Below are 57,671 nucleotides of genomic sequence, written 5' to 3' on the forward strand. Positions count from 1 at the left end.
GGATCGGCTATGGGTAGATGATTTCACCTATGTTTCGACCTGGTCCGGGTGGGTCTATGTTGCCTTCGTGATCGATGCCTACTCTCGGAGGATCCTGGGCTGGTCAGCGAGTGCTTCTATGAACACCGTGCTAGTGCTCAACGCAGTTAATCAGGCAATCTGGAGTCGTGAACGGGCCGGGGCTGAGATTTCCGGGGTGATTCATCATCACGATGCCGGGGCTCAATACGCCTCCTTGGCCTTCACCGAACGCCTGGCCCAGGCCGGTATCCGCCCCTCGATCGGTTCTGTGGGTGATAGTTACGACAACGCCTTGGCGGAAACCATCAACGGGCTTTATAAGACCGAGCTGATCAAACCCGGCAAGCCCTGGCGGACTATAGAAGAAGTCGAAATCGGCACCGCTGAATGGGCCGATTGGTACAACCACCGAAGGCTCTACCAGTACTGCGGAGACATCCCACCAGTAGAGCTAGAAAACCACTACTACAATCACTACCAGAGCACGGCAGCCGCCGACAGGCTCATCGTCTGAGAAACCCTCCGGACACACCGGAGCGATTCAGCTGCTTCTTTTGAAAGCATGGTGCGCAGGAATTCTTTGGCACCTGATACGTTCTTGCCCTTGGTAGGAACCATAAACGGCTCGCCTGCCGCACTGTGCAAGGTCTCATAAGGAAGCTTCGAGTCTGATGAGACCGTAAACGCCGGTACGCCAGTCATCTTGAAGTCGGCCTTAGTCTGCGCCTTCATCTCGTTTTCAATCCAAGAGCCGGACGGATAGAGCAAGGCATCCTGGCTATTCGACCACTATGCTTGTGCGGCGGTGAAATGAGTTCCGGAGCCACCGGGCACGAAGTAACCCTTTTGCACGGCTTCCGCGATCTTGTTAAAGACCGACTGAATGGCCGGGTGTGACCAGGCATCTGCCTTGAGGTTTTCAATGGCAAGACGAACCTCGTTGCCACCTTCCTTCACCGCAGAGCTAACTGCCAGCTCCATGTAATAGGTAGCAGCTTCCTTGCCCCAAACGAAAAGCTTCTTGCCCTTTTCGGCAGCCTTTGCACCGAGCGCAAGAGCTTCATCCCAGGTCTTGGGCGGCGTCCAACCATTGGCCTCAAAGAGCGAAGCCGAGTACCAGACAGCGTAAACGGTCAACGCGTAGTTAATCGCAGCGAGCTTACCGTTGAAGGTGCCCGGGGCAGTAACACCATCGTACAAAGTGTCCTTGATGGCAGTGCCTTCGAGGTTCTTGCCATTGATGACCGAGCTAAGGTCTTCCAGCTGATCCAAAATGGTGCTGATACCGATGGACTTTGCGCCGGAGTTATCGAACAAGTCCGGCGGGATGCCACCAGCAAAGCGCGGTTGCAGTTCGCCAGAAATATCGGTCGAAGCATTGACCTTTGCCGTGATGCCCTTGTGGTTCTTGGTCAATAAGTTGCCGGCGAACTCAGCATAATCAATGCCATAACCACCCTTGAAGACCACGACGTCGATCGTCGAGTTATCGGCCAGGCCGAAGGGGTTGGAGTCGGAAACTGAGCCGGTCTGGCCACCGCTGCTGCTGTCGCCGCCACCGGCAGCGCAAGAAGCTAGGGCGCCACCGAGCGGCACCAATACGGCTACCGCGAGCGCGCCGCGTAGAAAGCCACGCCGTTCAAAAGACTTCGTTTGGATGTTCATTTCTTGCCTTCCCTCGATGGTGCGATTGTCATTGCTGTGTGATTGGCGCCATTGCACTGCCCGGTTTGGACCGGACCCAGCTCATGAAACCTGACGGATCCGCTCATCATAGAGCGCCTCCCATGCGTTATTGTGATCGTCTCCGCCTGGAATATTTGCGGAAATATAGAACGGCGGTTGGGTGCCGCCTTCAGCCAACTTCACCGCAGCGCCGATGGTCAGTAACTGTGCAATGTAGGCTGCCGTCAACGAAGAAACGGCCCCCACGCCCGTGCCGCCCGCTGTGGTCAGTGTGAACCGTTACCGGTTTTATGCCGCTTCCTTTTGAGTTTGGAAGGAAGCATTGATGGTTATGAATCGGAAGTTTTCGCGGGAGGTTCGGGACAGGTCGGTGCGGCTGGTTTTGGATCATCTCCAGGAGTATCCATCGTTGATGGCTGCTTGTGCTGCTGTGGGCGGCAAAGTCGGGGTTGGGAAGGAATCCCTACGTCGTTGGGTGAGGCAGGCCTAAATTGATGCCGGGACCAGGGTAGGGATGTCCACGACGGAATCGGAGCAGGTACGTGCGCTCAAACGTGAGAATCGTGAGCTGCGTGAGTCGTTAGAGATTGTGAAGGCTGCGTCGGTTTTCTTCGCGGGGGAACTCGACCCCCGCGAAGCATTGATCAGGGGATTCATCGATGAACAACGCTTCCTTGGCTGGGCAGTCGAGGTGATCTGCAAGGTCCTGCGTGGCCAGGGCTTAACGGTCACTGCCCGGACCTACCGTAGTTGGAAGGTCTCCACCGCTTCGGTCCGGGACATGGCAGAGGCTTCGGTTATGGATGCGTTGCTAGGAACGGTAGGGACACCGGAGGGAATGTACGGGAGGAGGAAAATGACGGCTTGGCTGCGTCGGAAAGGATTCGAGGTCTCTTACCGGCAGGTGAACCGGCTCATGAGCTTGTTGAGTTTGAAAGGCCGGGTACGGGGCAAAGGTGTGCGCACCACGGTGCCGGACCGAAACCATGACCGTGCCCCGGATTTATTGGATCGGTGCTTCACCGCAGCTGGCCCAAATCAGCGCTGGGTTGCGGACTTCACCTATGTGCGCACCTGGGCAGGTTTCGTCTATGTCGCGTTCATCATTGATTGTTTCTCCAAGTACATCGTGGGCTGGAACATCTCCACGATCAAGGACACCGCCCTGGTGAGCACAGCACTCAGGATGGGCTTATGGCAGCGGACACGCACCAGGCATCCGGTCGCAGAAGGGCTGATCCATCATTCCGCCGCCGGGTCCCAGTACACTTCCTTGCATTTCGGGGAAACCCTGACTCTGGAGGGCATCGCAGCATCAATCGGCTCTGTCGGGGACGCCTACGATAACGCCTTGGCCGAGTCCACCATCGGCCTGTTCAAGACTGAAGCCGTCCGAGAAGATTCTCCCTTCCGCAACGGGCCGTTGAAAACCATCGATGAGGTTGAATGGGCCAGCTTGGCCTGGATCGATTGGTACAACAACGACCGCCTACACACCAGCATCGGAGACATCCCACCGACAGAACACGAAGTAGTGTATTACGCTAAAGAAACCATCCCGGCCCAACCGGTGCAGGGACTCGCATAAAAGCGGCAAGAAACCGGTAACGGTTCATTTTGAGAGCTGAATCACTCTTATAAATGAATAGACTGTGTGCTGGCCGGATCAACATTTCTGGCCAGCACACAGTCGCGTTGAAGGGTAGTTATCAATGGCTGAAACGGTTGTTCCGGCTAAACCGGTCCGGAAGAAGATTGTCCGCGCGACGATGATCGTTGCGGTGCGTGCCGCCTTGTGGCATATTGTGGCTTCGTTTTTATGGATTGCGCCGTATTCGGCCGGTGCGTGGGCGTTGTTTCCTGGTGGTCAGCAGGTGCTGTCGTCTTATATGATTCCGATGTTTGGCCAGTCCTGGAGTGTGTTTGCGCCCGAGCCGGTGAATGGTGATTACATTTTGCGGGTGCGTGCGGTATTGCCTCAGGATGGTCAGGAAGTCACCACTGATTGGGCGGATGCGACGGCGGTTGAAACGTCGATGATTGAGCATAATTTGTTCCCGCCTCGTGCTGGCATTGGAGCTGGCGAGTTGGCTTCGGAATTCAAAGGCAAGTGGGACGCGTTGACTGCTGACCACAAGGTCGTGGTGAATCTGAATTATTTCACTGGCACAGATTGGCCGTTGCGGTTAAATGAGAAGCTTCAGTCCTATGGCACCGTGAACGTTGTGGCCCCGTATTTGGAGGCCGAGAACACGGTGATTAAGTACTCCACTCAAGTCGCTCGAGCGGTGTGGGGTAACTCGGCGACTCGGGTTCAGTTTGAAATTTATCGGCAGAACGTGATCCCGTTCGAGGATCGCAACACCCCTGGGGTGGCGCCGCAACCGAAGCAGATCGCTAACACTGGTTGGCGGGGGCTAGAAGTAGCTCCGGGTCAATCCGATCAAAACTTCGCTGATGTCTTCAAGGCCGCGTATGAAAGGCTGCCCCGATGAACACCACTAAAGCACAGCAAACCCCGTCTGAGAAACCAGAAACGGTAGTGCCAGAGGCAGCAAAGGAAGCTGACCGGAAAACCTCAGTACCGTCATCGAATGCTTTCGCGCGATTCGTTACTGGCTTGGCGAACTTCATCGCTAGCTTCTTCAAGGACTTCATCGGCGTGGTAGCTGGTGTCTTGCAACGTGGTTACCTTTGGACTGAGACGTGGTTACTTGATTCGAAGAAATTGCTTTTCGGCTTAGCGGTGGCCAGGATTGTGTTCGGTCTGACCGGGCTTGGACTGTTGTTCTTTAACTTCTCTACCCGCCTTTACTCCTTCGGACCCGGATCAGCTTGGAACGGTGAAGCCGCTGCGGCTAAGAGCGACTTCCCCAAAATCTGGATCTTCAGCATGTTCCACGATGCGATGCTCAACGGCGCGGTCTATACCTTCCTCTACCTTGTCCTAATGTTTTTAGCCGTGCTGGTCATCGTCGGCTGGCGTTTCAAGTTTGTGTTACCGGTCTACTTCATCATGTGGGTTTCCTTCATTGAAGCTAACGACATGCTCGGTGACCAGGGCGATAACATGTACCGCATCGCGCTGTTGTTCATGCTGTTCGCTGACCCTGCCGCGAAGCTCTCTTTTGATGCGCGCCGTCGTAATAAGTTCGCGAACACGTTCACGCCAACAACGCCGTGGATAGTGCGTAAATGGCGTGGCGAGCCGCTTTTCGATACCCAAATAGGCAACCTGTTCCACAACCTGACGCTGGTCGTGCTCACCGCGCAAGTCTGCTTCGTGTACGTCTCAGGCGCACTGTATAAAGCCGGCGGCACACCCTGGTCTACCGGATACGCGATCTACAACCCGTTGATGACTGACCGCTTCGGCACCTGGCCAGAGCTGAGTCAGCTCTTCACCTACTGGGCGCCCATGGTCGCGATCATCTCCTGGTCATCAATCGTGATCCAAATGTCGTTCCCGCTGATGCTGCTGACCCGACCAACCCGCATCCTGGCCCTTTTCGGCATCCTGTCCTTCCACATCGGCATCGCCGTACTAATGGGCTTGCCCTGGTTCTCCCTCACCATGATCGCTATCGACTCCATCTTCATTCGCGATCGCACCTGGAAAAACGTCGGTAACCGCATCAAAGACAGCTACCAAAAAGCCATGGCAGGACAACAAAAGGCAACTACGTGAGCGATGCCGCAGTCGTCGGTTCCGGACCAAACGGCTTGGCGGCCGCCGTCGTTATGGCCCGCGCAGGACTGTCTGTTGACCTCTACGAAGCCAAAAATACGGTGGGTGGCGGTACCCGAACCGAAGAACTGATCGAGCCCGGTTCATGGCACGATGTGTGCTCGGCAGTGCATCCAATGGCTCTTGCCTCACCATTTTTCCGAGAGTTTGGCATTGAACAGCGAGTCGATTGGTTTGTACCCGAGCTCTCCTACGCCCACCCGCTCGACGGCGGGCGCGCGGGCCTGGCATATCGTGATTTGAATCGAACGGTAGAGTCGCTCGGCGTGGACGGGCCGAATTACCGCCGCCTCATGGCACCACTCTTGCGCAATACTGAGTCGGTGTTGGCCACAGCACTCAATCCCGTGCTGCGCGTTCCGTCCGGAATTGCCGGACCATTAGCGCTGGCAACCGGCGCACTTTGGCAGGGCGGCCCCTGGTGGAATGCAGGGTTCCGCGAAGAGCAGGCACCCGCGCTAATCAGCGGTGCCGCTGCGCATCCGGTTGGCGTCATGCCGTCCTTGGCCAGCAGCGCCGCCGGCCTGGTTTTAGCTCATCTGGGACATACTGTCGGCTGGCCTATCCCCCGCGGCGGCTCAGCCAAAATTGCCGCCGCCATGTTGGCAGATTTTGAGTTACACGGTGGCAAAGTCCACCTTGGCCAGACAATCACCGGTCTTTCCGAGGTTGCAGAGGCGGACGCTGTGCTCTTAGACACCTCTACCAATGCCTTGCTATCGATCGCTGGGGACCGCCTGCCCGATCGCTACGCTGCTGCCTTGCGTCGATTCCGCTATAACAATGCCGCTTGCAAAGTCGATTTCATCCTCTCTGCTCCGGTGCCCTGGCAAAACTCGGAGGTCGCCAAGGCGGGAACCGCACACGTGGCGGGAACTCGTGCCGAGATGGCGCACTCAGAGCGCCAGGTGGCTCAAGGCGTCCATCCGGAACGGCCTTATGTTCTGCTTTCTCAGCCCAGCCAATTCGACGCCGGCCGCACATCGGCTGACCAACATGTGCTCTGGACTTACTGTCACGTGCCGGCAGGCTCGACAACCGACATGACTGACGCCGTCGTCCGGCAAATTGAGCGATTCGCGCCTGGGTTCCGGGACACTATTCTGCATTCAAAGGCCACAACTGCGCAGCAGCTCTCTGAATACAACGCAAACTACGTCGGCGGCGACTTCGGCTCTGGTGCCACCGGCCTCAAACAGTTACTGGCCCGGCCAGTTGCTGGCAGCAAGCCTTGGAAGACTCCGGTGCGCGGACTATATCTATGTTCCGGATCAACCACCCCAGGACCCGGGGTCCACGGCATGGGTGGCTTGCACGCCGCTACGCTTGCCCTCAAAGAGGTCTTCGGGCTGAAACAGCCGGATCTTTCCCCAGAGTTCTAAGCACCTTGGGTTCGCAGGCCTAAATACTTTGAGCTAAATACGTTCAGCTGCGGTAACTCATCCCCACGCTTGAGTGATTCCACGTGGGCACGAAGGGTCACACCCTCCTACTGGCATCTCGGAGTGGGGGTCAACTGTCGCCTACAACCATGACGACGGCGAGCCCGAAAATGGTTACCCTGAAGCGGGTAGAAACTGTCGAACTAAGGAGGGCCCGGATCAAATGATCCGGGCCCTCCTTAGTTGTGCGCGAGGGGGGATTTGAACCCCCACACCCTTTCGGATACTGGCACCTGAAGCCAGCGCGTCTGCCGTTCCGCCACTCGCGCAAAGTGCTAATCCCAGAAAAATTCAGCGTTTTAGCCGAACCACACCGGAATCACAGCGAAAATTAAGCATAGCGGATACCAGACGAATATGCCTAAACGGGTACGGTAAATCAAGGCGAATCTGCACTCCGCAGGCCGTGAGTCAGAGCCTTAATCGAACTTTCCGGCACGTCCAACCGTTGTGCTTTAAGGCCTTTGACAGGCTCACCAAGTAGTATCGAGGCCAGAAGGAAGGAGTGGCAGCTACAGCGTGCCGCTCATCGAACGTTGCCCCTCGGGGCTTCTGGGACAGAATGTGAGGAGGTGTCCGTGGGACTACTTGACAATGTTGAGCGTGGATTGGAAAAAGCAGTTCGGGGCGCTTTCGCCCGCGGAACCAAGTCGCAAGTGCAGCCCGTAGAGATCGCCAGCAGACTGCGCCGCGAGATGGACGACAAAGCGATGACTATGGCGGCTGGCCGCACGCTTGCCCCCAATATTTACGACGTCAGACTCAGTGAAAAAGACTTCGAGCGGGCTAGGAGCTGGGGAACAGCCTTAGCCGAAGAACTCTGCGATGTAGCCATTCGGCATGCTCGTTCGCAGGGCTACACCTTGCAAGGCCCAGTCAGAGTTTCGTTTACCGAATTCGTGGATTTCAAAGCCGGCGAATTTAACATCGCCGCCAGCACTGAACGCGCCGGCGGCCAAGCGCAACATGCGCAGCCGGCCTATCCCTCAGCACAACCACCTCGGATGCCGCAGGCAGCACCGCCAAGCTCTCCGCCAGCTCCAGCACAGGCAACCACTATTGCGCCACAGATAAGACAAGCCGTGCCTGCCCAGCCGGTATTAGATATCGATGGCCAACGCTATTCACTCAACGCATCTGTGATCGTCCTTGGCCGCTCCTCCGAGGCAGACGTCTTGGTAGATGACACTGGTGTTTCTCGACGGCATCTTGAGATTCGCCTCGACCAGGGCAACGGCACCGCGGTAGATCTCGGTTCGACCAATGGCAGTTTTCTCAACGGTTCCCGAATCAACGGCAGCTCCCGGTTATCAGACGGCGATGTCCTAACCATCGGCCGAACCAAAATGACCTTCCGGCAGCTCCCCGGTCGGCGCAATCCGGCAGCAGGATCGGAGCGTGGCTGAGTGAATCTCAATGAATTGACCTTGACCGTGCTTCGGTTTGGGTTCTTGTTGCTGCTTTGGGTACTAATTTTCAGCATTGTGACCGCGATGCGCCGCGACCTAGTCATTGGCCGCAAGATCCGCACTGGCACGCCAACTGCCCGGCAAGCACGTAAACATCCAGAGCTGACTCAAGAGCCGCCAGCGCGCCAACAAGCTCATCAGCTTGTTGTTATTGAGGGTCCATTAAATGGCCAAGTAATTGAGCTTGGCTCACAACCGATTCTTTTGGGCAGAGCCCAGGAGTCCACCCTGGTTCTTGAAGATGACTATGCCTCTGGCCGCCATGCCAGGTTGTTTCCGCAAGGAAGTCGATGGTTCATCGAAGATTTGGGTTCCACAAACGGCACCTACTTAGCCGATCAACAACTCACTAGGGCACTGCCAGTTGAGCTAGGCGTTCCCGTAAGGATCGGTAAGACGGTCATCGAGCTGAGGCCGTAACGGTGACGCCCAGTTCACTAGTATTGCGATACGCAGCCCGCTCCGATGTGGGTAAGGTTCGCGCCAAAAACGACGACTCCGCCTATGCGGGGCGGTTCTTGGCTGTTGTCGCGGATGGCATGGGCGGGCATGCTGGTGGCGACGTGGCTAGTGCCTCCACGGTTCTAGACTTGATCCACCTAGATCGAGATGGCTACCGGGGCGACGCCGGAACGCAGCTTGCCGATGAGATTCAAACCGCCAATTCGCTGCTTTCCGAAATGGTGCACGTTAACCCGAAGCTCACCGGGATGGGCACTACGGTAACCGCGCTACTGCTTTCAGATGACAAGCTAGCTTTTGCGCATATTGGCGATTCGCGGGCTTACCGGCTGAAATCTGGCGTTTTCGAACAAATGAGCATCGACCACACCTTTGTGCAGCGCCTCATCGATGAAGGCCGACTCACGCCGCAAGAAGCAGAAACTCACCCGCATAAAAATGTGCTGATGAGGGTGCTGGGCGACGTTGATGCCTCGCCTGAGCTGGATTTGACGAGTTTCGACGCAACAGCCGGTGAACGCTGGCTCTTGTGCTCGGATGGTTTGAACTTCGTAGATTTGGAAACAGTAGAGCAAGTGGTGCGGGAGACCCCATCATTAGCCGAAACGGCCGACCGGCTGATTGAACTGACTCTCGAAGCCGGTTCTCCGGACAATGTAACGGTGGTGTTAGTCGAAGTCGGCGAGCCACGGGCGGAAGACGTCCATACCGACCAGATAAGCCTTGTTGATCCGGCAAGCGGGAGCTCAGCACACGAGACCTTAAAACTTCCGATTGATCGCGAACTTCAAGCAGAAGATCTTGAAGACCAAGACCCCGACGATGTTGAGCCCGAAGATAACGCCGATGAGACCAACGATGACGAAGACTCACCAGCGCAACGCCACGATCGGCTGGGCATCCACATAACAGCCGAAGCAATTCGGGAAGATCTAGCTTCGCGCCCACATGAACTCGTTGGCGCGGCAGTCACCGCTGCCAAAGACGGCAGAATCCCTGCCATTGCGGGGCGTTCGGATAGCAAACGAGCCTCTTCAGTACTTACGCACAAACCCGAAACAGCCGAAGACGAAGAAGTCATTCTGGTCTCGGAACCGCCAAAGCGGCCACGCTGGTTCAGCATCGCTGCTGGAATCCTGATTGTAGCTATGCTCGGCGCAGGTGCCTGGTTGGGTTATTCCTGGACCCAGACTCGTTATTATGTCGGTGAGTCCAACGGTAAAGTCGCCATCTACACGGGAATCTCGCAATCGCTAGGGCCAATTGCGTTGTCTCATGTCTACACTGTGACTCCAGTTACCGTCGATTCACTTCCGCAGTTCTCCCGACAGCGGCTTCAGCAAACTGTGCCAGCAGCCTCGCTCACGGACGCAAATCAAATCGTGACGGACCTAAGACTCGGTGTTGTCGGGCCAGGACCCAGTCCCTCTGGCACTCCTAGCTCCACACCCTCCGGTTCGCCGTCGTCGCCGAATGCAAGCCCCTCAGCAAGCTGCACACCCTCCACTCCGCCGCCCGGCGCACCCGCTGCTAGCCCCTGTGAAGGAGGGACGCCATGAGCCAAGTCCTGACCGTGCCTAAACCCCGGCGGAACACTGAGTTGATTTTGCTGATATTCGCTTTGATCATCGCGATCGGCGCATACGCCTTAGTCGACATAAATCTTGAACGACCGCTCGACGCTGATTTCTATTTCCAGGCTTCAGTTTTGACAGTGCTGGCGCTGGCAGTGCACGTTACCCTGCGCCTTCGCGCAAAATATGCCGATCCGGTAATACTTCCAATTGTGATCGCCCTCAATGGCATCGGGCTAGCGATGATCCACCGGATCGATATTGCAACCGACGACGACGCCGGCCAACGGCAATGGATGTGGACTACCGTGGCGGTTGTCGCGGCGATAGCAGTGATCTGGTTCCTCCGTGACCATCGGATTCTTCGCCGTTTCACCTACATATCGCTTGCAGCCAGCGTGATCTTGTTGATTTTGCCATTGGTTCCAGGCGTCTCTGGCGGCGATATTAACGGCGCTAGCGTCTGGATCAAGATCGGCAGCGCATCCTTCCAACCGGGTGAAATCGCTAAAATCACGCTCGCAATCTTTTTCGCTGGGTACCTCTCGTCAAATCGTGACTTGATTCTGCTCGCCGGTAAAAAAATTGGGCCACTGCAGCTTCCGCGAGCCCGAGATCTAGGCCCCATGATCGTGGCCTGGCTGGCTAGTGTTGGCGTGCTGGTTTTTCAGCGCGATATAGGGTCTTCGATTCTGTTCTTCGGCCTGTTTATGACGATGATTTACGTTGCGACCAGCCGCGTCTCCTGGGTAATTATCGGCGTAGTGCTCATTGCTGTTGGCGGATTCGCGGCGTCGAAGATTTTCAGTCACGTTGGTTTACGTATCGATTCGTGGGTCAACGCCTTCAGCCCTGAGGTTTACAATCGGCAGCCTGGCGGCAGCGGTCAAATTGTTCAAGGCCTCTTTGGCATGGCCAATGGCGGAATTATCGGCACTGGACTAGGCCAAGGTGAGCCGTCCAGAGTGCCATTCGCGAACTCGGACATGATCGTGGCGTCCCTAGGCGAAGAGCTCGGCATGATTGGCCTTTTCGCGGTCATCATGCTCTACCTACTCCTGATCACCCGTGGATTCCGTGCCGCGCTAGGCACCCGAGACGCCTTTGGCAAGCTTCTTGCTTGTGGCTTGTCCTTCGCCATCGCATTGCAGTGCTTTATCGTCATTGGCGGCGTGACTCGTTTGATCCCACTCACCGGCCTAACTACGCCATTCCTCGCGGCTGGCGGCTCCTCGCTTTTGGCCAACTGGATTATCGCGGCGCTGCTTTTGATGATCTCAGATTCAGCCCGCAGACCGATATCGACCACACCCTTGCCAGCCGACGGCGTACCCTTGGGCAACTCAATCAGTGCAAGTGCGGATGCTCGCCAGCAACAAGAGGCCGAACCTGCCCACAGACCTGACAATCAAACTGAGGTGGTGAGCCCCCTATGAACCAAGCAATTCGATCTTCTTGGGTGGTCGCAATCGCGCTTTTTACCCTCATCCTGGGCTCCGCGAGCTACGTTCAGCTTTTCGCTGCGGATAGTTTGAATAATAATGCCTGGAACTCACGTGGGCTGTTGCAGACTTACTGTAATGAACGCGGACCAATCTTGGTGGGCGGGCAAGCAATCGCTCAATCAGTGCCTTCTGGCGATTCATGCAAATTTGTCCGAAAGTACACGGATTCGCCAATCTATGCGGGTTTGACCGGATTTTACTCGCTCACCAACGGCGGAACCGCCCTCGAAGACTCAATGAATTCGGTACTTACCGGGCAATCGCCAGATTTGCTTTACGACCGAATTGCACAGATCCTTTCCGGTGCACAGCCTAAAGGTTCGTCAGTTGAGTTGACCTTGGATCCGGCTATTCAAAAGATGGCCTACGACATGATTCCGGACGGCGTGCAGGGGTCCATCGTGGTGATGAACCCGAAGACCGGTGCGATCATTGCAATGGTTTCCAAGCCGAGTTATGACGCCAATCTGCTCTCCAGCCACGATTCGAAACTGAATCAACAAAACTATGACCAATTGGTCAAGGTACCGGGCATCAACATGTACGGCTCTAAAGGCTATAACGACACGTACTACCCGGGATCAGTTTTCAAAATCGTCGACACCGCAGCTGCTTTGGCGTCCGGTAAATACAATAAAGATTCGGTGCTGCCTAACCCGGCCGTGCTGAACTTCCCCGGCACCACAGTGGGCCTACCGAACTATGTTTCTGGCGGCTGTTCTGCGCGAACTCAGGCAGATTTCGCTTTTGCCTTGGCTCAATCCTGCAATACGCCGTTCGCAAGTATTGCTGCAGACCTTGGTCAGCAAGCAATCACAGATCAAGCTACTAAATTCGGTTTCAACGAAAGCGGTTTGAAGATCCCAATGCAGGTTGCGAAAAGCATCTTCCCGAACAAAGACAACAGTCTGCTTGACCCCGCATCTCTTGCTCGTAGCTCAATCGGTCAGCAAGACGTTCGAGCGTCCCCGCTCGAAGTGGCCATGATGACGGCGGCGATCGCAAACGGTGGCACGCAGATGAAGCCAAATCTGATTCAAGCCGTACGAACCCCTGACCTCAAGCCGGTGCCCAACTTCGACTTCAAACCTGAAGTGCTTCGCCAATCGACCACCCCCGAGATCGCAAAGCAGATCACCCAATGGATGCAAGGTGTGGTCGACAACGGCATTGGCAAGGGAGCGTCAGTGCCAGGGATTCCGGTGGCAGGTAAGACTGGCACCGCTGAGTCTGACCCCTCGATTCCGGATTCCATCAAGAACTCGTGGTTTACCGGATTCGCGCCAGCCAATGACCCACAAGTGGTGGTTTCGATCGTGGTTCAAGGATCGAACATCATCGATAGCAACAAATTGACCAGTCCTAATGCAAGTAAACTCTTTGAGGCGGTGTTGAAAAAGTGAGACCGACGTCGGGAATCACCTTAGGCGGCAGATTCCAGCTCACATCCCGAATCGCCATTGGCGGAATGGGCGAGGTATGGCGGGCTCAGGACCAGTTACTGGGCCGCACCGTCGCGATCAAAATCCTGAAGGAAGAATATACCGGCGATCCAGGCTTCCTGGAGAGATTCCGAGCAGAAGCACGTCACACCGCGCTCTTAAACCACGTAGGAATCGCCAACGTTTTTGACTACGGCGAAGAAGCTGGCTCAGCCTATCTAGTCATGGAACTGGTGCCGGGAGAGCCGCTTTCGACCATCATCGAACGCGAACATGTACTTTCACCGGACCGCACGCTAAGCATCATTTTTCAAACCGGATGTGCTCTCTCAGCCGCGCACGCACAGGGGCTAGTGCACCGCGACGTGAAGCCAGGCAACTTGCTGATCACGCCAGATAATCGCGTCAAAATCACGGACTTTGGCATCGCCAGACTTGCTGATCAAGTCCCGTTGACTCAGACCGGTCAGGTTATGGGCACTGCTCAGTACCTGGCCCCTGAGCAGGCCACCGGACAGCTAGCTACCGGTGCCAGCGATATCTATGCGTTAGGCATCATCGGCTACGAATGCCTCACCGGGCACCGTCCATTCTCTGGTGAGTCGCAGATTGCCATAGCGTTGGCGCAAGTCAACGATGCACCGCCACCGCTGCCAGAGACCCTGCCAAAGCCGGTGCGCGCACTTTTGATGTCTATGCTCTCCAAAGATCCAGCGAACCGCCCGGCTAGCGCCGACCGGCTTGCCGATGCAGCGGACGCTATTCGCAACGGCAATATTGAGGCTGCGCATACTGCTGTTCCCGGCATGCTGCTTTTCGAATCCGCTACTGGGCCGATCACTGCACCGGTAGATTTGGGCGGCACTGCACCAACGTCAGTTGTTGGCTCAGCACTGCCAATAACAAGTTCCGCGCCAGCAACCTCTGCACTGCCAATGCTTCCCGAAGACCAGCCGTTAGCTGCAGAGCGCAGCTGGGATCCGCAAGATCTTGACGATTCTGCACCCGAACCCGCGAAGCGAGGCCGAAGCCCATGGACCTGGCCGCTGGTTGGGTTGATAGTCCTAGTGCTCTTTGTCTTAGGGGTAATCATCCTGCAATCGATGGGCTTCTTTAGCCCCAAGCCGTCAAATAGCTCGCCGGTACAGAGTAGCTCACAATCCTCGACAAGCCCGACGTCAAGCAGCAGTAGCCCGACCACGACGTCGCACGCTCCTACGACGCCGCCGCCCACTACGCCTCCAGCAGACGACACGGTCACCATCAATCCGGCTGCCTTCCTTGGCAAGGATTTTGCTACCGTTCAAAGTCAGCTGATCGCCATGAAGATGGGCGTCAATGGCGTGGAAGTCTTCGACGATACAAAGCCCGCGGGTACGGTGCTGAAAATCAGTCCCACCGGTGTGCAAAAGACCGGTACGGAAATCACCGTAACCTATTCAAAAGGCCCTGAAACTGTTTCAGTTCCTGGCTTTGTCACCGGAGAAACCGTGCAGAGCTACTCTAATAAAGTGGCGGCGGTTGGGCTGACCCCAGTGGGAAATGGTCAACCAGATGACATCGTGAAATCGGTCACGCCAGGCATTGGAACCAATGTCAAAAAGGGCTCCCAGGTAACAATTACCTCAACACCAGCCACGCCGCCTAAAACCCCATGAGGCTAAAACTGTCGCGATCCAGCAAAACCAAAGCAACTGCCAATCAGAAAGGAGCTACCCGATGAGTGAGTCACGCATCCTCAACGGTCGCTACGAACTGGGTAGGCTGCTGGGTCGCGGCGGCATGGCTGATGTTTATCTAGGTAAAGATATCCGACTGGGACGAACCGTTGCGGTTAAGGTCCTCCGTTACGATTTGGCTCGGGATCCACAGTTTCAGGCCCGTTTTCGCCGCGAGGCGCAAGCTGTGGCCGGGCTAAACCATCCTTCGATTGTGGCCGTCTATGACACCGGCGACACCTTGCCTGACATTGATTCCCAAGAGACAACTCGACTGCCGTACATCGTGATGGAGTACGTCGAAGGCGAGACTTTGCGGGTCCTGGTAAAACAGGGCGATCTGAGTATCGACCACGCAATTGACTACTCCTTGGGAGTGCTCTCAGCACTGGAATACAGTCACCGTGCGGGCATTGTGCATCGTGATATCAAACCGGCAAACGTGATGGTGACCAAAGACGGCAACGCCGTCAAAGTAATGGACTTCGGCATTGCACGCGCCATTGCGGACTCGTCGGCAACAATGACGCAGACGCAAGCGGTCATCGGCACAGCCCAATATTTGTCTCCAGAACAAGCTCGCGGTGAAACAGTTGATGCGCGCAGCGATCTGTACTCGGCAGCATGTTTGCTCTATGAAATGCTGACTGGCCGACCACCTTTTGTTGGTGATAGCCCCGTTTCAGTGGCCTACCAGCACGTACGTGAGACTGCCGAAGCGCCTAGCCACTTCAACACGCAAGTGACGCCAGCAATCGATAGCGTGCTGGCAAAGGCGCTTCAAAAGGATCGACAGGACCGCTTCCAAGATGCCGCCGCCTTCCGACGCGCCCTTCGAGCGGCCAAGGCCGGCGTCGAACTTAGCCCGAACAAAACCCCCGACACGGCAACAGACCAATTAGTCTCTGAAATTCCTACCCGACTTGCCGCAGCAACACCGTTGCCGGGCGCCGTCGCTCCTCCGGTTGACCCGGAAGAGGTAGAAAGCGGTCCTTCGACCAGGGCAATGGCAAAAGTACTCAGCGGCGGGCCGCTAACAAGTGGTGACGTTCAAGAAGACGCGCCAGAACAGGTGCCCATGGGGTTCCTCCAAGATCAGGAAATCAGCAAAGCAGCCAAACGAAAACGAGGAGCTTGGATCATCACGCTCTTCGTCTTACTGGCATTGGTACTTGGCGGCGGTGGCTTCTTTCTTTACAACCAACTCAATGCCAAGCCTCCGGCACCACAAACCACTCAGGTGCCCAGTATTGCTGGGAAAAGTGAAACAGATGCGTTTCTAGCTATCTCTAGCGCGCAACTCAAACCCACTACTGTCAAAGTGAACTCGGATACGGTCAAGACTGGACTCGCAGTTGAAACCGACCCGAAAGAGGGCAGCACCGTTAACTTGAATACTCAAGTGACGCTGTACGTTTCAAAAGGGCCTTCCAGCATCACCATTCCAGACTCATTACTGAAGATGACTGAGGCTGGCGCTCGTGACTCGCTCCGTCAGCTTGGTCTGCAACCCGGCACCACAACACAGATTGATGATCCAACCATCCCACAGGGTCAAGTGATTTCCACTTCGCCTACGATCGGCCAGAAAGTCGGCTCCGGAACCACGGTTGATATCAACATCTCCACGGGCAAGGTGAAACTTCCACCACTCTACGGCAAAACCAAGGACGAGGCCACTCAAGCACTTAAAGACGCTTCTCCGACCCTTATTGCGGTATTCAAGGACGAAGAAAATGCTGTTGTTGAGGCTGGCAAAATAACTGCCCAAAGCCCCACCGACGGGACGGAAGTCAGTCAGGGCTCCACGGTAACTATTACCGTGGCAATAGCCCCAAAGACACCACCGTCTAGCTCCACGCCGTCGCCGAGCTGCACGCCGTCGTCAGGTCCAGGATCTGCGGTAACCTGCCCGCCTTCGAGCGGAAAGCCCTAAGTTCTCAGCGGTGGATGAGTGGGCTGAGTTCTGAGGAAGCTTCAGCCACTCCCACCATGCCCAAGGACTCCAGCCAGTTGCCCAACATCCGGTAACCACCTTCGGTGAGGACCGATTCAGGATGGAACTGAACGCCCACCAGTGGGGCGGTCCGATGGGCTAGGCCCATCACGACGCCGCTTGCCGTCTGCGCAGTAATCTCAAGCTCGTCCGGGATTGTCTCGCGAACCGCCGCCAAGGAGTGGTATCGAGTCGCGGTGAACGGAGACGGCACGCCGTCAAACATCGCAGCCCCATTGTGCTCCACGGGTGAAGTCTTGCCGTGCATTAGTTCAGGCGCGTGCGCAACAACGCCCCCGAATGCTTCAGCTAATGCCTGATGCCCAAGGCAAACACCGAACATTGGCTTGCTATTCTGCGCGCACCAACGAATTAGCTCGATACAGACGCCCGCCTCCGCTGGATTCCCCGGGCCGGGCGAAAGCAAAACCCCATCCCGGACTTCCGCGAGTGCCACAGCTTCATCAAGGGTGACGTCATCATTTCGGATAACAGTGGTCTCGGCCCCTAGCTGCTGCAGGTAGCCCACCAAGGTGTAGACGAAAGAGTCGTAGTTATCAATAACTAAAATGCGAGTACTCATGACAGAAACAACAAACCAATCGTGGAGTCGGTGAAAGGATTGAACTGGGAAAGCCAAGGGAAAACCCAAATGACCAACATGGCAAGAACCGCTACCAGCAAGATGAGGGCGAAAACGATCCGCAACCATAAAGGTCCCGGCAAAGTTCGGAAGATCCAACCGTACATAGTCCCTATCCCTGTCCTGCTGCGGCTTGAACTTGCTGCGCGATCTCTGCTGGCGGTCCTGCGCTAGCTGGTTGCCAAGATTCCAGCACGGCGTATGCGATGAAACGCTCAGCGACGCCAAACCGCGGATTGCAGCTGGTCAACGTCAAATAACGGTCAGTTGGTTGAGCAGAGCTCTGGGTGGGCACCGGAGCCAGAACGCTGGTTTGCGTCGGCAGCACAATCTCGCTGTTCCGGAAGACGTATGTGTAGTAGCCGTCTTGGGTCTGAACATAGATCTTGTCCCCCGGGACCAAAGCGTGAATGGCATCGAGCACCGCACCGTGCGTTTGCCGGTGACCAGCAACGGCGAAATTGCCCACTGCTCCCGGCATCGCCGTAGAGGTGTAGTGGTGACCTAGTCCTAGGGTGTCCAGCTCGCGCTGCGCGGTACCTTGCACCAAGGGCCGCGGTTTGTAATCGGCACCAAATCGAGGGATGTATGCCAAGCCGAAAGTTTCACCGGCCGCATCGGGCGCCTTGGTTACCACCGGGTCGCCATAGTTGGTTGGCGCGGAAGCCTGCGGCGTAAGCGGGCCTTTGAAGTTCTGCGCAAACTGCTGAACAGCCTGTTGCTGAGTTTGGTCGGACTGAATGTTGGTCCACCACAATTCCCAGCCGACGAAGAGCATTAAGATCACACCGAGCGTAATAAGTAACTCACCAAAGACTTGCACGATGGTGCGAAAAACACCCTTTCGCGGCCTGGATCGCCTAGGCCGTCCGCGATCAGACCGGTCCCGTTTCAGGGCACCGGAAACCAATTCATCCACGCCAATATTGGCTTCCTGGCTGCCTCTGGAAGTGCCCAATTCCACTCCTGAAATTCGCGCTGCCGCCTCGACTAAGGCCGAATGCAGGTTTTGCCGCTAGAATTGCTGCGAGAAACCGTGTGGACCGGCAGTTGTTGTCCTTTAGCAGGATACCAAGTGTCGGCGAACGTCACATTCCGGTGCGATGGTCTAAGCCATTCACCTGTCAAGGAGAACCTGTGCCCGAGTCGAAGTCACGCCGTCGTCCCGCCCGCTCACAACAGGCAGAGGGCGCTAGCAAAGCGGTCAAGCCGAATCCGATCTGGTTCAAACCAGTCATGTTTGGGCTAATGGTTATTGGTTTGTTGTGGATCATTGTTTTCTACATCACCTCTAACACCGGATTGGTCTTGCCCATTCCCAGTGTCGGAGCCTGGAACATCGCAATCGGTTTTGGCATTGCGATTGTTGGCTTCTTGATGACCACTCGCTGGCGTAGCTAAGCCCACGATTTTAGGTCCACGAGGACCTAATCCACGCTATTTTGCGGCATTGACCCGGTGTACTCACCAATCGGGCGCAATCGCAAGGGTGCTTGCCGGTACTCGTCCATAATGTGGGCGAGCCAGCCAGCGCTTCGGGCGACGGCAAAGATCGTCTGACCGCCGTCAGCTGGCATTTCAGCGCCAATGATTAATACCGCGAGCGCGAAGTCAATGTTGACCGGGCTCTCGGTTCGGGCGCGCACGACGGCGATGATCGCGGCTGCGGCATTGAGGGCCTCACGATACGGTGGCAGTTCCCGCAAGGCCGCAAGGAGGGTCGCTGCTCTGGGGCCACGGCGCTGATAGATCCGGTGCCCAAAGCCTGGAATACCGTAACCATTATTTAGTTTGGCCGAGATTGCTCGTTCCGGCGATTGCCCGGCCATGACCGCGACGATGAGTTCTCTTGCCGCAACGCTTACTGAGCCGCGCAAAGAGGAGTCCAGGGTAGACAATGCGCTGATCAGAGCCGCGTAGGGATGTGCTCGAGCGCTGGCTGCAACTCGGCCCGCAAAGGTGGATTCGGCTAGATCGTGATCAAGCAAAAGTACCAAGACCATATTCAGCAGTGCCGCCTCATTGGCCTGAGCTAAGCGGCCCGTCAACTTGAACCACAGCACTTCGGAAACGCTCGCAGTGGAACCTATTGGCGCCAAATTGGCGAATTTACTAGGCAACGCCTCGATCATGTAAGCAATTGCATGCATCCCCAATTTCGCGACCGATTGTGGGCTCAAGTCACGTTTGAATGGATCGTGGCTGGACGCAATGAGCAGTGCCTGCAGCATGAAATCGGTGCCACGAGCATCCGAACCCAGGGCAGATGGAGCTGCCGCCTTCTGCTCGTCGAATTCTGGCCGCGAAAACTTGATTGGTTGCTCGGTCAAGCTTGCTGAGTCGGCCGACCACAACCCACTAGCGACTTGTTCAAAGCTATGGCGCAGCGCAAGCTCACTCGCCAATCTCCCTCGGTAGTACAAATCCGCCTCGGTCAGTAAGGCAAACGGCGAGTCGAGTACCATCAACGGCGCACCGGTGAGTGCTGCGGGCGCCGATGCGGTGCGACGTTTTCGGGCCAAGACTTCGACCTCCAACGGATCGAAGCTGGAACCGCCGCTTTCATGATCCCGCTCGCTTGAGATCAACCCTCGAGATACATGGCATAGAGCGTAGCTGCCTTAATATTCAAGCGTTCAGCGGCCTGCGCGGTGCTCAATCGTTTCGATTCCGACCCGGACATAGCAGCACCCCTACTTGATTGAATCAATATTGATTATCTTGCAATCAATATTGATGATGCCATAAAGCATGCAAACAGTTTCCAGACTCGACAACACCTTGATTTACGTGCCGCGTGGCTTAACTAATGTGGTTGTCACCGAAACTCAACTCAGCGACGTACGCGGTCGTGAAGGCTTTTATCACTACCGCCAATATTCGGCGATTGAACTGGCCAAACATTGATCAATTGAAGAAGCTGGGTACTTGCTGATGTTCGGTGCGCTGCCCGAAACGACGCAGCTAACCGAGTTCCAGCAGCAAATCGCAGCGAATAGCGCACTGTCACAAGAACTTCTCTCCGCGCTCCCCGCGATAGCAGCCAGCCCCGATCTGCTCGCCGGGCTGCGCGCAGCGTTAGCATTCGAGGGCGCCACCGGCTTCAAAACTGCCGCTAATCGGTCTGTTGGTTAGCGTGGCTATCGTCCGCTCTATGACCTGAGTCGCGAAGAGCGAGTGCGGGATCTCATCGCGCTAGCCGCCAAAGTGCCGGCGATAATTGCGGCTTTACACCGGCTGCGGAAAGGGTTGAGCCCTGTCGCTAGCCGGCCAGAGCTAGGTTACGTAGCTAACTACCTATCGATGATCAGCGGTGAAATACCAGCCCCACAACAGAGCGCAGCTTTGAGCGCTTATTTAGTGGCCGCCGTCGACCATGGCTTTAACGCTTCCACCTTTACCGCACGTGTGATTGCCTCAACGGGTTCAGACGCAGCTTCTTGTCTTATCGGCGGCCTCGGTTCACTCGCGGGCCCATTACACGGAGGCGCACCAAGCCGGGCGTTAGATACTTTGGATGCCATTGGCGCAGTGGAGAACATCGATCCTTGGATAACTGAGCAGGTTCTGGCCGGTGAGCGCATTATGGGCTTTGGCCACCCGGTTTACCGCACCGAAGATCCACGCTCGGCATTACTTAAAGAAGTTGCCCGGGGCTTTGGCGGCGAGCGCGTCGAGTTTGCGGTTGCGGTGGAAGAGCGAATTCCGGTCTTGTTGGAACAGCTCAAACCGGGCCGAGCGCTGCATACGAACCTTGAGTTCTACGCCGCAATTGTGATGGAACTTTGCGGCTTGGAACGAGCACTTTTAACGCCAACATTTGCGGTCGCCCGAGTATTGGGTTGGTGCGCCAACATTTTGGAACAGTGTGATGATCCGAAAATCATCCGGCCATCGGCACGGTACGTAGGGCCAGCAGCCCCGCAACCTCTGCCATAAGTCGGCTCTCAATATGCCACGCCCAATATGCCAGTGCACCCCTGAGCGTTCGACTCTAGGGGTGCACCTGCGGCTTCGAGCTAGTGAAATCAGCCTGCGTAGCCCGCAAACCGGTAGCGGAACCCATCACCGGTGTTCGCGGTCACGACGACGTCGTAATAGCCACCGACTAGCGTCCAATCGACGGTCTTGTTGGAGTTACCGCCCACTGAGACGTCTTCCTTACAGGTGCTAAAGTCATTGCTCGCCAAGGTATAGCGAACAATCGGCGAGCCAGTATTGCTCAACGTCAGCCGTAATCCGCCGCCGGGAAGCACCGCTGCGGTAACTGCCGGGACGGGCACGTCAGTATGAGTTCCAGAGATCACCGTGCCAGCAAAACGCCGGAGGAAGCGGTCCGGGCCGTAGACGCTGAAGTCATATTTGCCATCAGAGCTGGCTGACTGACTGAATCGCCCCGGTGTGTCCGGAGACTTTCTTGTTTGAGAGGATCAGGACATGGCAGGGAAGACTACGACACGGTATCCGCAGGAGTTGAAGGATCATACGGTGCGCATGGTGGCGGAGATGGAGGGTGCGTCTTCGGAGTGGGCGGCGATGCAAAAAGTTGCCCAGCTTTTGGGTGTGGGTGTGCCGGAAACGGTGCGTAAATGGGTCCGGCAAGCCGAGATCGATGTTGGTACTAGAACTGGAACAACGAGCACGGAATCGGCCGAGCTGAAACGGTTACGGCGTGAGAACGCTGAGCTGAAACGGGCGAACGCGATCCTTCGGAGTGCTTCAGCTTTTTTCGCGGTCGAACTCGACCGCCACAACACTGATCGTGAAATACATCAAGGACCATGCCGGTCACCGCGAGAATAATGGATTGCGGTGGGGTGTCGAGTCGATCTGCCAGGTGCTTACTGGGACGGGGTGAAGACCACCCCGTCCACGTACTACGAATGGGTGGATAAAACACGATCTCACCGAGAACAACGTGATGAGGTGCTCAAGCCCGTGATCCAGAAGGTGTATGCCGCTAATTACGGGGTGCACGGCACCAGGAAAGTCTGGTTGGCGATGAACCGTGAAGGTGTGCCGGTGGCCAGGTGCACGGTAGAACGGCTCATGGGGTTACTTGGCATACAGGGTGCGGTCCGTGGCAAGGTCAAACGCACCACGATCAAAGACTCGAAGGCGGCCCGAGCGAAGGACTTGGTCCGCCGTGATTTCACACCAACGGCACCGGATCGGCTATGGGTAGATGATTTCACCTATGTTTCGACCTGGTCCGGGTGGGTCTATGTTGCCTTCGTGATCGATGCCTACTCTCGGAGGATCCTGGGCTGGTCAGCGAGTGCTTCTATGAACACCGTGCTAGTGCTCAACGCAGTTAATCAGGCAATCTGGAGTCGTGAACGGGCCGGGGCTGAGATTTCCGGGGTGATTCATCATCACGATGCCGGGGCTCAATACGCCTCCTTGGCCTTCACCGAACGCCTGGCCCAGGCCGGTATCCGCCCCTCGATCGGTTCTGTGGGTGATAGTTACGACAACGTCTTGGCGGAAACCATCAACGGGCTTTATAAGACCGAGCTGATCAAACCCGGCAAGCCCTGGCGGACTCTAGAAGAAGTCGAAATCGGCACCGCTGAATGGGCCGATTGGTACAACCACCGAAGGCTCTACCAGTACTGCGGAGACATCCCACCAGTAGAGCTAGAAAACCACTACTACAATCACTACCAGAGCACGGCAGCCGCCGACAGGCTCATCGTCTGAGAAACCCTCCGGACACACCGGAGCGATTCAGATCAGGGGCCCTTTTCGCTCCTCCTGCTGGACTTGAACCAGCAACCCTTCGATTAACAGTCGAATGCTCTGCCAATTGAGCTAAGGAGGAATGAAGCGATTACTACTCTAACAAAGGATTTCGGCTCTGTGAAATCGAGAACCGGAAGCACGGAATCTACTCTTCGCGAAGCACTCTGCGTTGCACTTCGAGCTGCATCAATTCACGTTGCAATTGCTGATATCCGGCCGGATCCAACGCCGGATCCATCCGCTGCAAAGCCCCAAGTTTTTCCGCTTTGGCCCGCGTCAACTGCATCTCGAGCAGACTGCGTAACATGGAGCGGCAATAGTTGAGTAAGCCTTCGTCGTTCGACGCGGGTAACGGAGTCATCGAGAGTTCAGAAACCAAAGGACGTAGAGGCTCTGGCGCTTCCTCAGTTATTTTTTGCAGCCAGGCGCCAGTATCCGTGGACGGACGCCCTGCCGCGTGCAGGGCCTCATGGACTGCCCGATACGCCGGTACCACAAACTGAATCTCGTTGAAGTTTAGCCAATCAGCTTCACTGAGTAGCGCTGGCTGCTGCAAGACAACTTCCAGTCCTTGCCGCTCCATCCTCGCCGCTGGATCACGTGGATCGGTCCGGTTGAAGGCCAGTGGCTGGGCCGGGTTAGGCGCTGCGGTTGACTCAGTTTGACCTGGCTGCGCTTGTAACGCCTTTTGCTGCGACCGGGTGTGGTTCTTGGCCGCCGTCGTTACCGCTCTGAGCACTTCATTCGGATCCGCTATGCCTAGCCAGCCTGCGAGCTCCTGGCTGTACCCCACTCGAGTAGAACCATCTCGGATCTCCGCCACCACCGGAGCCGCTGCACGAAGCCCTTGCACTCGACCCTCAACGGCGCTCAGGTCAAAATGTGACAGCGCCGAGCGAATGGCGAATTCGAAGAGCGGCCGTCGTGAGGCGATGAGCGCCTGAACGGCTTCCGAGCCACCGGACTGACGAAGATCACAAGGATCCTGACCGCTCGGTTCGACGGCGACGTACGTCTGGGCAACAAATCTCTGATCCAGACTGAACGCCTTGAGCGCAGCATTTTGGCCTGCCGCGTCACCATCAAAAGTGAAGATTACTTCGCCACCGGTACCGTCGTCAGAAAGCAATCTGCGCGCAACTTTGATGTGGTCCTCACCGAACGCCGTACCGCAAGTAGCTACCGCGGTACCAACGCCAGATAAATGACAGGCCATGACATCCGTGTAGCCCTCAACCACTACCAATTGGCGGCCTTTGGAGATAGCTTTCTTTGCTAAGTCAATGCCGTACAGCACATGCGATTTCTTATACAGGATTGTTTCTGGCGTATTGAGATACTTTGGGCCTTGGTCTTCTTCGAACAACTTGCGAGCGCCAAACCCAATCGTCTCGCCCGCGATATCTCGAATTGGCCAGATTAATCGACCGCGGAACCGATCAAAAAGCCGGTCGCCGGAGCTGCCGGTGGAGAACATGCCGGTAAGTCGGAGTTCCTCGTCTGAATAGCCTTGGCCGCGCAAATGCTTGAGCAATCCGTCCCAACCTTGCGGCGCAAAGCCAACGCCAAACTGCTCTGCAGCTGCCCGGTCGAAGCCTCGACCAGAAAGGAATTGCCGGCCAGCCGCGGCTCCTGGCGTGAGTAGCTGATCCCGGAAGAATTCAGCGGCAACTTTATGCGCATCGAGCAGGCGTTGCCTGCGACCAGTTTCTTCGCGACGCGGTCCAGAACCGCCGTCTTCGTAATGCAACTCGAAACCGATCCGAGCCGCCAGCTTCTCTACCGTCTCGCTGAAGGAGAGGTGATCGACTTTTTGCACGAAAGAAATGACATCGCCGCCCTCACCACAACCAAAGCAGTGATAACGACCAACTTGCGGGCGGACGTTGAAGGAAGGGCTGCGTTCATCATGGAAAGGGCATAAACCCTTCCAGGAGCCCACGCCAGCGCTTTTGAGGGTCACATAGCCCTCAACGACCTCTTTGATATCGGTGCGGGCGCGGAGTTCCTCAATATCCTCTTGTTTGATCAGTCCGGCCACAGAATGAGTTTATGCCAAGGCTAGGACAAGCTGCGCCGCTAGCGTCAGGTCAACCGCTTATGCCAGGCCAAGGCCGACACATCGGTCAGCGAGGCTACCTGATCGATCACCGCGCGCAGCCGGCCAGCGTCGTCGGCTGCTTGACGCCAATCTGCCGCGAACATCGTCTCTAGATGCGCCTCGCCACCGGCTGCGAGCGCGCCAACCAGCTCGTGCAGCACCTCTTGTTGCCGCTGGTATATCGGGACTCGATTTTCGCTCGTCATGACAAAGGTCGTGGCTAGGCCCTTCATGGCCGCGATCTCGTGGATCGTTTCTTCTGGCACAACGACGTCGGCAGCAAATCTGGTCAGCGGCTGCGGCCCGTAAATGGCCCGGGTGGTGTCCAAAGCGCTCTGGCAGAACCGGCCAATCAACTGGCTAGTCATATTCTTCAACGCGGCCATTGAGGCACGAGTACCGTCCGCATGACGCACCCAAACTTCAGTTGCTTCCAGCCGAGCTAAAGCCGCATCAATCTTAGCTTCCTCGGCATGCGGTAAGTACCACTGCCGGGTATAGACAATTACTCTGGCCCTGGTATCTGAGTCGTCAAGATAGGACAGCTGAAAGTGACCCGCAACAATCGCATCTTCAACATCGTGCACGGAGTAGGAGATGTCATCAGCTAGATCCATCACCTGCGCCTCGATGCAGCTGTGGCCAGCTGGCGCGCCTTCTCGTAGCCAGGCGAAAATTGGTTCGTCGTCGGTGTAGACGCCAAATTTGCTACTGCGCTGGCCGTGAATCACTGGCGCATCAGCAGCTAGCCACGGGTACTTGCAGGCGGCATCTAGGCTAGCCTTGGTCAAGTTCAGCCCGGCCGAGAACCCGTCAGCGGTGAGCACTTTAGGTTCCAGCCGAGTCAATAACCGCAGGGTCTGCGCATTACCTTCAAAACCGCCGATGGCGTGCGCCAAGTCATTCAACGCAGATTCACCATTGTGGCCGAAGGGCGGATGGCCTAGGTCGTGTGCCAAACAAGCGGTATCGACGACGTCGGGGTCGCAGCCAAGAACTCGGCCCAATTCACGGCCCACTTGAGCTACTTCAAGCGAGTGCGTCAACCTCGTTCGGACAAAGTCGTCGGTGTCCGGGGCAACGACTTGGGTCTTGGCACCAAGACGGCGCAGCGCGGAGGAATGCAACACTCTAGCCCGGTCTCGCTCGAAAGGACTGCGGTAGCTTTTCTTGGCCTGCTCTTGAACAAATCGTGCCGCATCGTCAGCGGAGTAGCCGACGGTTTGCGTAGTTTCTGCCACGGATTCAGCCACCGGATACGTCCAATTCTGCCGCTGCGATATTGGCTTGTTGTTCTTCATTGAGGTCGCGCTCCGCCAACCAGTTATTTGGCAACGCGGTGCGCTTTGGCGTGCCAGCCCTGCCCCGTGGGCCTTCCGCGTCAACGCCAGGGTAGGGCGAGTCGGTATCCATTTGGTCTAATAATTCGCGCAGTGCCTCGAGTGTGCTCACCATCGCTAATTTGGTCCGCAGCTCGCTGCCAACAACGTAACCCTTGAAATACCAGGCCATATGTTTGCGAATGTCGCGCAACGCCTTACCTTCTTCGCCGAAAGTTTCGATGAGAAGTTGCGCGTGCCGGTAAACCGTGTCCGCTACTTGCTTGAGTCCAGGGCGGAACCGGCGGGAGTCGCCGTCGAACGCGGCCATCAAATCGCCAAAAAGCCAAGGCCGGCCTTGGCAACCGCGGCCAATGACCACACCGTCGATGCCGGTCTCGCGAACCATCCGGATAGCATCTTCGGCGCTCCAGATGTCGCCATTGCCGAGCACTGGAATATCGGTAACGGCCTCACGCAGTCTGGCAATTGCGGACCAATCAGCGGTGCCGGAATAGAACTGCGAGGCTGTCCGCCCGTGCAGAGCTACCGCGGCGACACCAGAATCCCGGGCAATTTTGCCGGCTTCCAGATACGTCAGGTGGTCATCGTCGATGCCTTTGCGCATCTTGATAGTCAGCGGAATATCGCCCTTCGATGCTTCGCGAACCGCGGTGCGCACGATCGAGGCGAAAAGTTCAGTCTTCCAGGGAAGCGCCGCCCCGCCGCCGCGACGAGTCACTTTCGCCACCGGGCAGCCGAAGTTCAGATCGATGTGGTCGGCGTGATCCTCCTCGACCAACATCCGCACCGCCTTGCCCACGGTAATCGGATCCACACCATACAGTTGCACGGAACGGACCTTCTCGTCTTCGTCATGCGAGATGATGCGCAAGCTTTCCGGCGTGCGCTCAACCAGGGCCCGCGAGGTGACCATTTCGGCCACGTACAAGCCGCCGCCGTACTCACGGCAGAGCCGTCGGAAAGCGGTGTTGGTAATTCCGGCCATGGGGGCCAAAACCACTGGGGTGTCCACAGTGATATTGCCTAGCCGGAGCGGCGGCAGTTCAAGCCGGTCAGTTGCTACTGGCACATCGATAACAGTCACGGTTCAATTCTCTCAAACCGGTCAAAATCGACCGCCATCTCCCGTTGAGGGGTCGTATTTTGACGCTAAAAGTGCTTTTTAGCGTCAAAATACGACCCCTCAACGGGAGGAATGCAGAGCTAACTACGACGGCGGACTACTGGGCGTCGTTGATCGTCCACATTTGATTCCGGTCGCCGCTGCGGCAACCTTCAGTGCGTAGCTGTTGTCCATGACCTTTATTGGTCAAGCACGAGCCATCCTGACCGCTCTGGATCTGAATTTGGCCCTGGCTACCGCCGGGCGCATCGGAAAAATTACATTGCTGGTTGGAGCCGCCGCCGTAGCCCCATTGTTGAATGTCGGTACCGGCGATGCTTTTGTCCAAGACCAAGGTGGAGCCGATGCTGCGGAAAATAAATCGGTTCTCGCTCCCCTGCCGGTACATCTGCCAGCGTTGGTTATTTCCCTTGGCGTAATCCCAAGAGTTCACTTTGGCGCCTTCTGGCTTAGTCGCGTTGGCATCAACGTCTACGGCCTGGCCATCAGCAACGCTTTTGAGCAAGACCGCGGGTGATTCCACATGCAAACTAGCCCACGGGTCACCGCCTAATCCGCCGCGTGTTGGTGGTTTGGACTTCACCGGATTCACGCCTCCAAGATCGGTGACTTTGACATAGTCAACCAACATTTGCGCTGGCATGCTGTTCAGATCTACCGAGCCGCCAAGAGTGCCGCAAATAGCGAGGTTAAGGATCAAGAAGAAAGGTTTATCGAAAACCCACTGCTTGCCACCTAGATCTTCTTTACCCACACTAAGGTACGGATTGTCATCCAGAAACCAAGTGATTCGATCCGGACCCCAGTCAACTCGGTAGGTGTGGAAAGAGTCGCTGAGTGGGCTCGACCTGGTAATTTCACCACCAATGCCATCACCGCCGCTGTAGCCGGGGCCATGCAGGGTGTCGAGCAATTGATGCGACCGATTGCCAACGTTTTCCATGATGTCGACTTAACCGGACTGCGGCCAGCCAGCGGAACCGATGTTCTCACCCAACATCCAAAATGCTGGCCAGGCACCCTTTTGGCCCGGAACTTTCACTCGAGCTTCAACTCGGCCATATTTGGCGGTAATTTTTCCTGCCGAATTCAATCGCGCCGAGGTTATTTCGCACGGCCAATAAAAACAATTCAATCCATTGGTATTATCTCGTCGGGCGGTAATAACCAGATTGCCATTGCCATCAAGCTTGGCGTTATCTGAGCTGTCCGTGTAATACTGCCGCTCGTTATTACCCCAGCCAGATCCGCCGGTCTCCATATTCCAGAATTGCGAGTTTGGCTTTGAGCCAGATCCGCCCTCAAAATTGTCGGTCCAGTTGGCCACCGCAGCTGCTGGCGCGGCATGAGGCGTCGCCACCGCTGATTGCGAGACTGCTACCGCCCCGGCAGCACCGAGCGAAATTGCGGCGGCAATCGAGGCCATTCGCACAATTGACTTTCTATCGATGAAATGACCCACAGCGAATCCTTCTGCTTGAGAAAATTATTCCAAAAGCAGGCTACCTCGATTATTAACACAAATTAGGAAAATTTGTTTAATTCATGAAATCAACAGAAAACTAAGTATTTACCATTAAGTAATTACTTAGTCTGCTAACTAGCCCAGCGAAAACGCTAGAGCAACCAACCGTTTTCCTCAGCCTGATGAGCTGCTTCTGCCCTAGTCCGTGCGCCGGTCTTACCCATTGCACTAGAAAAATAATTTCGCACGGTGCCCTCCGAAAGAAAGGTCGCTTTGGCAATATCCGCGACTGTTCCGCCCTGGGCAGCAGCGCGCAACACATCGGTTTCTCGTTCCGTCAGTGGGCTTTCCCGCTGGTAAGCGTTTCGGCAGCGAGCGTTGGATCCACCACTCGAAGCCCCGATTGAACCTTACGAACCGCCTCAGCAAGCTGCTTCGCGGGCGTATCTTTCACCACGAAACCGCTAGCACCAGCTTGCATTGCTCGCCGCAAATAACCCGGCCGGCCAAAGGTAGTCACCATCAAGACTCGGCATTCAGGCATTGAGCCGTGCAGCTGGGCGGCGGCGGCGATGCCATCTAGACCTGGCATTTCAACGTCGAGCAGCGCAACGTCAGCATGGTGAGCTAACGCGGCAGCCAACACCTCATCGCCACGGCCAACTTCGGCAACAACCTCAATATCGGCTTCTAAGTTCAACAGGGCGGCCAAGGCGCCCCGAACTAAAGCCTGATCGTCCGCAATCAGAAGTCGAATCATTTTCTCAACCTCTCTTGGTAAGCACGCACAATTGGACGCGCAATCGAAAACCGCCCAAAGCAGATTTTCCTACAATCAGGGCGACATTTTGCGCCTCGACTCGCTCGCGCAGTCCGCTCAGCCCGTTGCCTGCATCGGCGGCAGCTGAACCCACCGCGCCCACGCCGTCGTCATCGATCTGGATAAAGTTTGGCCCCATGGTCACTACGGCTTTACTCGCGTGCGAATGCCGGACAATATTTGTGACTCCCTCACGCAAGGCCCAGCCAAACAGCTCGCGGTATTTCGCTGGGATTTCATCCGCAGCACCAGGCACCTCGGCGTCCATCCCTGCCGCGGCGAGCGCGCTGCGGGCATTGACCAGTTCGGTGAGCACGTTGACGCCACGATAGCCGCGCACCGTCGCTCGCACATCGACCAGCGCACCGCGGGCAAGTTGCTCCACATCATGAATCTCCGCAGCCGCTCGCTCAGGCGCGGCATCTAGAAGCCGGCCAGCGAGCTCGGCTTTGACGGCAATAACGGTCAGCGAGTGACCAAGAATGTCGTGCATGTCCCGGGCGACTCGGCTGCGTTCCTCTTTAACCGCAACATCTGCCAGTTGCTGCTGCGTCTCGCGCAGCACCCGTAACGCTTCGATTTGCCGGGCGAAGGCGATCATCATCAAGCCGATCGACAACGAGACAACGGCCATTGAAATTGCATAGTCAAGGCTTTGTCCCATCAGCAACTCGGTGATCACTAGCAAAACCGCCACCGAGCTCACAATGATCAAACCAGTTTTTCTAGGGTGCTGTTGCATGGCGGCACACACCGTCAAAAAGGTTGCAAACCAACCTCCGGACGGCCCAATGTCCAGAATCCACAAACTCCCCAGCACCGCGAAGACTAACCAGATAGTGATTTTGAAGGGCTCGCTGCGGGCCCAGCTCAATGGCGGAATGATGATAAATAAGATCAGAGCCAGCAGTGAGATCGCAGCATAAAAAATCCGAAGTTCAACCGGGGCATCCGAAGTAAATAACGCTGGCCAGCTATTAAAGCCAAAAATTACCACCGAAATTCCAGCGCCAGTGTACCAACGGCGAGCACCGGTGGAGGTGAGCAGTTCGCGGAAGTTCAAAGCTTGCTGCATGTCCTGGGCAAACCAACTCAAGCGCTTGGTCATCCGATCCACGTCTTGGTTGACCTCTTCGGCAGAGCGGCTGTAATAAACACCTGGCATGGGGTTACCTTACGTTGCTTTGGCTTAGAAAAGTTCGACGTCGGCGCTCACCTGGAGTGGGCACCGACGTCGAACCGGGTGCTATTTAGACCCGCTTGGTATCGCGGCGGAAGGCAAGGGCCGCGCCAGCAACAAAGATCACTAGCCAAATGGCGACGTTGAGCAGCGCCAGCCAGTTGAAGGCATCCCCGGTTAGCGGCGCCCGAGCGATTTCACCGATGCCGTAAGTCGGCGTCCAAACACCGACGGATTCGAAAACGCCTCCGAGTGATTTCAAGGGAGCAAACAAGCCACCGAAGAAGGCCAAGAAGGCGATGACCGGCCCCATGATTTGCATAACGTTTTCACTGGGAATCAGGTAGCCAACTAGCAAACCCAATGCGGTAAAGACCAAGGAGCCAAGCAGGCCAGCCAGACCGGAAAGGATCCAGATCTGCGGCTCCATCCGGACGCCGATGATAAATCCGGTGATGTCGACCGCCAAGATCGCGATAAGCCCCAGAAGTAATCCACCGACGACTTTGACCAAAATATTTGCTGCCGGAGTCAGCGGGGTAAGTCGTAGTTGCCTGCTCCAACCCATGGAACGTTCGACGGCGCTACCTGCCGAGGTGGAGGTAACCATGCAGCCATAAACTGCCATCGAGATCATGATGTAGGCCGCAACCGAAACCCCACCGGCGCTGACCGGGTGACTCGGGTCAATCGCGGTGTCCTTCTGCGGCAAGCCAATGATCAGAAACATCACTACCGGCAGTACTAAGGCAAACATCACATTGCGTCGGTTACGTAGGCGACGTTTCATTTCGATGCCGAGCAAGGTCAAATTGAATCCGCCGAACGGCGGCACTTTACGTTCCAGCGAGATGCTGGCGGGAATTGCAGTAGTCATGGCAGGTCCTCAGTTCTTGCTGTCGTCGGCGGTGAGCGCCAAGAAGGCGTCTTCGAGATTGTGCGAGGTGACTTCGAGGTCTTTCGCATCGGTATTGTTCAGCAAATAGCGCGCTACGGCGTCGGAATCTTTGCTATGCACACTCACGATGCCGGCGCGCAGCTCGACATTGTCCACCCCGGGCAACCCGGCAACCGCGGTTTGATCGAGGTTACTCACGGTGGCGCGAACGGTCCGCCCGGAGGCTAGAGATTTGATTTCCGCGCTGGAACCATCGGCGACGATCTGGCCCTTACGAACCAAGATAATCCGGTCCGCATAAGCATCTGCTTCATCGAGGTAGTGCGTGGCAAAGATTACCGTCCGGCCGCGGCTGGCGTCAGCATGGATTGCGTTCCAAAAATCGCGACGTCCTTCAACGTCCATTCCCGTGGTTGGCTCATCCAGTATCAACAAGCCCGGGTCTGAAACCAAAGCCATCGCAAAGCGGAGCCGCTGTTGCTGGCCACCAGAACACTTGCTGACAATTCGATCACCGATGTCCTTAATTCCAGCACGTTCCAGGCATTCGTCAGCCGGGCGAGCTTCGGCGAATAGCGACGCCGTCAGCGCCACCGTCTCGCGAACCGTCAGGTCTTTCAGTAAGCCACCGGTCTGCATCAAGGCCGAAACCTGGCCGTGCGCAATGGCTTGGCGCGGACTCTTACCGTAAATACTGACTGAGCCTTGATCGGGTTTGCTCAGGCCAAGCAGCATATCGATTGTGGTGGTTTTTCCGGCACCATTCGGGCCCAGAAAAGCTACCACTTCGCCCGGCTTGATCTGCAGGTCGATGCCATTGACTGCTTGGACTTTGCCAAAGGACTTTTGCAAATTCTGTGCATCGACGGCATAGAGCGCGGAGGGCATGCTGCCGCGTTGTGTCGCGGTGGCGAGTTGTTCACTCATCAGAGATTCCTTAATTTCCGTCATTAGAGGGTTTTCAGAGTTTTAGGGTGGCCGTCCGCTGGGGTTCTAGCCACGGTGGCAAACCGTTGCGCTGCGAGCGCTACGGCAAGATAAAGCATGATGCCGGTCAGGCCCAACGCTTCAGCGCCATCGCTTTGGCCCGCCGGCGAAAGCTGCACGCCAGCCCAGTCAAGGCCTAAGTGCACCGCGATGCCCACGATCCACAAGGCGATCGTGATCCAGTTGCCTTGCCGCATCAGCGACCCGTCCTCGGCTCGCCAGAGGTGAACTAACCGCCCGCGCAGCCAACCGAATCCAGCACCGGTTAGATAAGCCAAGAACTAGAGCGAGGTAACCGGCAGCCGAGATTTCGTCCCGGCCAGCGAGTTGTAAAATCTGCACTCTGCCCAATACCACCAAAATGAACATCAGCCGATAAGGCTGGCGCTCTTTGATGGGGCGCGGTTGCAACTGGCGGTACAAAATCCAGCCAAGCACCGCGATTGCGATGAGGATGTTGATAATGTCTTGGGCTGACATGGTGAGGCGCTCCTGAGAATTTTTCAGCACCCCTCTTGGGGCCGTTATGAAAATCATCCGCCCGCTGCTGGCAGATACCACCACACGGCTGTCATCATCTGCAGATGACAAATGTCATCGTCGAGCAGGCAAGATGGAGTAGTGATCATGAAGACTGTGCTAACAGGCCGACTCGAACTCACGCCGCTCAGCAGAGCGGATGAAATTGCAAACCCACGAGATCTATTCGGATCCGCAGACCTGGGCTCATCTGCTCGAGCTCCGGCACAAGACGCTGCAACAAACTCGCGCAATGATCGAGTCGGCAGCGGTAAAGTGGCAAAAGTATGGCGCTAGTTATTGGGCAGTCAGGTTGGCCGTACCTGTTGGTGAGTTGCCAGCTTGCACTTTTATTGGCAACGGCGGCATCAACCCCTTGGAAGATGCTGCGGCAGGTCTGTGGAACCTAGGCTATCGGCTGACCCCGGCCAGCTGGGGTCATGGTTTGGCCACTGAGTTGGCGAGCGCCGCACTGAAATTCGCGGCAGAAATTCGGCCGGAACATCCAGTAATCGGCAGAACGCTAGAAAACAACCCAGGTTCCTTTTCAGTGCTGGAAAAAATTGGTCTAACGCTGCAGTGGCGCGGGGCCGAAGCGCCTGGGAGCGTTTCCCGACTGATCTACGCTGATCGGCCGCCTAGTCAGCGGCAGTTGCAAGCGTTGATTGACCTGGGCTGACTTCCGGCGTCGCCAGTGGCAACGATTCGCGGCGTCGTCCAGTTGCTTTGACGACCAATACTGCAACCGCAGTAGTCACCGGAATTGCCAAAACCAAGCCGATCGAGCCAACCAGGGTTCGCACGATTTCTTCAGAAAGTTCCGCGCTAGTGAGCGCTTCGCCCATCGAGAGGCGGTAAAGCATGACCAAGATCAGAATCGGTAACGCACCACCAGCGTAGGCGAAAGCAATCGTATAAACCGTGGAGGCAATGTGGTCGCGGCCAATCCGCATTGCCGAGGTAAAGAGCTTCCGCGCGGAAGTTTTTGGCGCTAGCTCATAAAGCTCCCACACCGCTGAGGCCTGGGTGATGGTGACGTCGTTGAGCACGCCAAGGCCGGAAATGATCAGACCACAGGTAATCATGCCGGTAATCGACAGCTGCCCCGCAACGCTTTGTAGCTGGTAGGTATTGTGATCCGCCAGTCCGGTCAAGTAAGTGGCGCTGGTAGCCCAGGCGGCAAGCCCCGCCGTCATCATGAGACCAAAAAGCGTGCCAATCAATGCGGTGGAGGTTCGAGCAGAAACACCATGCGCAAAATAAAGCACTCCGAACATGATCACTGCCGAGCCAACCAGCGCCAGCAATAGCGGCGGTTTGCCTTCGACTAAGCCAGGCAAGATGAAGAAGGCAAGTACCAGATATGCGCCCACCAGGCCTAAAAGTGCCCGGAGCCCGCGCCATCGAGCTACCGCAATGACGACCACGGCATAAACCAGGGCCAGTAGCAGCATGGGCACGCCACGAACAAAGTCCATAAAAACATAGGCCGGTCCGGTAACCGATGGACCGATTTTGGAGAGGTTCACATACTTGATCGTGTCGCCCTGGTGCACACCGGGCGAGACCACGATTTCTGGGCTGATGAGCACCGGAACCTGATTCCCACCGGCATCTGGTTGGGTGTAGGCCACCAAACAGCCCTTGCTACCAGCAACCGCACCCTGGCAGTCTTCGGCTTCAGTGCGCTGAACTTTACCGGTATCAATACTCGCCCCCGGCGCTGCCGCATAGGGGCTATTAACCGAGATGGTTGTGCCGGAACCGCTAGGCCACAACAGCACCATAAAGACCACGGCCGCCAGGCCAAGCGGGCCCAGGATCAGACCAAGCAACCAACCAGCTCGACGGCGAGCTTGCCGCCGCAACGATTTATCGCGCCGCTGCTCAGGCCCATTAAACCCTGAACCCATCCGTTCGCCGTCGTGCTCCGAACCGCTCATGACGGCATGAGAATGTCCGTGTCCCATATCTTCAGTACCTCCGTGCCGAAGCCTACGTGAGAACCGGTCTTAGATGGTGGAGGCGGGGCTGACTCACAGTTCGCAACGGTAGGATTGGGGCTCGGCAGCGTAGCGAATTGACTAGATTCAACAAAAGGGGAAACGCGTTGAAACGCAGGATTGATGAGGCCGATGAAGTGCCTAGGGGAACCTTGGCGCATGCACCGGTGCTGACCATTAGGCCCGCCCACGGCGTGACCAAGGCTGTGGTGTTAGTTCTGCATGGTGGCCGAGTCAATTCCTATGAACCCGTTCGAGCCCGGCATTTAAGCCCGTCCCGAATGATTCCCATTGCCAAACTTTTACATCGTTGGGGTTCCCGGCACGGCATGGCTGTCTGGTCCTTGCGCAATCGCGTTCGCGGCTGGAATGGTGAAGAGCGCTCCCCCGTTCAAGATGCCCGTTGGGCACTAGAGAAGATCCGCGAAGAACATACTTCGGTGCCGGTTTACATTTTGGGACATTCGATGGGTGGCTCGGTAGCTATCGCAGTGGCCGATGACCCGAACGTCAAAGCAATTGTTTCGCTTGCGCCCTGGACCGATGAAGATTCGTCCACCGAACCGATCCGCGGCCGGAGTGTCTTGATTATGCGCGGCGACAAAGACAAATGGACCAGTGCGCCCTCGTCACAGAATTTTGCTGAACGGGCCCAGGGCTCCGCGAGCGAAATCTTCTACGTTCGGTTGGTCGGTGCCGGGCATTTCATGTTCGACAAAATTGCCATCTGGCAACGTCTGAGCGCCTCTTTCCTGCTCCGGCAGTTTGGCACCGATTTACACATCCCGCTCAAACCCAAAGTCACTAAGCTAGCCGACCTTCTTTACCAAGGCCGGCAAAAGCTTCTGACCGAACTGTAAGTGGTGATCCTTCATGACTAATCTCTTCAACACCTCGGCTTCCTTTTCTGGTGGCGCTTTCGCACTCAACCTGCTCTGGAGTGCGTTGGGGGTTCTGCTAGTTCTTGCCATCACCTATGCGGTGGCGCTCAAACAAAAACGGCATGGCGTGATTGATGTTGCCTGGGCAATGGGTTTTGTTGTGGTCGCAGTAGTTAGCTTTTTCGCCTCAGCCGGCAGCAATGCCGACGGCGGCCGACGGCTTTTGCTGCTGCTCGCCGTCGCACTCTGGGGCTTGCGTTTGGCCGGCTTTATTGGCTGGCGCGCCCGCGATGGTAAGGAAGATCCACGCTACGAGGCGATGCTCGCAAAGGCACCGGGCTCGGCAAATATTTACGCGCTACAGAAAGTCTATTTGCCGCAAGGGTTGGTGTTGTTTTTCGTTTCGCTCACCATCCAAGTTGGCATGTTCAGTACCGCTAGCTTGGGATGGTTGGCCTGGCTCGGCATCCTAGCGTGGCTCGTCGGAATGTTCTTTGAGACCGTTGGAGACGCGCAGCTAGCTCGGTTCAAAGCAGATCCCAACACCCGGGGAACTGTTCTCAACACTGGTCTGTGGCGCTACACCAGGCATCCGAACTACTTTGGTGATGCCGCAGTCTGGGTAGGGCTGTTCCTGATAGCCGCCGACTCCTGGCCAGGGGTCCTCACCATCCTCTCCCCCGCGCTGATGATCTGGGCGCTGGCCGGCAAAACTGGAAAGCCGCTCACTGAGTCCCGGATGTCCAGCCGGCCCGGTTACCGCGAATACATTGAAGCCACCAGCGGGTTCTTTCCACTGCCACCCCGCAAAACCCGCAGCAGCAAGCAAAAGGAGCTCTAGTGCCTTGGCGTCCAGCCCCGAATAACACCTTTTACCGAATGATCGTCGGCACGGGGCTGTTCCTGCGCGGACTATTCCAACTGGACGTGCAGACCAGCAGCCTTGAACATTTACCGGCCGCTGATCCCATCGAAGGCAAGGCTCGTAAGCCAATTCCGGGGCACGGTGCCGTCATTGCCATCACGCACTTTGGATATTTGGATTTCGCGGTGGCCTCGATGGTGATGTGGAAGCACGCGAAAGTTCAAATGCGCTATTTGATTCATAAAGGAGCTGCCGATCATTGGCTCGCCGGGCCAGCGATCTCGGCAGCCGGTCATGTAGTTGTGGACCGTGCAGCTGGCCGAGACGCCTATCTGCAAGCAGTACAAAAGCTCCGCGAAGGCGAATACATTGCCATTTTGCCGGAAGCTGGCGTCAGCCGTTCATTCACCGTGCGCGAATGCAAAACCGGTGCGATTCGGATGGCAGCCGAAGCAGGTGTGCCGATCGTGCCCATCTCAGTGTGGGGTGCACATCGGCTGATGACGCGCGGGCATGGTTTCAGGCCATTCAAGTCCTGGAAAAAGCCGATCCGAGTTGATATCGGTGAACAGATCCTGGTTCCCGAGGACCTCGATGCGGTAGCGGAGACTGACAAGCTCCGGCAGAGTCTACAGGCGGGCATCGATCGCGCAATGGCCAAATACCCGGAAAAGCCGGCGCCGGGAGCCTGGTGGATGCCGGCGGCCTTGGGCGGCAGCGCTATGTCTGTGGCAGACCAGTCCGCGGCAGATGCACGAGATTTAGCTCGCGGACGCCGCGACTAACTTCCTAGCCTCGCTGTGAGGGGGCAGGTAAACTCTGGGTGAATTTCACCCACTACTCAAGGACGAGGAGCTTCCCGTGCCCAATCCGGCAATACGGCTAAAGACCAACCCATCGGTTGAGCCCGAACGCGGCCTAGCGAAATTCGCGCAATCATTGGCCCGTTGGACCGAAAAATGGTTTCCGGAAGCCTACGTTTTTGCGCTGGCGGGCGTGATCATTGTCGCGGTTGCCGCCTTGGCAAACGGCGCTGGCCCGCAAGCAATTACCGATTCATTCGGCAACGGTTTTTGGGACCTCACCGCATTCACGCTGCAAATGGCTATGGTGGTGCTGACCGGTTACGTTGTTGCCACCTCAGCACCAATTGCCAAAGTCATTACTCGGCTGGCAGCGATTCCGACGACGGCGCGCGGCGCAGTCAGCTTTCTCGCGTTCCTTGGTATGGCGGTGTCTTTTCTCAACTGGGGACTCAGCCTAGTTTTTGCCGGTCTCGTTGCCCGGGCAATAGCGCGCCGAACTGACCTGCGGGTGGATTATCGAGCGTTGGGTGCAGCCGCGTTCATGGGCTTAGGTGCCGTCTGGGCGTTGGGGCTGTCTTCCTCTGCTGCTCAGTTGCAAGCTACCAAGGCTTCGTTGCCACCAGCCCTGCTCAAAATCACCGGTATTTTGGATTTTGGCAGCACGATCTTCACTTGGCAATCGTTACTGATGTGCCTAGTGATTGTTTTGGTCACCGTGCTGATTGCACATTTTTCCGCCCCTAGCGGCAAGGCGATCAAAACTGCCCAGGATTTGGGTGTTGATCTTTCTGACGATCCCGAACCAGCTGCGAAACGATCACGACCCGGTGAATGGCTTGAATACAGCCGAGTACTGCCAATCCTGTTGGGCCTATTGACCTTAGGTTGGCTGGTTTCACAATTTCTGACCTTGCCTGCGCTCGCCGTCGTCTCTTCGCTCAACGCCTATCTCTTAGTCTTTTTGATCCTTGGCTTGGTGTTGCATGGCACGCCACGCAAGTTCCTCCAAGCGGTAGCCAAGGCGGTGCCAGCTACCGCAGGTATTCTGGTGCAGTTCCCGCTCTATGCCGCGATGGCCGCTATCTTGACCAAGGCCAAAGGCTTTGAAGGATTGAGCCTTTCAGAACATTTGGCGCACTTTTTACCAATATCGGCGGCGGCGGTTGGTTTGCTGTCATCATTGCGCTGTACACCGTGATCCTGGGTATTTTCGTGCCCTCTGGAGGTGGGAAGTGGCTTGTCGAAGCGCCTTATGTGATGCAAGCTGCCACAGTTGTGCAGATGAATCTGGGTTGGACGGTGCAGATTTACAACGTCGCCGAAGCTTTGCCGAACCTGGTTAATCCATTTTTCATGTTGCCACTTCTTGCCGTGCTTAAATTGCGTGCTCGCGATTTAGTGGGTTTCACCTTCATTCATTTCATCTTCCACCTACCGATTGTGTTGTTTCTAGTCTGGATTCTGGGCACAACTTTCAGCTTTATACCGCCACACATTCCTTAGCAAGTATTCCGACATTTCAGGAAATATTTCTATGACGCGGAATATATTCTGGGCTGTTGTGTTGTCTAAGGCATGACAACTTTAGGACTCATAGGCAGCGGAAATATTGGATCGACTCTCGCTAAGTTGGCGGTGAAAAATGGCTACGACGTGGTGCTCAGCAATTAACGCGGCCCGGAAACCCTTGCCGAATTGGTTACGGAATTAGGGCCCAACGCTCGCGCGGCGACCGCTACCGAGGCGGCCCAAGCTGGCGACGTCGTGGTGGTAACCATCCCGTTGAAAAACTATCGAGATGTTCCGGTGACCGAACTATCCGGAAAGACCGTGATCGACACCAATAACTACTACCCCGAGCGTGATGGCGTCATCGACGAGCTAGAAGCCGAGACCACAACCACCTCAGAACTGCTGCAGGCTCACCTACCCGAGTCCAACGTAGTTAAGGCCTTCAATCACATCTACTTCAAGGACCTGCTTTCGCAGGGCGAGCCAACGGCCACGCCCGGCCGTCGTGCGCTAGCAATAGCAGGCGATGACGAGGCGGCCAAGGCCACAACTGCAGCCTTGATCGAAGAATTCGGGTTCGACGCCGTTGACGTCGGGGCGCTTAGCGAAGGTTGGCGCTATCAGCGTGACACCGAAGCTTATGTTGATCGGTACGATGCAAAAGGGCTAACAACCGCGCTCAAAAACGCCAAACGGTACTCCGAGGGCAGCTAGCGCAAGGACTTTGCAGCGCCTTTGATGGCGTCAGCCACCAATTTCAAGCTCACTGAGCCAAGGCGCCATTGCTGCCAATACAGCGGCACATCAACATGACCGCGTGGTGCGATTCGTTGTAATGCGCCTGATTCCAGCAGGGCTGCTGCCTGCATTCGCGGCACCATTCCCCAGCCAAAGCCGAGCTCTATGGCCTGCATAAAATCACTCGACGCCGGCACATAGTGCCGTGGCGGCTCCGGAGGGGTAGCACTTCGGAGCCGCAGGTATCGATCCTGCAGATCGTCTTTACGGTCATAAATCACCGTCGGCGCTTTAGCCAGCGCAGCCACATTGGCACCACCTTCGAACCAGCGCGCGGCAAACTCCGGCGAGCAGATTGGTAAATAACGCACGATGCCCAGCAAGGTTGAACTGCAGCCAGGTGCCGCTTTCGATTCGGACGTGATCGCGGCAATTGCATCGCCTTGACGCAGAACTTCTAGCGAGTGGTCCTGATCCTCACGCAGCAGTTCCAAACGCAATTGGGCTGCAAGCGGAGCCAAAGCAGGTAAGACCCAGGTAGCTAACGAGTCTGCGTTGACCACAATCGAAACCGCTGGCAACTCGTATCCGGGTTCAGCATCAAGTTCAGTGACCAGATCTGCGGTAAGCAACTCCGTATGCCTAGCAAAGCGCAACATCAGCTGCCCTGCATCGGTTAACTTCGGCGGCTTGCCACGCCGCAGCATCGGACGACCAAATTGGCGCTCCATGGCCAGTAACCGCTGGCTAACCGCCGATTGAGTGATGTCCAAGCTATTGGCCGCCGCCTCAAAACCGCCGTGATCAATAATCGCACTCAGTGCGCGGAGCTGTTCGGGCTGAACTTCCATCATTAGCTCAGCTTATAGTGCATTAAAAACATTAGCTGTTAGATTTAAATTTGAGTGCGTAGCGTAGTTACTCGTGATGATTTTGACGGTACTTACCGGGCTGGGCACCAGCATTTCTTTGATCGCGGCCATCGGCGCGCAAAATGCGTTTGTGCTCCGCCAAGGCTTGCGCCGCGAGCACGTACTGCCACTCATCGTGATCTGCGCACTCTCAGATGCGGTACTGATTTTTGCCGGAATTGCTGGCTTGGGATTCCTGGTGACATCTTTTCCGCTGATTTTGACCGTAATCCGCTATGGGGGCGCCGCATTCCTGCTTTGCTACGGATTCATTGCGGCCCGGCGAGCTCTCCGGCCCGGTGCGCTAACTGCGCAAAAACCTGAGCGCAACTGCTCGCTCCGTACGGCGATTCTGACCTGTCTAGCCTTCACCTGGCTCAACCCACATGTCTATTTAGACACTGTGCTGTTGCTCGGCTCCGTGGCAACAGCACAAGGCGACCCAGAAAAGTGGTTCTTTGGTCTCGGGGCCGCCTTGGCAAGCATGATCTGGTTCAGTGCTTTGGGTTATGGATCGCGCCTACTCGCACCACTGTTCGCAAAGCCCTTGGCCTGGCGAGTGCTGGACTCGCTCATTGCCGTCATGATGATAGGCTTGGCGACAATGTTGCTCGTTTCCAGTTGAGCCGATTTAGCCGTTGATCTTCTTCACCAAGGCCGCAATTTTAGCGTTTCCCGGTGCCACATTGATTTCAAAGTGCATTTCGTCTTTGCGTCCGTTGTAATCGCCACCCCAACGCACCACGCCATTGCAATCGGCAATGATTTTGTGGATTGCTTTGACCTGCGCGGCGCGAAACGTGCCTGCTTTGCCCAGCGGGTGCTGCGGCGCATTGCAATCAATGGCAGTTCCGCTGGCGTGGTTAGACAGGTCAGTGCTGCCGCTAATGTCCCGGTAAGCGAATCCCCAACAGGTGCCTTTGACCAGCTTTTCAACTTCGCTGTTGAATCGCTTAGCTACGTACCCCAGGATCGTGCGCACATCCCCTTTGCGGACGCCGGGCGCAAAGCTCGCTGCGCCAACCGTCAAAGTAGCAATGGGAGTGTCCTTAGCAGCAGACCAGCCGTTTTGCGATGTTGCAGCAAGTGCTGGCGCTGCTGCGGACACGCCAAGGCCAGCAGCAGCCACGATTACTGCGACGCCACGAACGGCAGTTCGGCGACTAATCAGCACAGTGCGGGTATTCGGAAGTTCAGATTCTTGGTGCACGGAAGTGCCTTTCTTCGGTTGATCCCCCAACCATCGGCAGCATAAATCTGCCCGAAGAATCTCACCGCCGTCAAGAGCGAACAGCGTGTCGCTAAATGTTCCCGGCAAACTCCCCGGAATGACCCTAGAGACTGACGATAATTGTCTTATTGCCAACCTGTCGAGCTTTAGCAGCGTCCAGCAATGGCTTGACCAGAACGTTCAGTGGCTCCATCGAGCTATCCACCTCGACAACCACTGGGTGCTGATAGGCCAGCAAGGCGACCAAATCCCGCACCGCTGCTGCGGCGTCGTCGTCCGTCAACTCTGGCTCCCACCCCAGCAAAACGTCAGCGGCCGGATCATCAGCCGTGTCGCTCAGCGGATGAGGCCCAAAACTCACGCCGAAAGCTCTCAGCTTGCCTTTTTTACTCGGCTTTGCCGCGCCGCCAAAAGCACTCTCCGGCTCGGCCCTGAGCACGATAGCCCCCTGAGCTCCAGTTGAATCAGCGAGGAAGTACGCCTGGACTGTTCCAGGGCTAAGTGGCCCCGTAGGGCTCCAGCTATTGTGGACTGATTCGTACCAGCGTCCGACGACGTCGGTCAGCTCAACCGAGCCGGTAGCCAAATCCTGCACAACGTCAGCACCAGCATCTTCATCTGACTGATCTTCAGATTTTTGGAACCGCTGAAAAGACAGCGCACCAGGGTCAATCTGAATAAGCTGCGAGGTCTGAATCACTTCGGCATTAAGCGAAGCGACGAACGCCGCTCCCGAGGTATTTTCATCAACCTTCGCCGTGAGCACCCGAACGCCACTGGGTGCCTGAGCAGCTTCATGCCGGAGCATCGTCAGTAACGTTGCCGCAACGCCCTGCCGACGATGATCCCGCGCTACCTCGACATAAACCGAGAGCTTGCTAGCGTGCAGACGCTGTTCCATCACCACGCCAGCGGCTACCGGAATTCCCTGATCGGTAGCAACGATGCAACGCTTCCAATTTGAACCCTCACCACCGTTGCTATTAGCTGCCAACGTTTTGCGATACCAGGCGCTTTGCTCACCTTCCGGGTCGCCCCAGATCTGCAGTAATTCAGCTTCGTCACCGTCTTGCCAGGGGCGATACTCCAAAGTCATTATGCCCACAGCAACCGCTCAGCCAAGTAGCCGCGTACCTTGTCCAAAGCAACCCGCTCTTGGCTCATTGAATCGCGTTCCCGAATGGTCACAGCCTGATCCTCCAGCGTGTCGAAGTCCACTGTGATGCAGAACGGGGTGCCAACTTCATCTTGGCGCCGGTAGCGACGTCCGATTGCGCCAGCGTCGTCGAATTCGATGTTCCAGCTCTTACGCAATTCCGCAGCCAGGTCCTTAGCCTTAGGCGAAAGATCTTCGTTGCGTGAAAGCGGCAACACTGCGGCTTTGATCGGCGCAAGCCGCGGATCAAGTTTCAATACCGTGCGAGTGTCTACCCCGCCTTTAGTGTTTGGTGCTTGGTCTTCGGTATAAGCATCGATCAGGAAAGCCATCATGGACCGAGTCAGCCCGAAGGACGGCTCAATGACATAGGGCGTGTAACGCTCACCGCTGGCCTGGTTGAAGTAGCTCAACTCGGTGCCGGAAGCCTTTGAGTGGTTGTTTAGATCGAAGTCGGTACGGTTTGCGATGCCCATCAGCTCGCCCCATTCGGACCCCTGGAAGCCAAACTTGTACTCGACGTCGATGGTGCCGGCGGAGTAGTGCGCCCGGTCATCTTCGGGCACATCGAATTTACGCATGTTGTCCGGGTTGATGCCCAGGTCCACGAACCATTCCCAGCAGGCGTCAACCCAATGCTTGAACCACTCATCTGCGTCGGCCGGTGCGGTGAAGAACTCAATTTCCATCTGCTCAAACTCACGGGTACGGAAAATGAAGTTTCCGGGCGTGATCTCGTTGCGGAAAACTTTACCAATTTGGCCGATGCCGAACGGCGGCTTCTTGCGCGAGGTGGTCAGCACATTGTTGAAGTTGGTAAAAATGCCCTGCGCGGTCTCTGGGCGCAAATAATGCAAGCCTTCTTGGTTGTCTACCGGGCCAAGAAAGGTTTTCATGAGACCGGAGAACAATTGCGGCTCGGTCCAGCTTCCAGGCTGACCAGTATCTGGATCTTTAATGTCAGCCAAGCCGTTTTCCGGCGGATGACCGTGTTTGGCGGTGTACGCCTCGATCAGGTGATCTGCGCGGAATCGCTTATGCGTGTGCAGTGACTCCACCAACGGATCGGTGAACGTCTCCACGTGACCGGAGGCAACCCACGTCGGCGTGGGCAAAATGACGGAGGAATCCAGCCCGACCATATCGCCGCGACCACGGATGAAGGTCTGCCACCACTGCTTCTTGATGTTTTCCTTAAGTTCAACGCCCAAGGGGCCGTAATCCCATGCTGACCGCGAACCGCCGTAGATCTCTCCGGCCTGGAAGACGAATCCGCGGCGCTTAGCCAGCGAGATAATCGGATCGAGAGCGGATTTATTGGCGGCCATATAGGTCAACTCCTGGGGTATGCGGACGGCTGGATGCAGAACGCGGAACATTGCGTGTGTCCACTTGCGTTGGACAGACCAAGCCTACCGGGCGATCTTGCTAGCTTAAACTTGCTAGCTCAAATTCGAGTCGGTGTTGAGCGAATATTGTGCAAGCAACCGCATAAGGATGTCCCGCCGGCGAGCCCGCTCGGTGGGACAAACTAGTTCTTCCCACTGAGTTCGCTTGCGCAGTGGGACCCAGTCGAGCACGGTCCCCCGCCGTTCAGGAAATCACCAAGCACGCGGGCGTGCCAATGCTGACCTCTTGTAGCTTTGCGCCCAGCAAGCCGTCTGGCTGCAGCGCAAATACTGTGATGCTGTCGCCTTTTTGGTTGGCGGCATAGAGAACGCCAGCTCCCATGAGGCCAGTACCCAAGGCAAAATTTCGCGGCCAGGCACCCTCGGTGAGAACTTCCTGGACTAGCTCCGGCAGCCCCTCCTCGGCCAGTGTATTGAGCTTGAAAACGCTGATCTGATCCTGTCCTCGGATGCTGGCATAGGCCAACGTACCGTCTACGGAAAGTTCAATATGCGCTGGATAACTGTTCCCAACGCTTTCCCGAGTGAATAGTGCCACCTGCCCACGGTGTTGCCAGCCACCGGCGGCTTCGCGCCGAGCACGGCTGAAAACATGCAATTGCCCGTCGAGTTCACCCATGACCAAAAGATGATCTACCGAATCACTACGACGCAAGACTAGGTGACGTGGGCCGGTGCCAGCTGGCAACTGCAACCGGGCTTCTTGGCTCAGTTCTGTGGAGTTCGGCCGTAGTTCAAGCCCCGAATCGGAGCCAAGATCAGCGACGAAAACTGTGCCGTAAGGCGTTGGCACGGTTTGATGCGCATGCGGACTTTCTTGACGATCGGTCACTGGCCCGGAACCATTCAACTGCAAAGTGCACTGGATCTCGAGTGCCCGTTGTGCGGCCAGTAGCGATACGGTGCCGGAGCTATAGTTCGCCACAATGACCTGCCCGCCCGGCAAAAGCGAGAGGTGGCAAGGGTCCGCGCCGATCACTGGCGATTGGCTCACCAATTCCAACGAACCGTCGTGGAAATCGCGCTCAAAGACCAGCATCCGGCCCTGTTCGCACTCCGAAACTACGCTCACGCCGTCGGCTGCCAACGCCATAAAAGACGGGTCGGCGACGTCGGCCCGGAGCTTTCGCTGACCCAGCAAGCCGTCGTCGGCAATGTCAAAGGAACTGATACCAGCGCCACGATTTGATCCGGAGGTGTACGAGCCAACAAGGAGTTCCATCGGATTAGCCTACATAAAGCTCTCGCGAGAGGTCGTGACATGACAATAACGCCAAGGTGTCGCGACCTCTCACGAGGATTGCTGCTTAGACCTCTAACGCGAGGCCATACTGACGAATCCAAGCATCCATCTGGATGGTGCTTTCCGCTTGGTAGCGCTCGCCCATTGCGCCACTTCCACCGGTACGAATCATTTCTTTGAGCGCAGCTACGTTCATAAGATCCAGCACCGGGCTGTCACCGCGGTCCAGGATCTCACCGACCTGGTAGAACAGTGCTTTGTTCTACCAGGGTCTTGCGTCGAAGGGTACGAGCTCTTAACGCGTTCGACGACGGACTGTGGCAAGAGATCTTTAGTTGCGTGCCGCAGCAGCGACTTCTCCCGACCATCGAAAATCGTCATGGCCCAGGGAGTTCCGTACACGTACTGCACCAACCGGTGATCACAGAACGGCACTCGAACTTCAAGTCCGACGGCCATACTCATCCGGTCCTTACGATCCAGCAAGATCGGCAGGAATTTAGTCAGGTACAAGTAGCTCACTTCGCGCATCCGCGCTTCGAGTCCGGTCTCGCCAGCACGGCGCGGCACCTCAGCAAGGGCTTGATGATACTGGGACTGCACATACCCTGGCAGGTCCAACTTTGCCGCGAAGGCAGGATTCATCACACCATTGTTATCGGCCCCGCCACCAAATGCGCTAGCTGCAATGCCAGTAATCCACGGGAAAGTGCCCGCTTCCCGAGCTACCGGATCGTGGAATTCCTTGTACCCGCCAAAGACTTCATCGGCGGATTCGCCGGACAACGCAACGGTTGAATGCTGGCGTACCGCTTTGAACAGCAAGTACAGCGAAGTATCCATATCCCCCATACCCGGGAAATCCCGGGCGGTGAGCACCGCAGAACGCGCCGCCGGATCCATCAGCTCTTCGTTGTTGAGCACCAAGTTGGTGTGTGAGGCCTTGGGGTATTGCGCTTTGAGGTGCTCCGCAACGTCGATGATGTACGGACCATCCGGCGTCGGACGAAACTCGTCGGCTTTGAACTCCTCTTCATAACCAGCAAAGTCAACGGAGAACGAACGCACGCCCTCGCCGGTAGTGGCGTTGAGTTGTTTGGCGGACAAAGCCGTCAAGGCCGATGAATCCAAACCACCGGACAACAGCGTGCACAACGGCACGTCGGCAATCAGCTGGCGTTGTGCCGTGTCTTCGAGCAGCTCACGCACGGTGGCGATCGTGGCGTCCAGATCGTCCGTGTGTTCGTGATCGTCCAAGGCCCAATAACGCAGCTCAGTAATGCCTTGTCGATTGATCTTGACGATATGCGCGGGTGGTACTTCCTGCATACCTTTGAAGACCGAGTTGCCAGTATTGGCCGAGAAACCCATCAGCCTGCGCAAACCGTCCAAATCAACGGTTCGCTCGGCCAGCTGATTGGCCAAAATTGCCTTCGGTTCAGAACCGAAAAGCACGCCGTCGGGAGTTTGCAAGTAGTACAACGGCTTAATGCCCAGCCGGTCACGCAGAAGCGTCAACTCTTGTTTCTCGGTGTCCCAGAGGGCCTAGGCAAACATGCCGTTGAAGCGTTCGACGACCTCGCGCTCGTCTTTACCGCCCCAGTGGGCGTGCGCTTGCAGCACCACTTCGGTATCGCTACTGGTGCGAAAGTTTCGCCCCGCAGCAGCTAGTTGCTCGCGAAACTCACGGAAGTTGTACGTCTCACCGGTGTAGATCAACACCTGCCTTGTGGCGTCTTCTTCATCTCTGAGCATCGGCTGGTGGCCGTTTTGTAGGTCAATAATCGACAGTCGTCGATGCCCTAATGCCACATGTTCGTCGATCCAGACTCCTTCGTCATCGGGTCCTCGACAAACGATAGTCCTCGTCATCGCCAAAGCGGTGGCCTTTTCATTCCGGAGATCACGATCAAACGAGACCCAGCCGGCAATTCCACACATGTCCATAACCCTTCGTTAGTTGCCCTAAGTAATGTTATTGATTGAAGGGTCGAACGACAAGGGGAAAAGCTGAATACCCAGCGAGTTGCCAGCTTGAGCTAGTCAGTCGGTGGATCTAGCGGCGAGGCCTGCGAGGCCAAGGCAAAGTAGCCAGCACGACGGCGAGCAGCGTGAGCAGGGTGCCCCACCAAGTGGCCGGTGCGATGACGGTGCCCGCCGTTGGCACGAGGAGATCCAAGGCAAGTGAGCCAAGCAGCTGGCCAGCAATCATGCCCAACCCAGTCAGCAAAACACCCAGACCGCGAACTAGCCAGGCAGCAAGACAGATAAAGAAGCAGCCAAGCGCGCCGCCAAGGTAGTACCACCATTCACTTGGCAAGCCGTTGCCAAACCCGGCGAACAGTACTTTGACCAGCCAAGCCACTAGTAGCACCGCGGTTCCGGCAACAAAGTTGATCACAGTCGCCGCAAGCGGAGTGCCATAATGCACAGTCTGGGTGCCGTTCATCGCTTGTTGAAAGCTCATCAAAAATCCTGCCACCAACGGCAGCAACACTGGTAACAACCAATGCCAAATGCTTTCAGATTGGTTGAACCGAGGTGAAACGGCCCAGATGACGGCGGCGATGGTGAGCAGCACTGAGATGACTCGGATCCCGGTAATCGCTTTCTTTCCGGCTGGCGATATCCCCAGCCGATCGACCAACAAACCACTGAGACTTTGCCCGGTGACTACCGCGACGGTAAAGAGCGCAATCCCGATCACGGCCACGGTCAGCCCTTGGGCCATCACCAAGAATGCGCCAATAACGCCCGCTGCGAGATACCAGCGCGGGAATTTCCTGGCCCGAACCACAGGTGCAATCGCCCGCAATCCGCGGCGTCCAGCAGGAAGGATCAGCGACGCCAAAACAATCAACACCAGGCCGGATCCGAAGCTCATCACAGCTGCTGCCAAGCCATCCCCTAGCGCTGCGCCGAGGGACCCGTTAGATCGGCCCTGACCGGCAACGGCCAAACCGCCGATCACGGCAAGCGGCAGCCCCAAAAGTATCGGCACCTTGTGCGGATTAGTTGCATTCATTCTTGCTCCTCGAACAGCTCAGCTTCTACAGCATTCTTGATTCTCAGGCATGATGGGTACATGCCTGAAATCGAGCAAGTCACGATCCGCGATGAAACTATCCGACTCGGCCAGCTACTCAAACTCGCCAACCTTGCCGACGATAGGATTCAAGCGAAGGAATTCATCGAAAATGGTTTAGTCAAAGTGGACGGTCAGATCGAAAGCCGCCGCGGCGCACAGATCCGTCCGGGATCGGTTGTCACGGTCAACGGTCAGTCGGTTCAGATTTCTGCGCATTGAGCACCTCAGCGCGCAAGAATTCGCCCACATGGCCAATTTCTGCCTGACAAATTCCGTGCCACATACCAGTATACAGCACTTTGGTGAGCTTGGTGTGCTTGGCTAACCATTCGTTGCTCTGCTCAATCAGTGCTTGTGGCAACACTGGATCAGCTTGGTCTCGTCCCCAAAAAAATGGCAGTTTTTCTTTTTCGAGTTCGGCATCCTTGAAGTAGGGATCGGCCTCGGCGTCGATAATAAAACCTGATAAACCGACGACGGCGGCAAAGCGTTCCGGCCGGTGCCGAGCCAAAGTACTGGCCATTGCCATGCCTTGGGAGAAACCGAGCAAAGTCACTGAGCTGAAATCGGCCGCAATCGAATCAAGCCATTCATCAAGCTCAAGCGCGGCACTGGTCACGGCTTCGATGCTGATGATTAAGTCGCTCTGCAAAGGGAACCAAGCAAACCCAGAGCCAGCCGATTGACCTGCCCGGACGGCGGCGATCATAAATTCAGCCGGGAGTTGTTCAGCCAATCCGAAAAGATCAGCTTCATTTGCACCATAGCCATGGAGCAGGACCAAGAGTGGGGTTCCGGCACGTTGCTCAGCCGGCTTTGACCAGAGAACTACGGGCGCGATGGGTGAAGAAGTCATATTCACATCCTGCCACGGACCGGCCAGGTCCACGGCAGGCCATCTAAAAGCCCTTGACCCTGGATCTTAGTTTCGCCAAGCTCCTTCACAAGTTCATGACGATGTACTTTTTTGCTGTGCTCCAAATGCGCGATCAATTTTTCTGAATGAGTCACCACAATTATTTGGTAGCTTTCAGCGGCCTCTACGATAAGTTCGGCAACTGCTGGCAATAAATCAATATGCAAGGACGTTTCCGGCTCATTCAGCACCATAAGTTCGGGAGGACGCACGGTGAGCAATGCAGCGCAAAGGAGCAGATAGCGAAGCGTGCCATCGGAAAGTTCGCCCGCGTTGAGCGCCCGAAGCATGCCAGGTTGGCTAAAGGTCGTGAGGAACATGCCGGCTTCAACGTGTACCGCTACCGAGCGGCCGGGAAATGCACGGTCGATCGCCTGGGCAAGCCTGCCATCGCCGCCGCTCTCGATGATGGTTTGCAGTGCGGCGGCAAGGTCGTTACCGGTATCGCTCAAGACCTCTGTGCGCGTACCAACTTGAGGTTGGCGTGCCGGAGCCTGATCATCGGTACGAAAGTGGTCATAAAAACGCCAGGCTCGCATCATTCGCCGTACTCGATGCAACTCAGGAGCTCGTTGCGGATCAGCCACTTCACTCAAGATCGATTGGTGATTCTGCAGGGACCTGCTCAGTTCGTGAACTGTGCCATCTTCGGCCCGGCTGCTGGCAAAGGACCCTTTTCGATCCGCAAGTACTGCCGCAGGACGAGCAACTGGGCCGGCAAAGATCTGCTCACGTTTGATCTGCGGATCTCGGCCAAAAGCCGTAGGGTGCTTCTCATCGTCGTCCGGCAGCGGTAATCCCAGATCTGAAATATAACCAAAGTCGGAGCTAGCGAATCCCAGTCGCAGACTGATCGACTCGCGTCGCAGAGTACCTTGAACGGCCGCCTCGCCGCGGCGCATTGCTGAGCTGATCTGGTCCAGCCCACAGGACAGATTCGAGACCGCCTTGACGGGCCAAGGACCCAATGGCTGCACCACTGCCACACTCCGCAAGTAGCCTGAGCGCCCGGTACAGATTCGACTTTCCAGAACCATTGGCGCCGGTAATGACATCGAGGCCGTGTAGATCTAGAACCAGCTCCCGGATCGAGCGGAAATTGTGCACGGCCAAGGCGGTAATCATGGTGTTGCACTCAGTTCCGAATCAGTTAACCAATAGCTGGACCCATCGGGAATCCGGGCCAAAAGACCGCCATCGACCAAGGCTCGACGAAGGCCAGAGACATCGTCGCTGACTACCCGAAGCAGGCTATTGACCTCTCGCTCAGGGTAGTGTTTTCCAGGTTCAAAAAGTCGCCTGCAAATCAGGCTCAACACTTCGCGGCGGTCCCGAAGGTTTGTTGGCATCATTCCCAACTTTTCAAGACGAAGGTATCGCGTTGGTCCCTGCGGCTTTGCTTGTTGATCCAATTGCAAGGACTGCGCGAAGAACTCAGGGTTTACGGCTAGTTGGCCGTTTTTCACGCTGAGTAGGCCGGTGCTTTCCAAGCGCCGCAATACCTCAGGATCAACTGACTTCGGATCCGTACCAAGCACTAATTGCGCATAGCCCTCGCGAAACTCCGAATGCTGCAAGGCGGCAAATGCTGCTTGCCATAGGGAACCCATTGCCCCTCCCTCGGGACTCTCGTGTTAGTTACGTTCGAGGACCTGGCCAGCTTCGACGTCTTCATCAGCCTTCTGGGCTGAACGTTTCTGGGCTGAACGTCCCGGCTAATTCCGGAATCGATGCAGCTGTCCACGCAGCCAGACTCTCTTCACGCGGCGGCAAGCCATTCAAAGCTGAGGAAAGCTCCGGCCGCCGGACCCAAGCGCCCGCCTCTTCAGCGATAAGCGCACCCGCCGCGAAATCATGCTCGTTGAGCCCGTATTCTAGGTATGCATCAAGGCCGCCGTCCGCAATGGCGCACAATTCCAAAGCTGCCGAGCCTAGCCGCCGAAAATCACCGAATCCGGTCATACGTGCTTCAAGCTCACCGATCAACCGGGCTTGCATTTCCGGAACATAGGTCAAGCTAGTTGAAAGCAATTTGCCCGTACGCTGCTGTTTCGGCCCTTTGAGTTCCTTGGTTGCCAGTGTGCCATCAGGGCTTACTTCCTCAACCCAAGCTCCAGCACCGAGGCTCGCAAAATAGCTTCGGTTCAATGCCGGTGCTGTTACGACGCCGGCCAGCCAGGCGCCATCCGGACCCGCGACGGCCACGGAGGTGCAGTAATAAGCGATATTGCGAATGAAGTTCATTGTGCCGTCAAGCGGGTCAACCGACCAGCGGTATCCCGATGCCTGTTCGGGAATGGCCGGCGCAAGCTCCTCCCCCGTGATCACGTCGCGTGGCCGCGCCAAAAGAATCGCTTCACGAACCGCGCTTTCGGCAGCGAAATCGAATTCAGTGACTAAATCTGTGTCGCCACTTTTCATGTTTTCGGAGAACTTACTGGGATCACGTCCAGCCAGCACGCGGGCACCCGCCGCCGCTGAGTCCTTAGCAACTTGCAGTAACTCAGCCGTAGTGACTTCAGTCATTTGTTGTAGACCCCTCAGATTCATTTTCTTCAGCTTCAGCGCTGTGGTCTGGACCGTGCGCCAACAATGTCTCAAACCCAGCTTCATCAAGCACCGTGACACCTAGCTTTTCGGCCTTATCTAGCTTAGTGCCAGCGTTTTCTCCCGCCACCACGTAATCAGTATTTTTTGATACTGAACCGGCAGATTTACCGCCCCTGTTGATGATCGCTTCCTTGGCTTGATCTCGATTGAACTTTTCCAAAGAGCCGGTCACCACAATGGTGAGTCCTGCCAACGTTCGTCTTACCGATTCGTCGCGTTCATCTGCCATTCGGACGCCGTCCGCCGCCCAAGCGTCAATGATTTCGCGATGCCAATCTTCGGCAAACCATTCAATAAGGGCTGCGGCAATCGTGGGGCCCACGCCGTCGACCTCAGCCAATTCCGGTTCGGAAGCGGCGCGAATTGCTGCCATTGAGCCAAAGGCGGTGGCTAATGCCCGCGATGCTGTGGGCCCAACGTGCCGGATGGAAAGCGCCACCAGCACTCGCCAAAGTGGTTGTGCCTTGGCCTTCTCCAATTCGATAAAAAGTTTCACGGTATTAGACGTCGGTTCAGAAGGTTTTTCCTCGGTACCCTTTGAGTAGAAATAGGGCACCAGCTCATGCACACCGCTGAGCACGCCCTTCACCTTTTTTTCACGCTTAATCTTGACCAGAGCTAAGTCTTCTGCGACCAAGTTGAAAATTTGCGCCTCATTGCGAACTGGCGCTAGCTCTGGTTCAGCCGGTTGGGTAAGTGCAATCGCCGCCTCCCAACCCAGCGCCTCGATATCGAACGCACCGCGACCGGCCAGGTGGAACACCCTCTCGCGTAATTGGTCCGGGCACGACTTTGCATTAGGACAGCGAATATCAACATCGCCCTCTTTGGCCGGCGCCAAGGCAGTGCCACAGGACGGACATTCTGTTGGCATCACGAATTCACGTTCCCTACCGTCGCGCAGGGCAAGGACCGGCCCAACAATCTCCGGGATGACGTCACCAGCTTTGCGCAGCACCACGGTGTCCCCGATCAGAACGCCCTTGGCCTTAACCACGTCCTGGTTGTGCAGCGTGGCCATCTCCACGGTGGATCCGGCTACTTTGACGGGCTCCATAACCCCAAAGGGTGTCACCCTGCCGGTCCGGCCGACGTTGACCAGAATGTCTAACAGCTTGGTATGCACTTCTTCAGGTGGGTACTTATAAGCGACCGCCCATCGCGGAACTCGGGAAGTGAAGCCCAAGGCATTTTGGCTAGCGAAATCGTCAATTTTGATGACAATGCCATCAATCTCATGCAGCAGATCATGCCGATGCTCGCCGTAATGATTGATGTAATCCAAGACTTCTTGGTAGCCAGTCAATACTTTGAAATACGGGCTGGTGGGCAGCCCCCAAGCTTTGAGCAATGCGTAGCTTTCAGACTGGCTAGCAACATCTAGACCGATCCGCGAACCGATGCCGTGCACCAACATACTGAGCGGTCGTTTTGCCGTGTCTGCGGGATCTTTCTGCCGTAACGATCCAGCCGCAGCATTTCGCGGATTCGCAAAGGGAGCCCGGCCCGTGCCAACAATCTGTTCATTGAGCGCCAAGAAGTCTTTTGAAGCGATGAAAACTTCGCCGCGAATTTCTACTTCCTCAGGCAGATTTTCGCCCCGTAATTGCCGCGGAATCTCTTGGATCGTCAAAACATTATGTGTAATGTCTTCGCCAGTGATGCCGTCGCCCCTAGTGGCCGCGCGGACAAGTTGGCCATTGCGGTAGAGCAAGTTCACCGCGAGCCCATCAATTTTGAGTTCGGTCAGCCAACGTAACGGGCGTTCCGCCACAATGCTGCCCGCTAGCTTCTCTGCGTTGGCCTGGGCTTTGATGATCCAGCTTTGCAGCTCTTCGATCGAGAAAACATCTTCGAGGCTATAAATCTGGCTGGTGTGCTGAACCGGCGTAAACGCGGCCGAAACCTCTCCACCAACTTCTTGAGTTGGTGAATCATTACTGATTAGCTCCGGATGCAGCGCTTCGATCTCTTCAAGTCGACGAAAGAGCACATCGAATTCGGCGTCTGACACCAGCGACTCTGCCTCGTTGTAATAGGCAAATCGATAGTGCCGAATGTCTTCAACGAGTTTGCTGTACTCTGCCCGCAGGGTGGCGGCAGGGGTGGCTGCGGGTGCGGGAGAATCCGATTCTGATGTGCTCACAAGACCATCTTGCCGCATTGCACCGAAATTTTCTGGCACAGCAAAAAACCCGCGGCATCGGAATGCTGCGGGTTTTTGCTGTTCCAGAACTTAGAACAGGTAGTGATCTCCGGATTAGTTCGCGGAGGTCTGCTCCTGCTGTTCCTTCTGCTTGGTGACAACCTGAGCGACCGGCTCCAGATCGGTGACGATCTTGCTCAGGGTGAATCGCCCCGGTGTGTCCGGAGACTTTCTTGTTTGAGAGGATCAGGACATGGCAGGGAAAACTACGACACGGTATCCGCAGGAGTTGAAGGATCGTGCGGAGATGGAGGGTGCGTCTTCGGAGTGGGCGGCGATGCAAAAAGTTGCCCAGCTTTTGGGTGTGGGTGTGCCGGAAACGGTGCGTAAATGGGTCCGGCAAGCCGAGATCGATGTTGGTACTAGAACTGGAACAACGAGCACGGAATCGGCCGAGCTGAAACGGTTACGGCGTGAGAACGCTGAGCTGAAACGGGCGAACGCGATCCTTCGGAGTGCTTCAGCTTTTTTCGCGGTCGAACTCGACCGCCACAACACTGATCGTGAAATACATCAAGGACCATGCCGGTCACCGCGAGAATAATGGATTGCGGTGGGGTGTCGAGTCGATCTGCCAGGTGCTTACTGGGACGGGGTGAAGACCACCCCGTCCACGTACTACGAATGGGTGGATAAAACACGATCTCACCGAGAACAACGTGATGAGGTGCTCAAGCCCGTGATCCAGAAGGTGTATGCCGCTAATTACGGGGTGCACGGCACCAGGAAAGTCTGGTTGGCGATGAACCGTGAAGGTGTGCCGGTGGCCAGGTGCACGGTAGAACGGCTCATGGGGTTACTTGGCATACAGGGTGCGGTCCGTGGCAAGGTCAAACGCACCACGATCAAAGACTCGAAGGCAGCCCGAGCGAAGGACTTGGTCCGCCGTGATTTCACACCAACGGCACCGGATCGGCTATGGGTAGATGATTTCACCTATGTTTCGACCTGGTCCGGGTGGGTCTATGTTGCCTTCGTGATCGATGCCTACTCTCGGAGGATCCTGGGCTGGTCAGCGAGTGCTTCTATGAACACCGTGCTAGTGCTCAACGCAGTTAATCAGGCAATCTGGAGTCGTGAACGGGCCGGGGCTGAGATTTCCGGGGTGATTCATCATCACGATGCCGGGGCTCAATACGCCTCCTTGGCCTTCACCGAACGCCTGGCCCAGGCCGGTATCCGCCCCTCGATCGGTTCTGTGGGTGATAGTTACGACAACGCCTTGGCGGAAACCATCAACGGGCTTTATAAGACCGAGCTGATCAAACCCGGCAAGCCCTGGCGGACTCTAGAAGAAGTCGAAATCGGCACCGCTGAATGGGCCGATTGGTACAACCACCGAAGGCTCTACCAGTACTGCGGAGACATCCCACCAGTAGAGCTAGAAAACCACTACTACAATCACTACCAGAGCACGGCAGCCGCCGACAGGCTCATCGTCTGAGAAACCCTCCGGACACACCGGAGCGATTCAGTTTGTGAGCGCCCGGCTAAAGCATCAGGTACTGAGTCGTCGTTGGCCACGGCCCACGGCTTATTCGTCGAGGTTACCACCAACGTGATGCTGGCTTTCACCTCATGGTTGTGACCATCGGAAACCTTCAACGGCAAGATTCCGGTAGCACCGGGTTGCACATCGCCCTTGACCGTGACCTTGAGTTTCTTACCGTCCAAGGACGCTTCGAAATCTTTCGGTTGGTCGCCGTCGAACGAGAATTTGAGCTTGTCGTTGTCATCCGAGTCAGGGTCTTGGGCAAGCGTGCCCAAATCGAGTTCGTTCTGCTCTCCCTTGGCCACATTCAATGACGTTCCGGAAAATACCGGTGGCCGATTGTTATTCAGATCCGGTTTCACATTGACCCAGACGGTAAGCGTCGATTTCAGACCCTCCGGATCGTTTGGTCCGTTGCCGTCCGTTACCTCAAAGGTGATTGATCCCTTGCCATAAAAATCGGAATTGGCTTGATAAACGATCTTGGTGCCACCCTCGGCCACCGCGTCCTGGCTGCTTGCCCCGATCAGCGTGACTCGGTCGATCTGGGTAACTCGCGGTGATTTTCCGTCGCGAACTTTCACATGCTCATTGAGGTCCAGCGTTACGCTTTGGCCGGCCACGACGTCGAGCTCTCCGGGCTTGAGTACCGGGTACTGCTTGCCTAGCCCCGGCACCCAGATGATGGCTTTTGCCGTGAGGTTATCCACGTCAGTG

49 protein-coding genes, 2 tRNA genes and 10 pseudogenes (2 of these 61 running past the window's edge) are annotated in these 57,671 nt (G+C 56.3%); 25 read left to right on the top strand and 36 right to left on the bottom strand.

The genetic code is table 11. The features are described 5' to 3' along the window. Positions 1-535 (top strand): annotated as a pseudogene (locus RSAL33209_RS17200) (IS3 family transposase) (it extends 731 nt beyond the left edge of the window). On the opposite strand, the gene RSAL33209_RS18900 reads toward RSAL33209_RS17200, so the two are convergent. The 3 genes from RSAL33209_RS18900 to RSAL33209_RS12675 form a co-directional block, all read right to left on the bottom strand. Then, positions 496-753: a hypothetical protein gene (locus RSAL33209_RS18900; protein WP_233494204.1), complete on the bottom strand. Its 258-nt coding sequence runs from the start codon at positions 751-753 to the stop codon at positions 496-498. The pseudogene RSAL33209_RS17200 and the gene RSAL33209_RS18900 sit on opposite strands and share 40 nt — an antisense overlap. Before the next feature lie 57 nt (positions 754-810). Continuing rightward, a complete protein-coding gene (locus RSAL33209_RS12670; RefSeq protein WP_233494205.1) occupies positions 811-1,686 on the bottom strand; it encodes an extracellular solute-binding protein in 876 nt (291 codons plus the stop codon). Positions 1,687-1,767: 81 nt separating this feature from the next. Next, entirely contained in the window at positions 1,768-1,953 is a 186-nt protein-coding gene (locus RSAL33209_RS12675; RefSeq protein WP_041684796.1) for a phosphoheptose isomerase family protein, read from the bottom strand. Positions 1,954-2,221: 268 nt separating this feature from the next. On the opposite strand from RSAL33209_RS12675, the gene RSAL33209_RS12685 reads away from it, so the two are divergent. The 4 genes from RSAL33209_RS12685 to RSAL33209_RS12700 all read left to right on the top strand — a co-directional run bounded on the left by RSAL33209_RS12685 (position 2,222) and on the right by RSAL33209_RS12700 (position 6,837). Next, on the top strand, positions 2,222-3,295 hold the full coding sequence (locus RSAL33209_RS12685) for an IS3 family transposase (protein WP_012243778.1): 1,074 nt from the start codon (positions 2,222-2,224) through the stop codon (positions 3,293-3,295). 124 nt (positions 3,296-3,419) lie between these two features. Next, a complete protein-coding gene (locus tag RSAL33209_RS12690) occupies positions 3,420-4,202 on the top strand; it encodes a DUF5819 family protein (protein ID WP_012246255.1) in 783 nt (260 codons plus the stop codon). After that, positions 4,199-5,395: an HTTM domain-containing protein gene (locus tag RSAL33209_RS12695; protein ID WP_080503830.1), complete on the top strand. Its 1,197-nt coding sequence runs from the start codon at positions 4,199-4,201 to the stop codon at positions 5,393-5,395. Before RSAL33209_RS12690 ends, RSAL33209_RS12695 begins: the two co-directional genes overlap by 4 nt. Continuing rightward, positions 5,392-6,837, top strand: a complete 1,446-nt coding sequence (locus tag RSAL33209_RS12700; protein ID WP_012246257.1) for a phytoene desaturase family protein — start codon at positions 5,392-5,394, stop codon at positions 6,835-6,837. The genes RSAL33209_RS12695 and RSAL33209_RS12700 overlap by 4 nt, the downstream gene beginning before the upstream one ends. Before the next feature lie 246 nt (positions 6,838-7,083). Here the strand turns inward: RSAL33209_RS12700 and RSAL33209_RS12705 are convergent. Continuing rightward, positions 7,084-7,166: transfer RNA gene (locus RSAL33209_RS12705), tRNA-Leu, on the bottom strand. Between the two features lie 309 nt (positions 7,167-7,475). Here RSAL33209_RS12705 and RSAL33209_RS12710 point away from each other — a divergent pair. The 7 genes from RSAL33209_RS12710 to pknB all read left to right on the top strand — a co-directional run bounded on the left by RSAL33209_RS12710 (position 7,476) and on the right by pknB (position 17,003). After that, positions 7,476-8,303, top strand: coding sequence for an FHA domain-containing protein (locus RSAL33209_RS12710; protein ID WP_041684797.1), 828 nt, complete (start codon positions 7,476-7,478; stop codon positions 8,301-8,303). Then, entirely contained in the window at positions 8,304-8,786 is a 483-nt protein-coding gene (locus RSAL33209_RS12715) for an FHA domain-containing protein FhaB/FipA (protein WP_012246259.1), read from the top strand. It begins immediately after the preceding gene. 2 nt (positions 8,787-8,788) lie between these two features. Continuing rightward, a complete protein-coding gene (locus RSAL33209_RS12720) occupies positions 8,789-10,387 on the top strand; it encodes a PP2C family protein-serine/threonine phosphatase (protein ID WP_012246260.1) in 1,599 nt (532 codons plus the stop codon). Then, positions 10,384-11,838, top strand: a complete 1,455-nt coding sequence (locus tag RSAL33209_RS12725; RefSeq protein WP_012246261.1) for an FtsW/RodA/SpoVE family cell cycle protein — start codon at positions 10,384-10,386, stop codon at positions 11,836-11,838. The genes RSAL33209_RS12720 and RSAL33209_RS12725 overlap by 4 nt, the downstream gene beginning before the upstream one ends. Next, positions 11,835-13,310: a penicillin-binding transpeptidase domain-containing protein gene (locus RSAL33209_RS12730; protein ID WP_012246262.1), complete on the top strand. Its 1,476-nt coding sequence runs from the start codon at positions 11,835-11,837 to the stop codon at positions 13,308-13,310. The genes RSAL33209_RS12725 and RSAL33209_RS12730 overlap by 4 nt, the downstream gene beginning before the upstream one ends. After that, positions 13,307-15,007: a protein kinase domain-containing protein gene (locus tag RSAL33209_RS12735; RefSeq protein ID WP_012246263.1), complete on the top strand. Its 1,701-nt coding sequence runs from the start codon at positions 13,307-13,309 to the stop codon at positions 15,005-15,007. Before RSAL33209_RS12730 ends, RSAL33209_RS12735 begins: the two co-directional genes overlap by 4 nt. 61 nt (positions 15,008-15,068) lie before the next feature. Then, on the top strand, positions 15,069-17,003 hold the full coding sequence (pknB, locus tag RSAL33209_RS12740; RefSeq protein ID WP_012246264.1) for a Stk1 family PASTA domain-containing Ser/Thr kinase: 1,935 nt from the start codon (positions 15,069-15,071) through the stop codon (positions 17,001-17,003). A gap of 4 nt (positions 17,004-17,007) precedes the next feature. On the opposite strand, the gene RSAL33209_RS12745 is transcribed toward pknB, so the two are convergent. Together RSAL33209_RS12745 and RSAL33209_RS12755 are read right to left on the bottom strand one after the other, a co-directional pair. After that, positions 17,008-17,646 carry an aminodeoxychorismate/anthranilate synthase component II gene (locus RSAL33209_RS12745; RefSeq protein ID WP_012246265.1) on the bottom strand — a complete coding sequence of 213 codons (639 nt, stop codon included), beginning with the start codon at positions 17,644-17,646 and terminating at the stop codon, positions 17,008-17,010. Positions 17,647-17,818: 172 nt separating this feature from the next. Next, positions 17,819-18,601: a class E sortase gene (locus RSAL33209_RS12755; protein ID WP_049759102.1), complete on the bottom strand. Its 783-nt coding sequence runs from the start codon at positions 18,599-18,601 to the stop codon at positions 17,819-17,821. A gap of 242 nt (positions 18,602-18,843) precedes the next feature. On the opposite strand from RSAL33209_RS12755, the gene RSAL33209_RS12760 reads away from it, so the two are divergent. Next, a complete protein-coding gene (locus RSAL33209_RS12760; RefSeq protein WP_041684798.1) occupies positions 18,844-19,107 on the top strand; it encodes a cell division protein CrgA in 264 nt (87 codons plus the stop codon). A 26-nt stretch (positions 19,108-19,133) separates the two neighbouring features. Here the strand turns inward: RSAL33209_RS12760 and RSAL33209_RS12765 are convergent, their stop codons facing one another. Continuing rightward, the gene (locus RSAL33209_RS12765; RefSeq protein ID WP_145962167.1) at positions 19,134-20,228 is read right to left on the bottom strand and encodes a citrate synthase; all 1,095 of its coding nucleotides are present in this window, start codon (positions 20,226-20,228) and stop codon (positions 19,134-19,136) included. A 229-nt stretch (positions 20,229-20,457) separates the two neighbouring features. Here RSAL33209_RS12765 and RSAL33209_RS19765 point away from each other — a divergent pair, with 229 nt between their 5' ends. Both RSAL33209_RS19765 and RSAL33209_RS12770 read left to right on the top strand, forming a co-directional pair. Then, positions 20,458-20,613: a citrate synthase gene (locus tag RSAL33209_RS19765; RefSeq protein ID WP_012246270.1), complete on the top strand. Its 156-nt coding sequence runs from the start codon at positions 20,458-20,460 to the stop codon at positions 20,611-20,613. Between the two features lie 3 nt (positions 20,614-20,616). Then, positions 20,617-21,645, top strand: a pseudogene (locus RSAL33209_RS12770) (citrate/2-methylcitrate synthase). A gap of 89 nt (positions 21,646-21,734) precedes the next feature. On the opposite strand, the gene RSAL33209_RS12775 reads toward RSAL33209_RS12770, so the two are convergent. After that, complete coding sequence (locus RSAL33209_RS12775) at positions 21,735-22,013, bottom strand: phospholipase domain-containing protein (RefSeq protein WP_012246273.1); 279 nt, start codon at positions 22,011-22,013, stop codon at positions 21,735-21,737. Between the two features lie 12 nt (positions 22,014-22,025). After that, a pseudogene (locus RSAL33209_RS20085) lies at positions 22,026-22,082 on the bottom strand (phospholipase domain-containing protein); the annotation flags it as partial. Positions 22,083-22,143: 61 nt separating this feature from the next. Here RSAL33209_RS20085 and RSAL33209_RS17210 point away from each other — a divergent pair. After that, positions 22,144-23,409, top strand: a pseudogene (locus tag RSAL33209_RS17210) (IS3 family transposase). Between the two features lie 48 nt (positions 23,410-23,457). Here RSAL33209_RS17210 and RSAL33209_RS12790 read toward each other — a convergent pair. The 11 genes and pseudogenes from RSAL33209_RS12790 to RSAL33209_RS17640 all read right to left on the bottom strand — a co-directional run bounded on the left by RSAL33209_RS12790 (position 23,458) and on the right by RSAL33209_RS17640 (position 33,646). Further along, positions 23,458-23,530 (bottom strand) — tRNA-Asn (locus RSAL33209_RS12790). A 66-nt stretch (positions 23,531-23,596) separates the two neighbouring features. After that, positions 23,597-25,492: a DNA primase gene (gene dnaG / locus RSAL33209_RS12795; RefSeq protein WP_012246275.1), complete on the bottom strand. Its 1,896-nt coding sequence runs from the start codon at positions 25,490-25,492 to the stop codon at positions 23,597-23,599. Positions 25,493-25,536: 44 nt separating this feature from the next. Continuing rightward, positions 25,537-26,805, bottom strand: a complete 1,269-nt coding sequence (locus tag RSAL33209_RS12800; RefSeq protein ID WP_041684800.1) for a deoxyguanosinetriphosphate triphosphohydrolase — start codon at positions 26,803-26,805, stop codon at positions 25,537-25,539. Beyond that, entirely contained in the window at positions 26,798-27,979 is a 1,182-nt protein-coding gene (gene dusB / locus RSAL33209_RS12805; RefSeq protein ID WP_012246277.1) for a tRNA dihydrouridine synthase DusB, read from the bottom strand. The genes RSAL33209_RS12800 and dusB overlap by 8 nt, the downstream gene beginning before the upstream one ends. A 136-nt stretch (positions 27,980-28,115) precedes the next feature. Then, positions 28,116-28,661: an RICIN domain-containing protein gene (locus RSAL33209_RS18905; RefSeq protein WP_325050144.1), complete on the bottom strand. Its 546-nt coding sequence runs from the start codon at positions 28,659-28,661 to the stop codon at positions 28,116-28,118. Further along, positions 28,647-29,444 (bottom strand): annotated as a pseudogene (locus tag RSAL33209_RS18910) (glycoside hydrolase family 16 protein); the annotation flags it as partial. The pseudogene RSAL33209_RS18910 and the gene RSAL33209_RS18905, both read right to left, overlap by 15 nt. 191 nt (positions 29,445-29,635) lie before the next feature. Continuing rightward, positions 29,636-30,243, bottom strand: a pseudogene (locus tag RSAL33209_RS12815) (response regulator). 4 nt (positions 30,244-30,247) lie between these two features. Next, positions 30,248-31,468, bottom strand: a complete 1,221-nt coding sequence (locus RSAL33209_RS12820; RefSeq protein ID WP_012246282.1) for a sensor histidine kinase — start codon at positions 31,466-31,468, stop codon at positions 30,248-30,250. Positions 31,469-31,553: 85 nt separating this feature from the next. After that, positions 31,554-32,360 (bottom strand): ABC transporter permease, encoded by an 807-nt coding sequence (locus RSAL33209_RS12825; RefSeq protein ID WP_012246283.1) that lies wholly within the window; start codon positions 32,358-32,360, stop codon positions 31,554-31,556. A 9-nt stretch (positions 32,361-32,369) separates the two neighbouring features. Then, positions 32,370-33,308 (bottom strand): ABC transporter ATP-binding protein, encoded by a 939-nt coding sequence (locus tag RSAL33209_RS12830; RefSeq protein WP_049759103.1) that lies wholly within the window; start codon positions 33,306-33,308, stop codon positions 32,370-32,372. Between the two features lie 23 nt (positions 33,309-33,331). After that, positions 33,332-33,646 carry a hypothetical protein gene (locus RSAL33209_RS17640; RefSeq protein WP_145962091.1) on the bottom strand — a complete coding sequence of 105 codons (315 nt, stop codon included), beginning with the start codon at positions 33,644-33,646 and terminating at the stop codon, positions 33,332-33,334. A gap of 401 nt (positions 33,647-34,047) precedes the next feature. Between RSAL33209_RS17640 and RSAL33209_RS16535 the strand changes: the two genes are divergently transcribed. Further along, positions 34,048-34,566 (top strand): GNAT family N-acetyltransferase, encoded by a 519-nt coding sequence (locus tag RSAL33209_RS16535; protein WP_049758996.1) that lies wholly within the window; start codon positions 34,048-34,050, stop codon positions 34,564-34,566. Here the strand turns inward: RSAL33209_RS16535 and RSAL33209_RS12850 are convergent. Then, positions 34,526-35,857 carry a YibE/F family protein gene (locus RSAL33209_RS12850; RefSeq protein WP_012246287.1) on the bottom strand — a complete coding sequence of 444 codons (1,332 nt, stop codon included), beginning with the start codon at positions 35,855-35,857 and terminating at the stop codon, positions 34,526-34,528. The genes RSAL33209_RS16535 and RSAL33209_RS12850 overlap by 41 nt on opposite strands. Positions 35,858-35,997: 140 nt before the next feature. Here RSAL33209_RS12850 and RSAL33209_RS12855 point away from each other — a divergent pair, with 140 nt between their 5' ends. From RSAL33209_RS12855 to RSAL33209_RS12875, 5 genes and pseudogenes are all read left to right on the top strand, one after another. Then, entirely contained in the window at positions 35,998-36,750 is a 753-nt protein-coding gene (locus tag RSAL33209_RS12855) for an alpha/beta hydrolase (RefSeq protein WP_158539319.1), read from the top strand. Between the two features lie 13 nt (positions 36,751-36,763). Beyond that, positions 36,764-37,612, top strand: coding sequence for a DUF1295 domain-containing protein (locus RSAL33209_RS12860; RefSeq protein WP_012246289.1), 849 nt, complete (start codon positions 36,764-36,766; stop codon positions 37,610-37,612). Further along, entirely contained in the window at positions 37,612-38,421 is an 810-nt protein-coding gene (locus tag RSAL33209_RS12865; protein ID WP_012246290.1) for a lysophospholipid acyltransferase family protein, read from the top strand. Before RSAL33209_RS12860 ends, RSAL33209_RS12865 begins: the two co-directional genes overlap by 1 nt. 76 nt (positions 38,422-38,497) lie before the next feature. Continuing rightward, positions 38,498-39,945 (top strand): annotated as a pseudogene (locus RSAL33209_RS12870) (short-chain fatty acid transporter). A 72-nt stretch (positions 39,946-40,017) separates the two neighbouring features. Next, positions 40,018-40,668, top strand: a pseudogene (locus RSAL33209_RS12875) (NADPH-dependent F420 reductase). Here the strand turns inward: RSAL33209_RS12875 and RSAL33209_RS12880 are convergent. Next, on the bottom strand, positions 40,665-41,546 hold the full coding sequence (locus RSAL33209_RS12880) for a LysR family transcriptional regulator ArgP (RefSeq protein ID WP_012246295.1): 882 nt from the start codon (positions 41,544-41,546) through the stop codon (positions 40,665-40,667). The pseudogene RSAL33209_RS12875 and the gene RSAL33209_RS12880 sit on opposite strands and share 4 nt — an antisense overlap. Before the next feature lie 73 nt (positions 41,547-41,619). Here RSAL33209_RS12880 and RSAL33209_RS12885 point away from each other — a divergent pair, with 73 nt between their 5' ends. Next, complete coding sequence (locus RSAL33209_RS12885) at positions 41,620-42,228, top strand: LysE/ArgO family amino acid transporter (RefSeq protein ID WP_041684803.1); 609 nt, start codon at positions 41,620-41,622, stop codon at positions 42,226-42,228. Between the two features lie 6 nt (positions 42,229-42,234). Here RSAL33209_RS12885 and RSAL33209_RS12890 read toward each other — a convergent pair whose 3' ends face one another. The 7 genes and pseudogenes from RSAL33209_RS12890 to RSAL33209_RS12915 all read right to left on the bottom strand — a co-directional run bounded on the left by RSAL33209_RS12890 (position 42,235) and on the right by RSAL33209_RS12915 (position 49,667). After that, entirely contained in the window at positions 42,235-42,813 is a 579-nt protein-coding gene (locus RSAL33209_RS12890) for a M15 family metallopeptidase (RefSeq protein ID WP_041685778.1), read from the bottom strand. Positions 42,814-42,937: 124 nt separating this feature from the next. Next, a complete protein-coding gene (locus tag RSAL33209_RS12895; protein ID WP_041684804.1) occupies positions 42,938-43,930 on the bottom strand; it encodes a GNAT family N-acetyltransferase in 993 nt (330 codons plus the stop codon). Then, positions 43,930-45,318 (bottom strand): glycine--tRNA ligase, encoded by a 1,389-nt coding sequence (locus RSAL33209_RS12900; protein ID WP_041684805.1) that lies wholly within the window; start codon positions 45,316-45,318, stop codon positions 43,930-43,932. Before RSAL33209_RS12900 ends, RSAL33209_RS12895 begins: the two co-directional genes overlap by 1 nt. Before the next feature lie 265 nt (positions 45,319-45,583). Next, positions 45,584-46,621: a lactonase family protein gene (locus RSAL33209_RS12905; protein WP_012246301.1), complete on the bottom strand. Its 1,038-nt coding sequence runs from the start codon at positions 46,619-46,621 to the stop codon at positions 45,584-45,586. A gap of 85 nt (positions 46,622-46,706) precedes the next feature. Beyond that, positions 46,707-46,838, bottom strand: coding sequence for a hypothetical protein (locus RSAL33209_RS19355; RefSeq protein ID WP_267895904.1), 132 nt, complete (start codon positions 46,836-46,838; stop codon positions 46,707-46,709). Further along, positions 46,835-48,589: pseudogene (gene asnB / locus RSAL33209_RS12910) on the bottom strand (asparagine synthase (glutamine-hydrolyzing)). The gene RSAL33209_RS19355 and the pseudogene asnB overlap by 4 nt, the downstream one beginning before the upstream one ends. A gap of 109 nt (positions 48,590-48,698) precedes the next feature. Further along, positions 48,699-49,667: a DMT family transporter gene (locus RSAL33209_RS12915; protein WP_012246305.1), complete on the bottom strand. Its 969-nt coding sequence runs from the start codon at positions 49,665-49,667 to the stop codon at positions 48,699-48,701. Between the two features lie 60 nt (positions 49,668-49,727). On the opposite strand from RSAL33209_RS12915, the gene RSAL33209_RS12920 reads away from it, so the two are divergent. Beyond that, a complete protein-coding gene (locus RSAL33209_RS12920) occupies positions 49,728-49,949 on the top strand; it encodes an RNA-binding S4 domain-containing protein (protein WP_041684806.1) in 222 nt (73 codons plus the stop codon). Here RSAL33209_RS12920 and RSAL33209_RS12925 read toward each other — a convergent pair. The 6 genes from RSAL33209_RS12925 to ligA all read right to left on the bottom strand — a co-directional run bounded on the left by RSAL33209_RS12925 (position 49,915) and on the right by ligA (position 55,420). Continuing rightward, positions 49,915-50,586 carry an alpha/beta hydrolase gene (locus RSAL33209_RS12925; RefSeq protein WP_012246306.1) on the bottom strand — a complete coding sequence of 224 codons (672 nt, stop codon included), beginning with the start codon at positions 50,584-50,586 and terminating at the stop codon, positions 49,915-49,917. The genes RSAL33209_RS12920 and RSAL33209_RS12925 overlap by 35 nt on opposite strands. 2 nt (positions 50,587-50,588) lie before the next feature. Then, positions 50,589-51,548, bottom strand: coding sequence for an AAA family ATPase (locus tag RSAL33209_RS12930; protein WP_233494206.1), 960 nt, complete (start codon positions 51,546-51,548; stop codon positions 50,589-50,591). After that, positions 51,475-51,771: an AAA family ATPase gene (locus tag RSAL33209_RS18915; RefSeq protein ID WP_012246308.1), complete on the bottom strand. Its 297-nt coding sequence runs from the start codon at positions 51,769-51,771 to the stop codon at positions 51,475-51,477. Before RSAL33209_RS18915 ends, RSAL33209_RS12930 begins: the two co-directional genes overlap by 74 nt. Continuing rightward, a complete protein-coding gene (locus tag RSAL33209_RS16540; RefSeq protein ID WP_012246309.1) occupies positions 51,768-52,256 on the bottom strand; it encodes a DUF2087 domain-containing protein in 489 nt (162 codons plus the stop codon). The genes RSAL33209_RS18915 and RSAL33209_RS16540 overlap by 4 nt, the downstream gene beginning before the upstream one ends. A gap of 64 nt (positions 52,257-52,320) precedes the next feature. Continuing rightward, positions 52,321-53,172: an inositol monophosphatase family protein gene (locus RSAL33209_RS12940; RefSeq protein WP_012246310.1), complete on the bottom strand. Its 852-nt coding sequence runs from the start codon at positions 53,170-53,172 to the stop codon at positions 52,321-52,323. Next, positions 53,165-55,420 (bottom strand): NAD-dependent DNA ligase LigA, encoded by a 2,256-nt coding sequence (gene ligA / locus RSAL33209_RS12945; RefSeq protein ID WP_041685784.1) that lies wholly within the window; start codon positions 55,418-55,420, stop codon positions 53,165-53,167. Before ligA ends, RSAL33209_RS12940 begins: the two co-directional genes overlap by 8 nt. Before the next feature lie 235 nt (positions 55,421-55,655). Here ligA and RSAL33209_RS17215 point away from each other — a divergent pair. Further along, positions 55,656-56,906: pseudogene (locus RSAL33209_RS17215) on the top strand (IS3 family transposase). Here RSAL33209_RS17215 and RSAL33209_RS16545 read toward each other — a convergent pair. Beyond that, on the bottom strand, positions 56,867-57,671 hold the 3' portion of the coding sequence (locus RSAL33209_RS16545; protein WP_049758997.1) for an Ig-like domain-containing protein. The gene runs 1,082 nt beyond the window's last position; 805 of the gene's 1,887 nt are visible here — the last part of the coding sequence; its start codon lies beyond the right edge, outside the window — the gene reads right to left on this strand; the stop codon is at positions 56,867-56,869. The pseudogene RSAL33209_RS17215 and the gene RSAL33209_RS16545 overlap by 40 nt on opposite strands.

This window comes from Renibacterium salmoninarum ATCC 33209, from assembly GCF_000018885.1.
Lineage (GTDB): Bacteria > Actinomycetota > Actinomycetes > Actinomycetales > Micrococcaceae > Renibacterium > Renibacterium salmoninarum.

Excerpts from the sequence above, each read along its gene's own strand:
- RSAL33209_RS18900 (WP_233494204.1), bottom strand. The coding sequence starts at position 753 with ATGAAGGCGCAGACTAAGGCCGACTTCAAGATGACTGGCGTACCGGCG.
- RSAL33209_RS12670 (WP_233494205.1), bottom strand. The coding sequence starts at position 1,686 with ATGAACATCCAAACGAAGTCTTTTGAACGGCGTGGCTTTCTACGCGGC.
- RSAL33209_RS12685 (WP_012243778.1), top strand. The coding sequence starts at position 2,222 with ATGTCCACGACGGAATCGGAGCAGGTACGTGCGCTCAAACGTGAGAAT.
- RSAL33209_RS12690 (WP_012246255.1), top strand. The coding sequence starts at position 3,420 with ATGGCTGAAACGGTTGTTCCGGCTAAACCGGTCCGGAAGAAGATTGTC.
- RSAL33209_RS12695 (WP_080503830.1), top strand. The coding sequence starts at position 4,199 with ATGAACACCACTAAAGCACAGCAAACCCCGTCTGAGAAACCAGAAACG.
- RSAL33209_RS12725 (WP_012246261.1), top strand. The coding sequence starts at position 10,384 with ATGAGCCAAGTCCTGACCGTGCCTAAACCCCGGCGGAACACTGAGTTG.
- RSAL33209_RS12730 (WP_012246262.1), top strand. The coding sequence starts at position 11,835 with ATGAACCAAGCAATTCGATCTTCTTGGGTGGTCGCAATCGCGCTTTTT.
- pknB (WP_012246264.1), top strand. The coding sequence starts at position 15,069 with ATGAGTGAGTCACGCATCCTCAACGGTCGCTACGAACTGGGTAGGCTG.
- RSAL33209_RS12745 (WP_012246265.1), bottom strand. The coding sequence starts at position 17,646 with ATGAGTACTCGCATTTTAGTTATTGATAACTACGACTCTTTCGTCTAC.
- RSAL33209_RS19765 (WP_012246270.1), top strand. The coding sequence starts at position 20,458 with ATGCAAACAGTTTCCAGACTCGACAACACCTTGATTTACGTGCCGCGT.
- RSAL33209_RS18905 (WP_325050144.1), bottom strand. The coding sequence starts at position 28,661 with ATGCCAGCGCAAATGTTGGTTGACTATGTCAAAGTCACCGATCTTGGA.
- RSAL33209_RS12820 (WP_012246282.1), bottom strand. The coding sequence starts at position 31,468 with ATGCCAGGTGTTTATTACAGCCGCTCTGCCGAAGAGGTCAACCAAGAC.
- RSAL33209_RS12825 (WP_012246283.1), bottom strand. The coding sequence starts at position 32,360 with ATGACTACTGCAATTCCCGCCAGCATCTCGCTGGAACGTAAAGTGCCG.
- RSAL33209_RS12830 (WP_049759103.1), bottom strand. The coding sequence starts at position 33,308 with ATGAGTGAACAACTCGCCACCGCGACACAACGCGGCAGCATGCCCTCC.
- RSAL33209_RS16535 (WP_049758996.1), top strand. The coding sequence starts at position 34,048 with ATGAAATTGCAAACCCACGAGATCTATTCGGATCCGCAGACCTGGGCT.
- RSAL33209_RS12850 (WP_012246287.1), bottom strand. The coding sequence starts at position 35,857 with ATGGGACACGGACATTCTCATGCCGTCATGAGCGGTTCGGAGCACGAC.
- RSAL33209_RS12860 (WP_012246289.1), top strand. The coding sequence starts at position 36,764 with ATGACTAATCTCTTCAACACCTCGGCTTCCTTTTCTGGTGGCGCTTTC.
- RSAL33209_RS12880 (WP_012246295.1), bottom strand. The coding sequence starts at position 41,546 with ATGATGGAAGTTCAGCCCGAACAGCTCCGCGCACTGAGTGCGATTATT.
- RSAL33209_RS12885 (WP_041684803.1), top strand. The coding sequence starts at position 41,620 with ATGATTTTGACGGTACTTACCGGGCTGGGCACCAGCATTTCTTTGATC.
- RSAL33209_RS12895 (WP_041684804.1), bottom strand. The coding sequence starts at position 43,930 with ATGACTTTGGAGTATCGCCCCTGGCAAGACGGTGACGAAGCTGAATTA.
- RSAL33209_RS12900 (WP_041684805.1), bottom strand. The coding sequence starts at position 45,318 with ATGGCCGCCAATAAATCCGCTCTCGATCCGATTATCTCGCTGGCTAAG.
- RSAL33209_RS12905 (WP_012246301.1), bottom strand. The coding sequence starts at position 46,621 with ATGGAACTCCTTGTTGGCTCGTACACCTCCGGATCAAATCGTGGCGCT.
- RSAL33209_RS19355 (WP_267895904.1), bottom strand. The coding sequence starts at position 46,838 with ATGAACGTAGCTGCGCTCAAAGAAATGATTCGTACCGGTGGAAGTGGC.
- RSAL33209_RS12915 (WP_012246305.1), bottom strand. The coding sequence starts at position 49,667 with ATGAATGCAACTAATCCGCACAAGGTGCCGATACTTTTGGGGCTGCCG.
- RSAL33209_RS12920 (WP_041684806.1), top strand. The coding sequence starts at position 49,728 with ATGCCTGAAATCGAGCAAGTCACGATCCGCGATGAAACTATCCGACTC.
- RSAL33209_RS12925 (WP_012246306.1), bottom strand. The coding sequence starts at position 50,586 with ATGACTTCTTCACCCATCGCGCCCGTAGTTCTCTGGTCAAAGCCGGCT.
- RSAL33209_RS12930 (WP_233494206.1), bottom strand. The coding sequence starts at position 51,548 with ATGCGCCGCGGCGAGGCGGCCGTTCAAGGTACTCTGCGACGCGAGTCG.
- RSAL33209_RS18915 (WP_012246308.1), bottom strand. The coding sequence starts at position 51,771 with ATGATTACCGCCTTGGCCGTGCACAATTTCCGCTCGATCCGGGAGCTG.
- RSAL33209_RS16540 (WP_012246309.1), bottom strand. The coding sequence starts at position 52,256 with ATGGGTTCCCTATGGCAAGCAGCATTTGCCGCCTTGCAGCATTCGGAG.
- RSAL33209_RS12940 (WP_012246310.1), bottom strand. The coding sequence starts at position 53,172 with ATGACTGAAGTCACTACGGCTGAGTTACTGCAAGTTGCTAAGGACTCA.
- ligA (WP_041685784.1), bottom strand. The coding sequence starts at position 55,420 with ATGCGGCAAGATGGTCTTGTGAGCACATCAGAATCGGATTCTCCCGCA.